Origin of the sequence: Lentzea rhizosphaerae (genome assembly GCF_042649515.1) — a bacterium.
Lineage (GTDB): Bacteria > Actinomycetota > Actinomycetes > Mycobacteriales > Pseudonocardiaceae > Lentzea > Lentzea aerocolonigenes.
The window spans coordinates 177291-232742 of the sequence record NZ_JBHRZI010000057.1 but is presented as its reverse complement, the minus strand read 5'-3'; the positions used below and the strand labels follow the sequence as shown (position 1 = coordinate 232742).

Here is a 55452-nt window from a genome sequence, read left to right as displayed (position 1 = left end):
ACGCGCAGGCACGCCGGGGCAAGGCCGCGATCGTCGTGTCCGACGAGCTCGACGACCTGCGGGTCTGCGACCGTGTTCTGGTGCTGTTCCACGGCCAGGTCGTGCGGGAGTTCGCACGCGGCTGGCGCGATCAGGACCTCATCGCCGCCATTGAAGGAATGAGCTCGGAATGACGAAGGCCATGACACCGCCAGTCTCGGCGCCTACGCCGCCTCCCAAGCAGAAGTTCCAGTTCGCGCGGTACCAGGACCTCGCGCTGGTGCCGGTGATCATCATTCTGCTGGTCATCGGCGCTGTGTTGTCGCCGATCTTCCTGACGCCCGGCAACCTGATCGCGGTGCTGACCCAGCAGAGCGAGCTCTCGCTGCTGGTGCTGGGCCAGGCGATGATCCTGATCGTCGGCAAGATGGACCTGTCGCTCGAGTCGACTGTCGGTCTCGCGCCCGCGCTGGCGGTCGCGTTGATCATCCCGGCGTCGTCCGGCGGTCTCGACGTCGGGCTCGCGGCGTGGATGGCGCTGCCGTTGTGCCTGCTCATCGGTGTGCTGGTCGGTGGCCTGAACGGGTTCCTGATCCTGAAGGTCGGCCTGTCCGGGTTCATGGTCACCCTGGGCATGCTGACCATGCTGCGCGGTCTGCAGCTCGCGATCACCGAGGGCAAGTCGCTGATCGACGTGCCGGAGTCGTTCCTGTACCTGGGTTCCACGTCCTGGCTCGGGCTGCCGGCGGCGGTGTGGATCTGCATCGTCTGCTACGCCGCGGGCATCTTCGTGCTGAAGTACCTGCGCGCGGGCCGTTCGTTGTACGCGATCGGCGGCAACTCGGAGGCCGCGCGTGCCGCCGGTATCCGCGTCGACCGCGTGGTGTGGATCGTGCTGATCATCGGCAGCGTTCTGGCCGTGGTCGCGGGCATCCTGATGACCGGACGGCTCGGTTCGGTCGCCGCGACGCAGGGCGAGGGCATGATCTTCCAGGTCTTCGCGGCCGCGGTGATCGGCGGCATCTCGTTGCAGGGCGGCAAGGGCACGCTGTTCGGGGCGCTGTCGGGTGTGCTGATGCTCGGCCTGGTCGAGCAGATCCTGCGGTTGCAGGGCGTGTCCGGCTTCTACATCAAGGCCTCGTACGGCGCGGTGATCATCCTGGCGCTGATCGTGACCCGGTTCGCGACCGGCCAGAAGCAGGAGTGAGCTGTGAAGGTTGCTGTTTCCCGTCTGGGCTTCGGTGCCGCGCCGATCGGCAACCTGTACCGGGAGGTCTCCGACTTCGAGGCTCTCGGTGCGGTCGAGGCGGCGTGGCAGAACGGTGTCCGGTACTTCGACACCGCGCCGCACTACGGGCTCGGGTTGTCGGAGCGCCGGTTGGGCGTGGCGCTGTCCGGGCGGCCGCGCGACGAGTACGTGATCTCCACGAAGGTCGGCCGGCTGCTGGAACCGTTCGACGGCTCCGGGCTCGACGACGAGGGTTTCGCGGTGCCGGCGCACTTCCGCCGGGTGCGGGACTACTCGGCTGATGGTGTTCGCCGGTCGATCGAGTCCTCTTTGGAGCGTCTCGGCACCGACCGGGTGGAGATCGTCTACATCCACGATCCCGATGACTACTGGGATGTGGCGTTCGGTGAGGCCTACCCGGCGTTGGAGGAGCTGCGGTCGCAGGGTGTCGTGGGCGCGATCGGCGTCGGCATGAACCAGTGGGAGATGCCGGAGCGGTTCGTCCGCGAGACCGACATCGACGTGGTGATGCTGGCCGGGCGGTACACGTTGCTGGAGCAGCCCGCGCTGCCGTCGTTCCTGCCCGCGTGCGTGGAGCGCGGTGTCTCGGTGGTGGCGTGCGGTGTCTTCAACTCCGGGTTGCTGTCGAAGCCGGTCGTGGCCGCCGATGCCAAGTACAACTACGAGAACGCGCCTTCTGAGCTGGTGGAACGGGCTCGAGCCATCGCCGCGGTGTGCGAGCGGCACGGGGTGACCTTGCCGGAGGCGGCGATCCAGTTCGCTCTCGGGCATCCCGCCGTGGTGTCGGTGGTGATCGGGTCGCGGACGGCGGAGCAGATGGACGCGAACGCCCGCCATTTTGCCGCGTCGATTCCTCCGGAGCTGTGGGCGGAGCTGAAGTCGTTGGGGCTGCTGGGTTCGGAGGTTCCCACGCCGTGATCGTCGACGCTCACCACCACCTGTGGGACCTGTCGGTGCGCGACCAGGACTGGATCACCGATCCGCCGATGGGCGCGATCCGTCGTTCGTTCCTGGAACCGGACTTCGTCGCCGCCGCTCCTTCGGTCACGACGTCCGTGCTGGTGCAGACGGTGTGCATGCCGGAGGAGACGCCGGAGTTTCTCGCGGTGGCGGCGTCTTCTGACGTCGTCGGGGCGGTGGTTGGCTGGACCGACCTGACGTCCGCGGGTGTGGGCGACGCGCTGGACTCGTTGGTGGACAGCCCCGACGGCTCGTGGCTGCGCGGGATCCGGCACCAGGTGCAGAGCGAGCCGGACCCGGAGTGGTTGTGCCGCAAGGACGTCTGGCGCGGGCTTGCGGCCGTGGGCGCGCGCGGGCTGGTCTACGAGCTGCTGACGTTGCCACACCAGCTGCCGGCCGCGCGCCGGACCGTGGCGGCGCTGAGCAACGTTCCGTTCGTGGTGGATCACTGCTCGAAGCCCGCGATCGGGTCGGGCGTCGGGGAGTGGGCCGAGCTGATTCGCTCCTTGGCGGCGCACGAGAACGTGACGTGCAAGCTGTCCGGACTGGTCACCGAGGCCGACTGGAAGTCGTGGACCGTCGCTGATCTGCGGCCGTACTTCGAGGTCGTGCTGGACGCGTTCGGCGCGGATCGCCTGATGTTCGGCTCGGACTGGCCTGTTTGTCTCTTGGCCGCTTCGTACGACGAGTGGCTTTCGGCCGCTCAGGAGCTGACTTCGGAGCTGTCACCCGACGAGCAGGCCGCGATCTTCTCGGGCACTGCTCGCCGGGTCTACGGGCTCTAGTGTCCCTCGTCGTAAATCAACCGCCAAGTCGTGTCCTGTTGTTTTGGCGCGAAAAGCACGTTCGGGCCGCTAGATGGCCTTGGCTCCTCGTTCGCTCAGGGGGAGCCGTATGGCGCGAACGGGACGTCGGGGCCGCTAGATCGCCCGAACGTGCTTTTCGCGCCAAACATGACTTAGATCACGGATCTCCGGCGCAGGACACTAGGCGAAGAGCGCCTGGAGTTCGTCGATCAGCTTCGGCGTGGCCTCGGCGAGCGGCTCGCGCACCGGGCCCGCCGGCAGCCCGAGCAGGTTGAGCGCGGCCTTGACCGCGACGGCACCGGGCTCGCGGGTCATGATCGCGGTGATCACCGGCAGCAGGGCCTGGTGGCGGCGCAGGGCTTCCTTGTTGTCGCCCTCGTCGTAGGCGTCGAGCATGGCCTTGATCTCGCTGCCGACGACGTGCCCGACGGTGCTGACCGTGCCGACACCGCCGATCGAGTACAGCGGCAGGATCAGCTCGTCGTTGCCGGAGTAGAAGTCGAGCCCGGTCTCGGCGATGACCTTGGCCGTCGCGAGCAGGTCGACCTTGCAGTCCTTGACCCCGACGATCCGCGGGTGCTCCGCGAGCCTCATCAGCGTGTCGGTCTCGATCGCGGTGGCCGTGCGACCGGGGATGTCGTAGAGCAGCGCGGGCAGCCCCGACGCGTTCGCCACCTGCCGGAAGTGGTTCTCGACGCCCTCCTGCGTGGGCCGGCTGTAGTACGGCGTGACGACGAGCAGGCCGTCCGCGCCGTTCTCCTCGGCCTGCCGCGCGAGCTCGATGGTGTGGCGGGTGGAGTTGGTGCCGACGCCCGCGAGGATCTTGGTCTTCTGTCCGACCGCTTCCTTGACGGCCTTGATGACCTGGGCCTTTTCCTCGTCCGTCGTGGTCGGCGCCTCACCGGTCGTGCCGTTGAGGACCAGCCCGTCCACGCGTTGTTTGTCCACGAGGTGCGCCGCCAGCTCCTGCGCACCCTTGAGGTCCAGGTCACCGTCGGGGGTGAACGGGGTGACCATCGCTACCAGCACTCGTCCGAACATGACTCAAGCGTGGCTCTGGTCTATGGAAAGTTCCAGTTAGAAGTTCTGCTCGGAACGTTAAGCTGAGCTTTGTGTTGGACGTTCGCCGACTTCGGCTGCTGCACGCTCTCTCGGTCCACGGCACGGTCACGGCCGCCGCCGAGGCCCTGCACGTGACCTCTCCCGCCGTGTCCCAGCAGCTCGCCGCTCTGGAACGCGAGGCCGGGGTGGCTCTGGTGGAACGGGAGGGGCGTCGGCTGACGCTGACCCGTGCCGGCCACGTGCTGGCGGCGCACACGCAGCTGGTGCTGGACCAGCTGGCCGCTGCCGAGGCTGATCTGGCTTCGTTGCGGACTTCTGTTTCGGGTGTGGTGCGCATCGGGGCGTTCGTGTCCGTCGCCGCGTTGCTGCCGCGGGTGATCCAGGTGCTGCGGTCCGCGCACGGGTCCGATGTGGACCTTTTCGTGCACGAGATGGAACCGGAGGCGTCCCTGCCGGCGTTGCGGCGCGGGGACATCGACATCGCGGTCATCCACTCGTACAACATCATGCCGCGCTCGCTGCCCACGTCGTGCGAGTCGTTCGAGCTGTTCGTGGAGCCGGTGAACGTGGCGCTGCCTTTGTCGGATCCGTTGGTGCAGCAGGACTCCGTGGATCTGTCCGTGTTGGCGGACCGGCCTTGGATCATGCCGCGCACCGATGCTTCGTGCCACGAGCTGACGCAGCGGGCCTGTGGTGCGGCTGGGTTTGTGCCTCGGGCGCAGGCTTATTGCGACGACTTCGGGGTGATGTGCGGGCTGGTGGAGGCCGGGCTCGGGGTGGCGTTGGTGCCGTCCGTGGCACGGCGGCCTGGGGTGGCGTTGCGGCCGTTGAAGCAGCAGGTGTTCCGGACTGTGTCTGCGGTGGTGCGGAATCGGGCGGAGGGGCAGCCTGCGGTGCGGGCTGTGCTGGAGGAGCTACGCCAGGTCTGAGCTTCGGCGGAAGCCGGAGTCGGGTTCGCCGAACTCGAGAAGGTTCTCGTCGAGGCCGTTCGAGATGGTCACTCGTCCGTCAGGGAAGGCGAAGCTGACGGCCACCATCCCGTTGGCCATGTCTCTGCCGCCGTACACGAGCAGTTCGACCCCCTTGAGCTCTTGGCCGTGCAGTGCGGCGGTCTCCGCTTGCGCGTCGTGCCGCCAGGCGAGCCGGAAGACGTAGGCGCCCTCATCCGGGTCACCGTCGGTCCAGGCCGGCTGCCCGACAGGGTCGACGGTGTTCCACGTGATGGACAGGTCGTCGAACTTCTTGTGGTTGATCTCGACCTGTTCGCCGTCGAAGTCGAACAGGACCGGGCCGTCGGCGAACCACTCGTCATCGGTGCGGTCCCAGAGCAGCCAGATGTGCCGCAGACGGCGTCCGGTCAGCGCCTGGAGCCGTGGGCCGTGGGCGGCGGCGATCGATGACAAGCCGTTGAGCCACTGAGGTTCGTAGCCCTGGATGTCGAAGTAGGACACCGGTCAGGCCAGGTCCGAAAGCCACTGCTCCACGCCGGCCACGTGCACCGTCGACCAACTCCGCGCCAACTCCGGCTGGTGGGCGGCCAGCGCGTCCACGATCGCCCGGTGCTCGGCGACAGTCCGGTCCACCGCGTTGGACTGGGTGATACCGCGCCAGATCCGCACCCGAACCGTCGGGCCGGCCAGCGTGTCCAACAGCTGGGCCAGGTAGGCGTTGCCCGAGCACTGGGCGATGGCGCGGTGGAACTCCAGGTCGTGCTCGACCAGTTCCTCCACGGACTTCGCGGACTCGGCGGCGTCGCACAGGGCGCGGAGCTTGATGATCTCCTCCGCGTCCACGCGCTGGGCGGCCATGGCGGCGGCGGCCGGTTCGAGGATTCGGCGGACCTGGAGGACCTCCAGCACCGAGTCCTCGCCGCGGTGCAGGTCGAGGACGAACGAGAGTGCGCCGAGCAGGTCGTCGGCTCGCAGCGACGAGACGTACGTGCCGTCGCCTTGGCGGACGTCCAGCACTCGGACGAGTGACAGCGCCTTCACGGCCTCGCGCAGGGAGTTGCGCGACAGGCCCAGGCGTTCTGCCAGGTCAGCCTCACGCGGGAGACGGTCGCCGGGCTTCAGCTCGCCCGAAACGATCATCTCCTTGACGCGCAGGATCGCATCGTCAGTGACTGCCACGGCACCCTCAACTCGTCGTAGACCTCGGATGTCTAAGGGTCAGTATGCGCCACGGTTGGTCATCTTCGGCGCAACCCGGTACTTGTGGCCGTGATTCACGAAGTGATCTGTGAGATGGTTATCTACTAACGATACGTGACGGGAACCCCTGTTGTCGCCATAATGGTCTGGACCATTCGAGGAGGGATCTTGGACGCCGTTGTCGCAGCACCGCGCGCATTGCTCGGTCGCACGATCGTCGGTCCAGCCGCGGTGCGGATCAGGGACGGCCGCATCGTCGAGGTGACCACCGGTGAAGCACCGCCCGGCGCGGAGGTCCTGTCCGACGGCCTGCTGACACCGGGCCTCGTGGACGTGCAGGTGAACGGCGCCGTCGGCGTCGACTTCGCCGAGGTGGACGCCGCCGGGATGCGCTCCGTCGCAGAAGCTCTGCCGTCCACCGGTGTGACCAGGTTCTTGCCGACCCTGATCACCGCGCCGGTCGACGTCGTGCTGAGGCAGGCCAGGGCCGTGCTGGCCGCCTCCGCCGCGTTGCCGGACGGAGTGGGAGCACGCCCCCTCGGCGTGCACCTCGAGGGCCCGTTTCTGTCGCCCAAACGGGCAGGGGTGCACGACCCGTCGTTCATGGTCGAGCCCGGTCCGGGCCAGATCTCGGCCCTGCTGGACGACGACACGCTCCGGCGCGCCCTGCGCATGGTGACGCTGGCGCCGGAGCAGCCGGGCGGGTTCGAGGCCGTGCGCAGGCTCGCTGAAGCAGGGGTTCTGGTGGCCGTCGGGCACTCCGATGCCACCGGTGAGCAGACCCGTGCCGCCGCCGACGCGGGTGCGCGCATGGTGACGCACCTCTTCAACGCGCAGCGGCCGCTCGGGCACCGCGAGCCGGGCGTTCCCGGGGTGGCGCTGGTCGACGAGCGCTTCACGTTGGGGCTCATCGCCGATCTGGCTCACGTCGGCCCGGACGTGTGCCGCCTCGTGTTCAACGCCGCCGGGGCACGGGTCGCGCTGGTGACCGATGCCGTTGCGGCTGCCGGAATGCCGCCTGGGCGCTACCACCTCGGTGGGGCGGACGTCCTGCTCACCGAGGACGGGGTGCCGCGGTCGCCCGAGGGCACCATCGCCGGGTCGGCGCTCACGCTGGACCGGGCCGTGCGCAACATCGTGTCCGTGGGCGTGCCGGCGGCCGATGCGTTGGCTTCGGCGACGATCGTGCCGGCCGAGGTGATCGGCGAGTCCGGCCTCGGCCGCCTCGCGCCGGGTGCTGTCGCGGACCTGGTGTGGTGGGACGACGAGCTGCGGCCCAAGAAGGTGTGGGTCGACGGTCGGGTCGTGTTCGACGCCGAGGTGCCGGCTCAGCCCGTCGCCGCCGGTTACGCCACCGCGGGTCAGTAAGCAACGAACGACGAAGGGCGCTCTCAGCCACGACGCGTGGGTGGGGGCGCCCTTCGTCGTTTGCGTTCGATCTCAGTCCATTGCAACGCAACGAGAGGCGATCGTTGCGTTAGATCTTGAACCTGTTGCAACGATATTGCCTTATTTACCTGCATAAACCGGCTCGCTGTGCAACGAAGCTTGTTGCCTTCAACTACGAACGCAACGTAGCTTTTCGCTCATCAGAAACAACGGGTCACAGGAGCCAGAGATGCAGAAGTTCGCCACCACCGCCCCGATCACCACCGTCCTCGACATCCCCGCGGGCCTCGTCCAGTTCATCGCCGCCGACCGCGACGACACCGCCGTCGACGTCCGGCCGGTGAACGCGTCGAAGAGCCGTGACGTCAAGGCCGCGGAGAAGACGCGGGTCGAGTTCGCCGACGGAGTCCTGAGCATCAGGACCGAGACCGGCAACCAGCTCTTCGGCCCCTCGGGGTCCGTGGAGATCACCGTCCAGCTGCCCGCGGGTTCCCGCGTCGAGGCCAAGGCCGCCAGCGCGGAGTTCCGCGGCGTCGGACGGCTCGGCGACATCGCGTTCGAAGCTGCGCAGAGCGACATCAAGCTCGACGAGGCCGGGACCGTGAAGCTCGCCACGCAGGCCGGTGACGTCACGATCGGCCGCCTCAACGGATCTGCCGAGATCGCCACGCAGAAGGGCGACATCACCGTCGGCGTCGCCGCCGGTCTCTCCGCCTCGATGGACGCCGGCACCTCCTACGGCCGGATCCACAACTCCCTCAACAACAACGGCACCACCGACGTGACCATCCACGCCACCACGTCGTACGGCGACATCACCGCCCGCAGCCTCTGACCCACCGAAACCCGAAGGAGCACAACGATGTCGGACCAGCTGCAGAAGATCCTCAAGGACATGATCGACTCCGGTTTCACCGGTGTGGAGCTGCGCGTGCAGGACGAAAGCGGTGAATGGGTCGGCAGGGCCGGTGTGAGTGAGCTGGGCGAGAACGCGGAGCCGCCGCCCAACGGCCACGTCCGGATCGGCAGCAACACCAAGACGTTCGTCGCGACCGTGGTGCTGCAGCTCGTGGGCGAGGGCAAGATCGGGCTGGACGACGTGGTGGCCGACCACCTGCCGGAGTTCGGCCTCGACCGCCGGATCACCGTGCGGATGCTGCTCCAGCACACCAGCGGCGTGTTCAACCACACCGGCGAGTACTACGAGGACGGCACGGTCGCGCCGGGAATTCCCTGGCAGGGCAAGACCTGGGTGGACAGCCGGTTCACGGTCCACCGCCCGGAGGACCTGGTGCGGCTGGCGCTGTCCAAGCCCGCGCGGTTCGAGCCGGGTGCGGACTGGAGCTACTCCAACACCAACTACGTGCTTGCCCGGCTGTTGATCGAGCGGGTCACCGGCCGCTCGCTCGCCGAGGAGATGCACCGGCTGATTCTGGGGCCGCTCGGGTTGTCCGGCACCGTCGTGCCGGACGGCCAGGACATCCCCGAGCCGCACGCCCACGCCTACTACCGGTACGACGACGGCGGTGAGCAGAAGACGATCGACGTCACGCGGATCGACCCGTCCTGGATCTCCAGCGGCGGCGACATGATCTCGACGACGAAGGACCTCCGCACGTTCATCGTCGCGCTCGTGCGCGGCGAGCTCCTGCCGGCGCCGTTGCTGGAGGAGATGCTGACGCCGCACCCGAAGGTGGGCTACGGCCTCGGCGTGTTCGTGCAGGAAACGGGTGGCGGCAAGGTGATCACCCACAACGGCGGTGCGCTGGGCCACGGCGCGTTGATGTACAGCACGCCCGACGGCAGCAAGACCCTGGTCGCCGCGCTGAACTACGTCGACGACGCCGACCTGTCCCTCGCTCCGGCGTTCCAGAAGATCACGATGAGGCTCGTCGAAGAGGTGTTCGGCTGAGTCGGAACGAACGAAAGGGCCGCTCGAACTCGAGCGGCCCTTTCGTCGTTGAACGACTACAGCGTGCGCGTGACCTTGTTCAGGCCCCGCGGGCTGTCCGGGTCGCCGCCGCGTGCCAGCGCCAGGCCGTACGCGAGGCGTTGCACCGGAAGGATCTCCAGCACGGGAGCCACTTCTTCAGCAGTCTCCGGGATGCCGATCGCCAGCGTCGCGCCCACCTTCTCCGAGGCCGAGCCGACCGCGACGACGTCCGCGCCGCGCTGGTGCACCACGTCCAGGGCGTCACGGATCGAGTCGCCGCCCTTGCCCAGGGAAGTGATTGCCAGCACTGCGGTTTCGCCGTCGACCGCGGCGACCGGGCCGTGGAGCAGGTCGGCGCCGCTGTAGGCGCGGGCTGCGAGGTAGGAGGTCTCGGCCAGCTTCAGGGACGCTTCCAGTGCCGTGGCGTAGGAGTAGCCGCGGCCCGTGGTGAGGACCCGGTCCACGAACCGGTAGCGCCGCACGGCTTCCTCGACCGACGGGGCCGAGGAGTCCAGCGTCACCTGCGCCAGGTCGCCCAGAGGTGCGGCCGCCTCGCCGTTGCCGCCGCGGACGGCGTCGATCAGCAGGTACAGCGCCAGCAGCGTCGCCGAGTACGTCTTCGTCGCCGCCACCGCGTGTTCCACACCCGCCGACACGTCCACCGACAGTTCGGCGGCCGCGTTCAGCGGGGAGTTGGCGGTGTTGGTCACTGCCACGGTCAGCGCCCCACGGCGGCGGGCTGAAGCCGTGACCTCGAGGAGGTCGGGGGAGCCGCCGGACTGCGACACGGTGATCAGCAGGACGTCGCGGAGGTCCGGCTCGGCGCCGTACAACGTCGTCGTCGAGGCGGAGACCAGGCCCGCCGGGAGCTGGAGCAGGATCTCGGTCAGGTACTTCGCGTAGATCGCCGCGTGGTCGCTGGAGCCGCGGGCCGCGAACAGGACGAACCTCGGGGCCCGTTCGCGGATGACGGCCGCCACCTCGGCGATCGAGGAGCGCGAGGAGTACAGGGAAGAGAAGATCGACGGCTGTGCGGCGATCTCCGCTGCCATGTGCCGGCCTGGCTGGGGCGTGGTCATGTCGTGCCTTTCAGGATCAGCTCGGCCGCGGCTCGGAGGCTCACCCGAGAACCGCCGTGGGTGTCGATGCGGGCGACGCTGCCCAGGTCCGGACCCGGCACGCCGGTTTCCACGTGCACCACGTCCAGATCCAGATTAGTTAAGTTTGTTACCAGTTGTCGAGCGCTCGTGTGGCGGTGGGCGTCTCGGGTCACAACAACAATCGTGCGGTTGCCGGCTGCTTTCGCAACTTCGTCGGCGGAGATGTCGCGTGCCGCGATCACCTCGGTGCCCGGAAGCACCTCGCGCAGGTAGGGGCCCAGGCCCCACGGGACGTCGCCCACAGCGATCGACGGGTCCACGACCAGGTCGACCACGACGGGGTCGGCACCGACATCAACCCGGCCACGCACTTCAACGGCACGTCGAGCGGCCGTGAGACCGATCTCGGCGTCGTGCGCGTCGACGGTCGACGGCGGCAGGCCCAGCGCGAGTGACCGTGCGGCTGCCTGGGTCAGGCGTTCCTCGGAGAGCTCGCCGGATTTCACGGCCGCGACGATCGAGTCGATCAACCACTGGAGGTCGTCGTCGCCCAGTGCGATGCCGCCCAGGCACAACGCGTCGACGCCGGCGGCCAGAGCTCGGACGGCACCGACGGCCAGGTCGCCGCCCACGGCCTTCATGTCCAGGCCGTCGGTGATCACCGCGCCGGTGAAGCCCAGTTCGGTGCGCAGCAGGTCGATGGCGTGCTTGTTCAGCGTCACCGGTGCGTTGCCCCACTCGGGGACCACGAGGTGGCCGGTCATGATCGAGCGCACGCCCGCGTTCACGGCCGCCTGGAACGGCACGAGCTCCACCGCGCGCAGTTGTTCCTCGGTGCGGGGGAGCACGGGGAGCTGCTCGTGGGAGTCCTCTGTGGACGCGCCGTGACCGGGGAAGTGCTTGGCGCAGGCGGCAACCCCGACCGTCTGCAACCCTTCGACCCACGCGGCGACGTGCCGTGCGGCCAGCACCGGGTCCGAGCCGAACGCGCGGACACCGATGATCGGGTCGTCCAGCGTCAGCACGAGGTCGGCGGACGGCGCGAGGTTCAACGAGATCCCGCACTTGGCCAGCCTGGCACCGATGGACGCGGCGACCGAACGGGTCAGGTCGAGGTCGTTCGCCGCACCCAGCGCGTGGTTGCCCGGCACCTCGGAGCCGCGGCCCGCGTCGAGACGCGTGACGTCACCGCCCTCCTCGTCGATGCCGATCACCACGTCCGGGCGCACCGAACGCAGCTCGCCGCAGAGCTTGGTCACCTGGGCGTCGTCGACGACGTTGCGCCCGAAGAGCACAACGCCGCCGAGGCCGTCAGCGACCCGCCGCAGCAACCAGTCGGGGGCGGTCGTTCCGTGGAATCCGGGAAGCAGAACGGCAGCGGCCAACTGATCCACGCGTCATCCCTTCACTGCACCGGCGGTGACGCCGGCGACCATCTTGCGCTGCACGATCAGGAAGAACACCAGGGCCGGCACGGTGAACAGGACGGACGCGGCCATCGCGCCACCCCAGTCCGTGCCGAACGCGGTCTGGAAGCCCGACAGCCACACCGGGAGGGTTTCCCTGTCCTGGCTGCGGATCAGCACCTTGGCGAAGAGGAACTCGTTCCACGCCGTGATGAACGCGAACACCGACGTGGCGACCAAACCCGGGCCGAGCAGGGGCAGCGTCACCTTCTGGAACGCGCCCCAGCGACCGCAGCCGTCCACCATCGCGGCTTCTTCGAGTTCGACGGGGATGCCGTTGACGAACCCGCGCAACGTCCACGAGCAGAACGGCAGCGTCACCGCGAAGTACACGAGCACCAGCGAGGTGAGGTGTTCGTAGAGCTGGAGATCCCGCATCATCAGGAACATCGGGATCAGCAACGCCTCGAACGGCGCCATCTGCGCCACCAGCATCAGCAGCACGAAGCTCTTGCGGCCGCGGAAGGCGAAGCGCGACATGGCGACCGCGGCCGTGATGCCGACGATGATCGCGGCGAGCACCGCGGTCAACGTCACCAGCAGGCTGTTGCCGAGCGCGGACAGGAAGCCCGGCTTCGTCCACGCGGTGACGAAGTTCGAGAACGTCATCGAGAACGGGACGAGGTCGTAGTCCGACGTGATCGTCGAGCCCTTGGGCTTCAACGCGGACGTGATCATCCAGTACGTCGGGAACAGGAAGAACAGCGCGAGCACGAGGCCCACGACGTTCGCGGCAGACTTCTTGAGCATCAGATCTTGCCCTCCTCGGTCTGCAGCAACCGGCGCAGGTACTGGAAGGTGATCAGGCCGAGGATGAGCATCATCAGGACGCTGATCGCGGCGGCGACGCCGAAGTGGCTCTTCGCGATGCCCTCCAGGTACTGCAGCACGGCGAGCGTCGTGCTCTCGCCGCTCGGGCCACCCTCCTTGAACACCCAGATCTGGGCGAAGACCTTGAAGTCCCACAACGTCGACAGGAACGTCACCATCATCAGCAGCGACCGGATCTCCGGCCACGTCACCGCGCGGAACGTCTGCCAGCCCGACGCGCCGTCGATGCCCGCCGCCTCGTAGAGGTCGCGCGGGATGCCGACGAGCCCGGCGTAGAGGGAGAAGGCGAGGAACGGGATCGCCTGCCACACGATCAGCAGGCCGACGACGGACAGCGTCGACGTTCCGGACGAGAACCACGAGTAGTTCGCGTATGAATCAAAACCCAGCTGCACCAGGGTCTTGTTCAAGATGCCGTAGTTCTGGTCGAACATCCACTGGTAGACCGTGGTGGACGCGAGGATCGGCATCGCCCACGCGCAGAGCATCGCGATCTGCAACGCGACCCGCACCCACGGCGTGAGCACGCGCATCAGCAACGCGATCAGCAGGCCCGCGCCCACCGAGGCACCGACGACGGCGACGGTGAACACGATGGTGCGCAACGAGACGGTCCAGAACCGCTCGTCCTTCAGCACCGTCACGTAGTTGTCGAAGCCGGTCCACACGATCTCGCCGCGGACCAGTTCGCCGAGGTTGAGCTGGCGGAAGCTCGTCACGAAGACCGAGACGACCGGGAACCCGATCAGCCAGAGGATCGCGATGAGCGCCGGAGCCAGCAGCAGGTAGGGCAGCGCCCGGTCGAAGGCGCCGCCCCGGCGGCGACGCTTGCGCGCCCCACCCGTCACGGCAGGCGGCAGCGCCGGCGGGATCTCCCCGGCCGGCGCTGCCGTTTCGGTCGTCTTGACGGCCGTCATCTCGGCTGAGCTAGCTCATTGCCTTGGTGACGGCGTCGCTCGCGTCCTTCGTTGCCTGGTCCAGCGACTTGGCACCGGTGAGGTACGCGGTCAGCGCGTCCTTGAGCGGGTTCTGGCCCGCCTCGACGGCCGCCCACTTCGGCGTCACCGGGGTGACCTTGCCGTTCTGCGAGGACTCGGCCATGGCCTTGCCGAGCGGGGTGGTGGCGAGCTTCGCGGTGTCCTTCGAGGTGCCGGGAACCGCGCCGCCTTCGGCGAGCATCTCCTGGTACTTCTTGGACGACAGCAGCGACAGGTACTTCTTGGCCGCGGCGGCGTTCTTGCTGGCAGCCGGGATCGCGAGGTTCGAGCCACCGAGGAACACCGGCGCGGTCGAGCCGGCCTTCTTCGACGGGATCGGGAACGCCGCGGTCTTGTCCTTCAGCTCCGGCTTGGCCTTGACGGCACCGGCGAGCTCCCACGGGAGACCGACCATCATGCCGACGTTGCCCGTGCCGAAGACCTCCATCTGCTGCGGCTTCGCCTCGTCGATGTCCGCGGGGACCTTCTTGGCGGCCGACGCGTCGTACAGCGCCTTGTAGGCCTCGAAGCCCGCCTTGGCCTGCGCGGTGTCGAGCGTGCCGGTCCACTTGCCGCCGTCCTGCTTGGCGACGTCGCCGCCCTCGTCCCACAGCAGCGAGAGGAGGAAGTACCAGGACTGGCCGGGCAGGTACAGCGCCTGGAAGTCCGGGTTGGACGCGTTCGCGGCCTTGAGCTTGTTGATCGCGTCGATCCACTCGGCACGCGACGTCGGCGGCTTCGCGATGCCCGCCGCCTGGAACAGGTCGGTGCGGTAGATGACGGTGCGGTTCGCGGCGTAGAACGGCACGCCGTACTGCTTGCCGTTCAGCGTCAGCGAGTCCTTGAGACCGCCGAGCCACTCACCGCCGTTGAACTGGCTCGCGTCCGCGGTGAGGTCGGCGAGCGTGCCCTGGTCCGCGAAGCTCGCGGTCTGGGTGTTGCCGAGCTCGATCACGTCCGGGGGCGTGCTGCTGGCCAGCGCGGTGGTCAGCTTCTCCTGGATGCCGGTCCACTTCTGGACCTCGTACTTGACCTTGATGCCGTTCGCCGACTCGAACTCCTTGTTCAAGGCGTCGGTCAGGGTCGTCGGCGCGGAGCCGTCCATGAGCCACACGGTGATCTCTTTGGTCTCCGTGCCGCTACCGCTGTTCGTGCTCGTGCCACAGCCTGACACGGCCACTGCCAGCGCGGCGGCACCAGCAGCGAGTCCTCTCCAGCCCTTCACAGTCGCGCCCTTTCAGCAAGCCCGGCCCCTCGGCCGGAACGCCCAAGTGGTGTAGACCAATGCGGAACAGCGTGTGCTGCGTCACCGGTCCTGTCAAGCGCGTTGCCAAAGCGTTGCGGAGTCATCGGACCAATTTCGTGTCGATTGGCGGGGGTTCGAACGCACGAATCGACACGGACAAGGCATCCTTGTGTGGCGTGACGTGGAGTGCGAGGAGGAGGCCATGCTGGAGACGACGCCTGCATCAGGCGTGGACGCCAGGACGCGTGCACAGCGCGAACCGAAGTACTGGGGTCTCAAGCGGCACCTGCTCGACCTGTTGAGGGCGTTGCCGCCTGGTTCACCGATCCCGACGGAACGGTCGCTGGCAGCGGAGTTCGACGTCTCCAGGACGACCGTTCGCCAGGCGCTCGCCGAGCTGACGGTGGAAGGCCGCCTGCTCCGTGTGCAGGGCAAGGGCACCTTCGCGGCGGAACCCAAGGTCGCCCAGAGGTTGCAGCTGTCTTCGTACACAGAGGACATGCGCGCCCAGGGCCGCGTGCCGTCGTCGAAGCTGATCGAGGCCTCCGAGATGCCGGCAGAAGCCGAACTCGCGCGGCTGCTCGGCGTGCGGCCCGGTGCCAAGGTGCTGCGCCTGCACCGTCTGCGTCTCGCCGACAACGAGCCGATGGCGATCGAGACGACCCACCTCGCGCTCGGCCGGTTCCGCGGGCTGCGGCGGTACCTGGCGCCCGGTGCGTCGCTGTACCAGGTGCTGTCCGAGCGGTTCGGCGTCGAGATGGGCCACGCCGAGGAGACGATCGAGACCGCTCTCGCCTCGCCAGAAGAGGCAGAACTGCTCGGCGCGGACATCGGCCTGCCGATGCTGCTGCTGTCGCGACACTCCTTCGACACCGAGGGCAACCCCATCGAGTGGGTGCGTTCGGTCTACCGCGGTGACCGGTACAAGTTCGTCGCCACGCTGAACAGGCCGTCTTGATCGCGTGGGGCACACCGCGCGCTCGCGCGGTGCTCGCCACGACGATCCTCGGTTCGGGCATGGCGATGCTCGACGGCACGATCGTCAACGTGGCACTGCCCCGGATGGGCGCGGAGTTCACCGCGTCGGTCACCGACCTGCAGTGGATCCTGAACGGGTACCTGCTCGCGCTCGCCTCGCTGATCCTGATCGCCGGTTCGCTCGGCGACAGGTTCGGGCGGCGCCGGGTCTACGTGATCGGCGTGGTGTGGTTCGGTGTCGCCTCGCTGCTGTGCGGTGCAGCGTGGAACGTGCCGGTGCTGGTGGCCGCGCGCGTTCTGCAGGGTGTGGGTGCGGCTTTGCTGACGCCGGGGGCGTTGGCGATCCTGCAGTCGTCGTTCAACCGGGAGGACCGGTCGCGGGCGATCGGCGCGTGGTCGGGGCTCTCCGGGGTGGCGACCGCGGTTGGGCCGTTGGTCGGCGGGCTGCTCGTGCAGGCGTGGTCGTGGCGGCTCGCGTTCCTGGTGAACCTGCCGGTGGCCGTCCTGTGCGTGTGGATGGCGCTGCGGTTCGTGCCGGAGTCTCGCGACGACTCGGCTGGGCACCCGAACTACCTGTCCGCGCTGGTCGGTGCGGTGGGGCTCGCATTGTTGACAGGTGGGATTGTTGAACAATCCTACGTTGTGACAATCCTCGGATTGCTCGCCGTGGTCGTGTTCGGCGTGCTGCAGAAGCGGTCGAGCGACCCGTTGGTCCCCGTAGAATTGTTCAACAATAGAACGTTCCTACTTTCCAACGTTCTGACGTTCCTCGTCTACGCCGCGCTCGGTGGCGTGATGGTGCTGCTGGTCCTGCAGCTGCAGATCTCGTTGGGCTACTCGCCGACGGCGTCGGGCCTGGCCAGCGTGCCGATCACGATCATCATGCTGCTGGCGTCCTCGACGTCCGGGAAGCTCGCCCAGCGCTACGGCCCGCGCCTGCAGCTGATCGCGGGCCCGATCCTGGTCGGCCTGGGCATGCTCCTGCTGCGCAACGCCGTGCCGGGCGCCTCGTACCTGTTCGGCGTGCTGCCGGGCGTCCTGGTGTTCGGCATCGGCCTGGCCGTCGTGGTCGCCCCGGTCACCGCGACGGTGCTGGCCTCGGCTCCCGATCACCACGCGGGCGTCGCGTCCGGCGTGAACAACGCGGTGGCCCGCACCGGCAGCCTGCTCGCGATGGCCGTGCTGCCCGCGGCGGTGGGCCTGGTGGGCGAGGACTACGCGAACCCGGCCGTGATGACCGCCGGCTGGCAGATGGCTCTGGTGCTGTGCGCGGTCGCCGCGATCATCGGTGGTCTGCTCGCGATCGGCGTCGACAACGGCGTGCTGTCCACGGAGCACGAGCAACCCGACAACCCGCACCCCGGCGAGTGCCTGCACTGCGGCGTCGAGGGCCCGCCGACGCACGTCCGCTCCGGCAGCGCGCACCACTGAGCGGGCTGCCAAGAGTTCTGTCCGCTACTGCTCCTGTTTGGCGCGAAAAGCACGTTCTGGCCATCTATCGGCCCCAATGTCACGTTCGCGCCAAACGGGCCTGGGGAGCGAACGTGACGTTCGGGCGATCTAGCGGCCCGAACGTGCTTTTCGCGCCAAAACCGGGGCAGCGACGGTGCGGACAGGATTTCTGGCCAGGGCTTAGCGCGATGACGGGGTTCGCGGCGGGCGAGGAACGGTGGCGCGCTCGTCTGGGCACGCTGCGGCAGGTCGTCCGGCAGGAGCTGGTGTCCCGGCAGCTGGCGGTCCACCTCCCGGCGCGGGCACCGTTGCGCGTGCTGGACGTGGGATGCGGCCAGGGCACGCAGATGCTGCGGCTCGCACGGGACGGGCACCACGTGACGGGCTTGGACTCGTCGCCGGCTCTGCTCGACGAGCTCCGGCGTGCGCTGGACGGTGAGCCGGACCTGAGGGGACCGGGTGAGGACGGTCGAGGACGACGTCCGGAACCTGGCTTCGCTGTTTTCCGAGCGCTTCGACGTCGTGCTGTGCCACGGCGTGCTGATGTACTTCGCCGATCCGGAGCCGGTGCTGGACGACCTGGTGCGGCTGGTCGGGCCGGGAGGCGTGCTGTCGTTGCTGGTCCGCAACGGTGATGCGCTGGCGATACGGCCTGGGCTGCTCGGCGACTGGGACGCGACGCTCAGGGCGTTCGAGAGCCCGCTCTACGACAACCGCATCGGCGTGACGATCGCGGCGGTTGCCGTCGCCTGATCAGGTGGCGGTTGTCCTCATCCGCCCACGCTGCCGTCATGTACGTGTGACGGGCTCCAAGTTGTCCACACCCACACGGGTATCGAATGTCCCGTAACACTGTTGCAGTTTCTCTCGCATATGCGGAAGCGCGGGGGTGCGGCCGACAGGTGATCGCGACGAGGAGGGTGACAGACGCGCTGGAGCGGTCAGGTCCGCGCCGTGAGGGTCGCCGCCAGCAGCGCCGGGTCGACGTTGCCACCGGACACGACGGCGACGTCACCACCGGCCTTGGCCTGGGCCGCGGCCGCCACGGCACCGCTGGGTTCGGCGACCAGCCGGGCACGCCGCGCGAGATCCGCCACCGCCGCCAGGATCTCGTCCTCCGTCACGGTGATCACGTCGTCCACGAACTTGCTGATGTGCGCCCAGGTCAGTTCCGAGGGCTCGTCCCGCAACGCGTCCGCGACCGTACGCGCGCGCTCGTTGGGGTCCCAGCGCACCAGCGAACCCGCGCGCAGCGAGTCGGCGATGTCGGCCGCCAGCGCGGGCTCGGCGCCGAGGACGCGGACGTCCGGGCGCAACGCCTTGATCGCCGTGGCGACACCGGAGATCAGCCCGCCGCCGGACATCGGCACCACGACGGAGCCGACGTCGGGCAGGTCCTCCAGGATCTCCAGGCCGATCGTGCCCTGGCCCGCGATCACGTCGGGGTGGTCGAACGGCGGGATCAGCGCGGCGCCGCGTTCGGCGACGAGTGCCTGTGCCCGTTCGACGCGTTCGGTGATGCCGACGATGAAGACCTCGGCGCCCAGCGCCTTCGTGGCCTCGATCTTGACCGCCGGAGTGTTGTCCGGCATCACGATCGCGGCCGGGACGCCGTGCAGCCTCGCCGCGAACGCCACGGCCTGGGCGTGGTTGCCGCTGGAGTAGGCGACCACGCCGTTCGAGCGGTTCTCCAAGCGCGCCAACGCGTTCAGCGCGCCGCGGAGCTTGAACGCGCCGATCGGCTGCAGCGACTCCGGCTTCAGCCAACCCGCGCCGAACGGCAGCAGCGGCGTGCGCACCACGTGCGGCGCGATCACCGTCGCGGCCGCACGGACGTCGTCGAGCGAGATCATCCGGAGATCAGTTCCGCGAACAGCTTCGGCTCGATGTTGCCGCCCGACACCACGGCGACCGCGGGGCCGGCGGGCAGCGAGCGGTTCAGGTACGCCGCGACGGGAACGGCTCCGCTGGGCTCCGACACGATCCGCGTGCGGCGGGCGATCTGCTTCACCGCGTCGCGGATCTCGTCCTCGGACACGGTGATGACGTCGTCCACGTACTCGTGGATGTGCGCCCAGGTCAGCTCGGACGGTTCGGCGCGCAGGCCGTCGGCGATCGTGCGGGCGCGGTCGTGCGCGTTCCACCGGACGAGCGAGCCCGCGGCGAACGACGCGGCGGTGTCGGAGGCCAGTTCGGGCTCGACGCCGATCACGCGGACGTTGGGGCGCAAGGACTTCACGGCCGTCGCGACGCCCGCGATCAGCCCGCCGCCGCTCACCGGCACCAGGACCGTTGCCACGTCGGGGAAGTCGGCGCAGATCTCCAGGCCGATCGTGCCCTGGCCCGCGATCACGTCCGGGTGGTCGAACGGCGGGATGAGCGTCGCCTTGCGCTCCTCCACCAGTTCGGCGGCGCGCGACTCCCGTTCGGTGATGCCCACGACGAACACCTCGGCGCCGTGCGCGCGCGTCGCGTCGATCTTCAGTTGTGGCGTGTTCTCCGGCACGACGATCGCCGCGGGCATGCCGAGCAGCTTGGCGGCGTACGCGACCGCTTGCGCGTGGTTACCGCTCGAATACGCCACGACACCGCGCTCCCGGTCCTCGGAAGGTATGCGGGACAACGCGTTCACCGCGCCGCGCTGCTTGAACGCCCCGATCGGCTGGAGGCACTCGGGCTTGATCGACAGTCCGGAGTCGAAGGGCAGCAACGGAGTGCGCACGACGTGCGGCGCGATCGCGGCGGCGGCCGCGTGGACGTCTTCGAGGGTCACCAGGCGCATGTGTCGATGATGCACGTCACCGGGACACAACCGGTGAACTGTGCCCAACGTCCTACGTGTGTCATGGCTGATAAGGAGAAGATCACCCCCGTCAAGCTCGTCGCGAGTGTGCTCGCCGCCGTCACCGCGGCCGTGCTGAGCCTTCGCCTCAACGTCGTCGGCACCATCGTGGGCGCGGTCCTCGCGAGCGTGGTGACCACTTTGGGCGCCGCGTTCTACCAACGGTCGATGGAACGCGAAAAGCGTTGGCAGGTCATCGCAGTCGGAGGCCTGCTGGTCTTCGTGGTGACCGTCCTCACCGCGACGAGCGTCCAGCTCGTCACCGGCAAACCCGTCACGGCCGACCCCGGCGAACCCACGACGTCCACGAGCACGCACACCGAGACCCGCACCGAGACGACGAAGACCGAGACGATCACCATTACGGTCCCGCCGAGCACATCCAGTCAGTCGCCGACCGAAAGCACCACGACGACCGGACCGCCCACGTCGTCGACAGGTTCCGGACAGCCGACCGACAGCTCCAAACCCTCGTCAACTGTCGACCCCATTCGGTGATCACGTCATCACTTTGAGCGATAGTTAACTGTCAATTGCTACGCACCGCAGTTGATCTGTCGTGAGCTGTGACACACTTCGTCCACGGTCGGGGACGGGCGTCATAGATAACAGGCTCATAACGTCACTCGAACGGGCGAAAGATTCGGTCCAAACGAGGCCGGAAGGGGGGGCGCAATGAGGCTCGTGGAAGGACCACTTGAGCGCTGCGCCCACGCAAGAGACGCGACAGAACTGGGGATTGGAGGGGTGGGGCGACCCCTGCCGCCGCCCCACCACCCGTCCCCCTAGAGCCCCCGAGAGAGGTCCCTGCAACCGATCTCTCGGGTTCCCCTGCACCCGAAAGTGAGGGAGACGTCTGATGAACCGCACGAGTGCGGCCCGTGTTACCGGTGCCGTGTTGCTCGCCACCGGAGTCGTGACTGCTCTCAGCGTACCGGCGTTTGGCGCCCCTGCCGCACCAGTCGCCCCAACCGGTTCCGACACGGAGAGCTACCCGGCCGAATTGCTCCAAGCGGTCCAACGTGATTTGGGCCTGAACGCTGAGCAAGCCCGCGTCCGGATGGCCAGTGACCAGAAGTCGAGCGAACTCGCCGAGCAGGCGAAGGCCTCTCTCGGTGACGCGTTCGGCGGAGCCTGGATCGACCAGGCGAGCGGGAAGCTCACCGTCGCCGTGACCAAGTCGGGACTCTCCGTGACCGGAGCCGACGTCAAGGTCGTCAAGAACTCGCTCACTCAGCTCAACGGCACCAAGTCGGTGCTCGACCTCATGAGCGCCCCCTCGGCGATCACCAGCTGGCGCGTGGACGAGAAGTCCAACAGCGTCGTCGTCGAGGTCAACAAGAACACCCGCGACGCGGCGGCGGAGAAGTTCATCGCCACCGCGAAGTCGCTCGGCTCGGCCGTCACGGTCGAGGAGGTCACCGAGAACCCGACGACGCTGTACGACCTGCGCGGTGGCGACGCCATCTACATGGGCGGCGGCCGCTGCTCGCTCGGCTTCTCCGTGACGGGTGGCTTCGTGACGGCCGGCCACTGCGGCCGCGCCGGCACCGCTGTCTCCGGCTACAACCGCGTGGCGGCCGGCACGTTCGCCGGCTCGGTCTTCCCTGGCAGCGACATGGCGCACGTCCGCACCAACGCGAACTGGACGCCGCGGCCGTGGGTCAACCGCTACGGCGGCGCGAACGTGATCGTCAAGGGCTCGTCCGAGGCGGCCGTCGGCGCGCAGATCTGCCGTTCCGGTTCGACCACCGGCTGGCGCTGCGGCACCGTCCAGGCCAAGAACCAGACGGTGAGCTACCCGCAGGGCACGGTCCGCGGCCTCACCCGCACCAACGCCTGCGCGGAGCCCGGTGACTCCGGCGGTTCGTGGGTGGCGGGCTCCGGCTTCGGCCAGGCCCAGGGCGTGACCTCCGGCGGTTCCGGCAACTGCTCCTCCGGCGGCACCACGTACTTCCAGCCGGTGAACCCGATCCTGTCGCGCTACGGCCTCACCCTGACGCGCGGCTAGTCCTAACTGAACTGCACTGATCGTTTCGAGAGCCCGTACCAGAAGCCTTCAACGCTGGTACGGGCTTTCTCGTCGCTCGCAGCGCCGAGCGCCACGAACAACGGCGCGAAGTGCTCAGTCCTCGGATGTGCGATCCCTGCGGCCGGTGCCTTCTGCTGGAAGTCGAGCAACGCGTCGACGTCACCGTTGGCCAGCTGCTGGTTCGCCCAGTCGTCGAACTCCTTCGACCACGACGGCGGTTCGTAGGCCGTGCCCCGGTCGAAGTGCACGCAGCTCAGGTTGTGCGTCATGAACCCGCTGCCGACGATCAGGACGTTCTTGTCCCGCAGCGGCGCGAGTTTCTTGCCGATCGCGTGGAGCTCGCGCGGGTCGAGCGTGGGCATCGACATCTGCAGCACCGGCACGTCCGCGTCGGGGAACATCTCCTTGAGCGGCACGTAGGCACCGTGGTCGAGCCCGCGTGAGGCGTCCTGCTCGACGTGCCCGCCGAGGAGCTTGCGCACGTCGTCGGCGAGTTCGGGGGCACCCGGTGCCTCGTAGGTGACCTCGTAGTACCGCTGCGGGAAGCCCCAGAAGTCGTAGACCAGCGGCACGGTCTCGGTCGCGCCGATGGTCGTCGGCGCCTCCTCCCAGTGCGCGGAGACCATGAGCACGGCCTCCGGGCGCGGGAGGGTGGCGGACCAGTCCTTGAGCTCTCTGGTCCACGTCTCGTCATCAGCCAGCGGGGGTGCCCCGTGGCTCAGGTACAGCACAGGTGCGCTCACGTCTTCGAGAGTACGCCTGATTGTTCAAATTTCAACGACTAAGTTCAGTTTTGAACAACTCGGCTGCCTTGCGGGGGTCCTCGGCCTCGGTGATGGCCCGGACGACGACCACGCGCGTGGCTCCAGCCGCTTTGACCTCGTGGAGGTTCGTGTGGTCGATGCCGCCGATCGCGAACCACGGCCTGCGCATGCCCTTGGTGGCCTTGACGAGGTCGAGTCCCGGCGCCGGACGACCGGGCTTGGTCGGCGTGGGCCAGCACGGCCCGGTGCAGAAGTAGTCGACGCCGTGCTCCGTCGCCGCGGCCTGCATCTGGGTCACGTCGTGGGTCGACCTGCCGATCACCGGGTGCTCGCCGATGATGTGGCGCGCACACGACACCGGCAGGTCGTCCTGCCCGAGGTGCAGCACGTCGGCCCGAAGCGCGTGGGCGATGTCCGCGCGGTCGTTGACGGCGAGGAGCTTGCCGTGGGTGTCGCAGGCCTCGGCGAGGACCTCCAGCGCCGCGATCTCCTGCTTGGCCTCGAGCGACTTGTCCCGCAGCTGGATGATGTCGACGCCACCGGCGAGCGCGGCGTCCGCGAACTCGGCCAGATCGGGCCGGTTCGGCGTGCAGAGGTAGAGCGTCGCGTCGGCGAGTCGTTGCCTGATCAGGTTTCCGTCGAGTCCTGGCACGCTCGCACCGTAACCGTTATGTTGGTGTCGGTCCGCACGGGAGCCTGGAGATCACCGGGCTGAGAGGGAGCGTGGTTCGCTCCGACCGTCGAACCTGATCCGGGTCATGCCGGCGCAGGGAGCGTGAATGCCTTGAGCAGTGTGGAAGTGGCCGTCGTGGGTGGCGGCGTCATCGGCCTGTCCGTCGCCTGGTGTGCGGCGCGTGCCGGGTTCTCGGTGTCGTTGCGCGATCTCGGGTCGCCGCACGCCGGGTCGCGCGTGGCGGGCGGGATGCTCGCCCCCGTCGCCGAGGCGTGGCACGGTGAGGAAACCGTTACGGCGCAAGGTGTCGAGGCGTTGGCGTTGTGGCCGGAGTTCGCGGCGACGCTCGGTGTTGAATTGTTCAACAAGGGGACGATCACTGTCGCGACGTCGCCCGGTGACTTGGCTGACCTGCGTAGGATCGTCGAATTGTTCAACAATCCGGACGTAGAATCGTTCAACAATCCTCTTGTTGGATCGTTGGCCGCTCGTGATGTCGGATCGTTGAACAATCCGAGCGTGGGATCGTTGAACAATCCTGGCGTTGAATTGTTGAACAGTCGAGCGATCCGACAACTCGAACCCTCCCTCGGTCCATCGGTCCGCGGCGGGATGTTCGTGCCGGGTGATCTGGCGGTCGACAACCGCGAGCTGCTTTCCGCGCTGCACAAGGCTTGCGTCGAGGCGGGGGTGAAGTTCGAATCCACTGTGGACGAATCCGTCTCGGAGGCTCGGTCAGCCACCACGACAGCGCCACCAACCATCGCGACAGCGCGTCGATCCGTCACCGTGATCGCGGCCGGAGCCTGGAGCGGCAACCTTCACCCCGCCCTCAAAGACGTGATCCGCCCCGTGAAGGGCGAGATCCTGAGACTCGCCTGGCGCCACGGCACCCTGCCGCCACCGACACGCACCATCCGAGGCTCGGTGTCCGGCCGATCCGTGTACCTGGTGCCGCGCCACGACGGCATCGTCGTGGGCGCCACCCAGTACGAGGCCGGCTTCGACACCGACGTGACGGTCGCCGGCGTCCGAGACCTGTTGCGGGACGCGGAAACCGTGCTCCCCGGCATCGCCGAGTACGCGCTCACCGAAGCCGCAGTCGGATTCCGCGCCGGCAGCCCCGACAACGTCCCGGTCGTCCGCTGGCTGGAACCCGGCGTCATCGCCGCGACGGGGCACCACCGCAACGGACTCCTGCTCGCCCCGCACACCGCTCGTCTCGTCGTCGAGCTGCTCAAGGGAGGAAGCTCGTGAAAGCACAGGTCAACGGCACTTCGCGCGACCTGGCCGAGGGCACGTCGATAGCCGCGGTGGTGGCGTTGGTGGGGGCGCCGGCGAAGGGCGTGGCCGTGGCGCTGGACGGTGCGGTCGTGCCGAGGGCGTTGTGGGAGAAGACGATCGTGCCGGACGGCGGCGTGGTCGAGGTGCTGACCGCGGTCCAGGGAGGGTGACGTGGACGATCCGCTGATCATCGCGGGCCGGGAGTTCCGGTCCAGGCTCATCACCGGCACCGGTGGTGCCGCGAACCTCTCCGTGCTGGAACGGGCCCTGGTGGCGTCCGGCACCGAGCTCACCACCGTGGCCATGCGCCGGGTCGACGCCGCCGGGCAGACCGGTGTGCTGGAGTTGTTGCGGCGGCTGGGAATCGAGGTCCTGCCGAACACCGCCGGCTGCCGCACGTCCGCGGAGGCCGTGCTCACCGCGCAGCTCGCCCGCGAGGCGCTGGAGACGAACTGGGTGAAGCTCGAGGTCGTCCACGACGAGGAGACCCTGCTGCCGGATCCCGTCGAGCTGCTCGACGCGGCCGAACGACTGGTCGACGACGGCTTCGTCGTCCTGCCCTACACCAACGACGATCCGGTGCTGGCGCTCAAGCTCCAGGACATCGGCTGCGCCACGGTCATGCCGCTGGGCTCGCCGATCGGCACCGGCCTCGGCATCCGCAACCCGCACAACATCGAGCTGATCACGTCCCGCGCCACGGTCCCCGTGGTGCTCGACGCGGGCATCGGCACGGCGTCGGACGCGGCGCTGGCGATGGAACTCGGCTGCTCAGCGGTGTTGCTGGCGACGGCCGTCACGCGCGCGCAGGACCCGGAACGGATGGGCGCCGCCATGCGTTGTGCGGTCGAGGGCGGACGGCTGGCGCGGTTGGCTGGAAGGATTCCGCAGCGCTTTTGGGCCCAAGCGTCTTCGCCGGGTCTCTGAGTCGCTACCTTGGGTACTCACGTGTTGGGGGATGATTGACCACTACCTGAAATCCGCCGAGGAGGACGACTAGCCGTGACGGCCCCCATTGACGCCGAGGTCGAGGACGCGACCGCGCGCCTGTACCTGGCGATCGGCCGGCTGGCCCGGTTGCTGCGACGCACCGGTTCCCCCGGACTCGGCCCCGGCGCGGTCTCCGCGCTCGCCACGCTGGCCAGGTGCGGCCCCATGCGCCTGGGCGACCTGGCGAACAAGGAAGGCGTGGCGCCCCCGACGTTGTCCCGCATCGTCGCCGCACTGGTGGAAGCCGGCTACGTGAAGCGCGAACCCGACCCGCAGGACGGCCGCGCCTGGCTCGCCACCCCCACGCCCGAGGGCGAGACGATGGTGTCCGGCGTGCGGTCCGCGCGGGTGCGCGAGCTGCAGCGCCGGATCGAACAGCTCACGCCGGAACACGTTGCCGCGCTGGTGAACGCGTTGGACGCGCTGGAGACGCTCGTCGGCGAAGAGTCCAAGTAGCAGCGTGATCCAGGACGAGTGCTGGGCCGACCACTTCCGCGCGCAGGGCCATCCCGCCGTCGTGCTTCTCGGACGTGGCGTGGAGGGGGTCGTCCACGACCTGGGCGACGGGCTGGTCGGGAAGGTCTGGTTCCAGCGCGGGGCCGCTGATCTGTTGCTCACACAGGAGTTCCAGCAGGAGCTGCTCGCCCAGGAGCTGCCGTACGAGACACCGCTCATCCTCCAGATCGACGAGGTGGACGGGCACGCGGTGACGCTCGAACGCCGGTTGCCCGGCACGCCGCTGTCGGTCCTGCTGCAGGAAGAGCGGATTCCACTCGCGGTGGCGCACGAGGCTGCACTGGCGGCGGCGACCGGGCTGGCCGGCACACAGGCCGGTCCCGCGGCGCGGGCGTTGACGGTGCTGGACGAGCCCACGTCGTTGTGGGCGGGACAGGAGCGCTGGACCGACGCATTGGCGGCGCTGGTCCAACGGCGAGCCGTCGCCCACTCCGAGGTGCTGCGCGCCAGGATCACGGACTTCGACGAGAAGCTGGTGCGGGTGCACCGTCTGCTGAAGCGGGTGCCGCCGGGTCCGGACCGGATCCTGCACGCGGATCTCGTCCCGCCGAACATCCTGGTGGACGACGAGTTCCGGGTGACGGCCGTGATCGACTGGAGCTTCCTCACCACGGCCGGCGACCACACCTTCGAAGCGTCTGTCGCCGCCGGCATCTTCGACATGTACGGCCCTGGCGCCCGTGTTTCCGACGACGCGCTGACGGCCGTGCTGGTGGAACAGCACGGCCACTCGCTCGCGCGCATGCTGCTCTACCGAGCGGCTTATGCGATCGCGACGGCCAACGCCTTCAGCGCGGACGGGTCCGACGGCCACTTCGCCTGGTGCGCCGCCGTTCTCGAACGCGAGGACGTCGTCGAGACCTTGTTCTCGGCGAACCCTGATCTCTGAGCCGTCACGAGCGCTCGCCGGCGAAGACGCGAGCCAGCGCCTGGTTGAAGGCGTCGAACTCCGCCACCAGCACCTCGCGGGTCTGCGCCAGCACCCCGGCCGCCATCGTGCCCGTGAACGACTCGACGTTCACCAGGTGCGTGCCGCCGTCCACGGACCTGAGCTCCCAGCGGTGGCGCCCGAAGAACGTCGCCGGATCGCCGCCCTGGGACGCCAGCACGTAGGGCTCCATCGACGTGACCTCGCCGTCGAAGTCGCGCTCGAACGCCGTGCCCTTGGCCGCCTTCACCTTCGTCTTCACCCCGTCCACCTGCGTGTACTCCATGACGGGGTTCCACTTCGCGTAGCCCGCGAAGTCCACCAGCACCCGCCACACGTCGTCGATCGGCGCGGGGACGACCAGCTCTGTCCTGACCTCATTTTCCTGCATGGTTGTTCAGCATAATGAGCCGGGCTAGTCTTTTTCCCATCGTCGGGATCAAGGGTCAGGTGCAGCAGCGCGGCGTCGAGCGACGTCGCGAGATCGTCGACGCCGCGATCGAGTTGTTCGGGGTCAACGGGTACGCGGGCACGGGCGTTGCGGCCATCGCGAAGAAGGCGGGCGTCACGCCGTCGGCGGTGATCCACCACTTCGGGTCCAAGGAGAACCTGCTCAAGGCGGTCTTGGACGAGTTCGACGCACGGGCGGCAGCTCGCGTCTCCTCCAAGGACCTCAAGCAGGCGCTGCTCGAGGACGCGGAATACACCATGGCGCACAAGGGTTTGGCGACGTTGCACACGGTGTTGCAGGCCGAGCACCTGGCGCGCGACGACGAGATCACGCACCGGTTCCGCGCGCGGAACCGCATGCTGCGCGGCCACTTCGCCGAAGAGCTCGGAGAAGCGGCCGCGACAGAGCTGATCGCGTTCCTGGAGGGTGCGTTGACGGTCTGGCTGCTCGATCCCGAGACGACAGACCTGAAGGCGATGTACGCCCGCTACCTGTCGAGCCTCCACAGCGGCGACACCGGGCCGACGCCGGCGCCCAGGGGATAGGCGGCCGCGACGGACTTCACGATGAAGTCCTTGCCGAACTGAACGGCTTCCGGGACGGAGGCGCCGCGGGCCAGCGCCGAGCTGATCGACGACGCCAACGTGTCACCGCTGCCGTGCGTGTGCTCGATCTCGTACCGCGGTCCAGAGAGCTCGATGAACTCGCGGCCGTCGTACAGCAGATCCACGCACTCCGGGTCGTCCCACATGTGGCCGCCCTTCACGAGCACCCACTGCGGGCCGAGCGAGTGCAACGCTTCCGCCGCCACCCGTTGGTCCGCGCGGTCCTTCACCTCGATGCCCGTGATCAGCCGGACCTCGTCCAGGTTAGGCGTCACCAGGGTCGCGCGCGGGAACAGCAGGCCCCGCAACGCGTCCAGCGCGTTGTCCGCGAGCAGCTGGTTGCCGTGCATGGAGGCCGAGACCGGGTCGACGACGAAAGGCGTCTTCCCCGAACCGATGCCGACGCGGTCCAGCGCCGGCGTGATGGCCTCGATGATGGCCGCTGACGCCAGCATGCCGGTCTTCGCGGCCTGCACGCCGATGTCCTCGGCCACCGAGATGATCTGCGCCGCAACGGTTTCCGCCGGGATCTCGGCGACACCCGTGACGCCCAGGGAGTTCTGGACCGTCACGGCTGTCAGCGCGACGCAGCCGTGCACTCCGCACGCGAAGAGCGTGCGGAGGTCGGCCTGGATGCCCGCACCACCGCCGGAATCGCTTCCGGCGATGGTGAGGACCCTGGGTGGTGTCTCGGTCACGAAGTCTCCACGACCGGGAGGTAGACCTTGTTGCCCGTGTCGGCGAACTCGTCGGACTTCTCCGCCATGCCCGCCTCGATCGCCTCCACAGTGGACAGTCCGCGCTCCTCGGCGTAGCGCCGCACGTCCTGCGTGATCTTCATGGAGCAGAACTTCGGCCCGCACATCGAGCAGAAGTGCGCCGTCTTCGCCGGTTCCGCGGGGAGCGTCTCGTCGTGGAACGAGCGCGCGGTGTCCGGGTCGAGCGACAGGTTGAACTGGTCCTCCCAGCGGAACTCGAAGCGCGCCTTGGACAGCGCGTCGTCCCAGTCCTGGGCGCCGGGGTGGCCCTTCGCCAGGTCGGCGGAGTGCGCCGCGATCTTGTACGTGATCACGCCGGTCTTCACGTCGTCGCGGTTCGGCAGGCCGAGGTGCTCCTTCGGCGTGACGTAGCAGAGCATCGCGGTGCCCAGCCAGCCGATCTGCGCCGCGCCGATCGCGGACGTGATGTGGTCGTACGCCGGCGCGATGTCCGTGGCCAGCGGCCCGAGGGTGTAGAACGGCGCCTCGCCGCACCACTCCTCTTCGAGCCGGACGTTCTCGGCGATCTTGTGCATCGGCACGTGGCCGGGGCCCTCGATCATGACCTGGACGTCCTTCGCCCGCGCGATGTGCGTGAGCTCGCCCAACGTCCGCAGCTCCGCGAACTGCGCCTCGTCGTTGGCGTCCGCGATGGAACCCGGCCGCAGTCCGTCACCCAGCGAGAACGTCACGTCGTACGCGCGCAGGATGTCGCAGAGCTCCTCGAAGTGCGTGTAGAGGAAGCTCTCCTTGTGGTGGGCGAGGCACCACGCGGCCATGATCGACCCACCGCGCGAGACGATGCCCGTCACGCGCCGAGCCGTCAGCGGCACGTACCGCAGCAGCACGCCCGCGTGCACCGTCATGTAGTCGACGCCCTGCTCGCACTGCTCGATCACCGTGTCGCGGTAGATCTCCCAGGTCAGCGAGGCCGGATCGCCGTTGACCTTCTCCAGCGCCTGGTAGATCGGCACGGTGCCGACGGGGACGGGCGAGTTGCGCAGGATCCACTCGCGCGTCTCGTGGATCCGCTTGCCCGTGGACAGGTCCATGATCGTGTCGGCACCCCAGCGGGTCGCCCACACCATCTTCTCCACCTCGTCCTCGATCGACGACGACACGGCGGAGTTGCCGATGTTGGCGTTGATCTTGACGAGGAACTTCTTGCCGATGATCATCGGCTCGGCCTCGGGGTGCTTGCGGTTCAACGGAATCACCGCACGCCCGATGGCGACCTCGTTGCGCACGAACTCCGCGTCGAGGTTCTCCCGCGTCGCGATGTAGCGCATCTCCGGGGTGATGATCCCGGCCTTCGCGTACGCGAGCTGGCTGACAGCTCCGTTGATCGGTTCCCGTGCGGCGATCCACCCCGACCTCAGGTCAGGAAGTCCACTGTGGACGTCGATCGCGTTGGCAGCGTCTTCAGCGGTATACGGACCGGAAGTGTCGTAGAGATCGACATGCTCGCCGTTGGTCAGCTCCACCCTGCGGTAGGGCACGCGGATGTCCGGGGACACCTCGCGGTACACCTTGCGCGAGCCCGAGATCGGGCCGGTGGTCACACTGGGCTTGACCGAACGGTCGTCAAGTGCCGTCACGACATTCCTCCCTACGCCGGCATTACCCGGTCAGGTTCAGGCGGTCGGTGACACCGGCTTGGCAGCCAGTCACCCTCTCAGCCCGCTCAGGCGCGAGCTCCCGCGTTGTGTTGAGTTGTCGAGAACCGACCATAGTCAGCGCGCGCCACAGCTGCCAAGGCCGTCGTTTGCCCCTAATCTCTTCCCTCGTGGCGGATCATCAGCCGTTCCCGCCCGGCGCGCGTCGCGGTCAACGTCCCGCCGTGGTCTCGGCATGCCCTTCCTGCGGTGAACTCGCAGGTCGCGGCTACCCCGACTGTGGTTTCTGCGCGGAACTGCTCGACCAGTTCTGGCTCGCGGACTGGGAGGCACTGCGCACGTCGTCCCAGCTGGCGGACCGGGAGCTGGCCGAATTGGTCACCTCCGCGGACGTCGGCCAGTACCCGTGGACGTGCGTCGACTGGGCGATGACGCTGCTGGCGTGCTCCCGCTGCGGCGCCGAGCTCGGCACCGGACCGGTCGAGTGCGTGCGCTGCGCGGTGACCGAGGAGCGCCGGTGGCACTGGGACCACTCGGCGCACCCGTACACGATGAGCGCGAACGAGCACCTTCTACGAGTCGCCCGCGCGGCCCTGCGCGCACCTCACCGGCGCCGGCCGGCGGTGGTGCAGGCCTGGCAGTTGGTCCTGCCGTTCCTGATCGCCGGTGAGGTGATCGAGTTCGGCAGGCTCGACCGGATCCGTGCGCACGTGCTGGCAGGCGGCTACGCGTCGATGGCCGCCTGCCACACGTTCGCCGAGCTGGCGGGGCTGCCCGAGCTGTTCTGGCGCCGGGGCGACCCCATCTCAACGCGGGTCGAGTACCAGCCGGACTCCGAGCGCCAGCAGCACGCCGCCCGACAGCTTCTCGAGCGCCGGGCGAACCCGCGGGCGGCTGAGCCAGCTGCGGATCGTGTGCAGGATCGACACGATGATCAGGTACCAGACGGTGTCGATGACGACCCAGAACACGGCGAGGAAGAGCAGAATCCCCTGGCCGGCCTCCCCGGCAGGCACGAACTGCGGTAGGAACGAGATCGCGAACACGCCGAGCTTCGGATTGGCCAGGTTGACGATCAGGCCGCTGCGGAACGCGTGGCTCGCCGGCGGAGGTGCGGTCTCCGGCTTGGTCCTGCTGAGCAGGGCCTTCGCGCCCAGGTAGATCAGGAAGACCGCGCCGCCGATCCGCAGCGCGTGGTAGGCGATCTCGGACGCCGTGAGCAGCACGGACAGGCCCAGAGCTGCGGCGATCGCCCAGCAGGCAACGCCGACCTCCATGCCGAACACCGTCGCCAACGCGGCTTTTCGCCCGTGCACCGACTGTCGCAGGACCATGGCCGTGCCAGGTCCGGGCGACAGTGCGATGAGGAACGAGGCCGCGACGAAGGCGACGATGTTTTCGAGTGGCATGCGTCGATGGTCGCTGACGTCAGCAATTCTTTTTTGCTGGAAGCGGCTGGTCTTGACCTGGAGCGCGCTCCAGGATGTTCGCTGATCGCCATGACGGATCTCGGGAACGTGAAGCTGGGTTTCGGAACGTGGGCGATGGGTGGACCGTTCCAGGGCCCTGATGGCGCGCAGGTCGGCTGGGGCCCGACCGACGACGCGGAGTCGGTGAAGTCGCTGCAGAGGGCCTTCGAGCTGGGCGTTCAGCTGTTCGACACGGCTGACGTCTACGGCGTCGGGCACGCGGAGACGCTGGTCGGGCAAGCGTTTGCGTCGGTGCGTGAGGACGTGCTGATCGCGACGAAGTGGGGATGCGGGTTCGACGTGGCTTCCCGGCGGATGACCGGGAACGAGGGGTCGGTTTCCTATCTGCGCCGCGCCGTCGAGGGGTCGTTGCGGCGGCTGGGCACCGACTACGTCGACCTGTACCAGCTGCACGTCGGCGACCTGCCGCTGGAGGAGGCCGCGCCGCTGCGGGACGAGTGCGAGGCGCTGGTCGCCGCGGGCAAGATCCGCTCGTACGGCTGGAGCACGGACGACGTGGAGCGGGCGCGGTTCTTCGCGGCCGGCGAGCACGGGGTCGCGGCGCAGGCCGACATCAACGTGCTGTTCGACAACCCCGAGATGTACGCGGGGGACTACGCGGTGCTGTGCCGCCGTCCGCTCGCGATGGGGTTGCTCGCGCGGGAGACGTTCGACGTGCTGCCCGCCGACGACGTGCGCGTCACGAACCCGTCGTGGCTGCGGTTCTTCGTCGACGGGAAGCCCTCACCGGAGTACTTCCAGGCGCGTGAGGCCGTGCGCGACGTGCTGACGTCGGGCGGACGGACCCTGGTGCAGGGCGCGCTGGCGTGGTTCTGGGCGCGTTCTCCCCGGCTGATCCCGATTCCGGGCGTGCGGACGGTGGCCCAGGTCGAGGAGAACGCGGGTGCGCTGGCGTTCGGGCCGCTCACGGCCTCGGAGCTCGCGCAGGTGGAGTCGGTGCTCCGCCCCTAGCCCTCAGTCCTCGTCGTCGAAGTTCGCGGGGTCGGCCGGGTCCCACGAGAGGCCCGGCTGCCCCCACTCGTTGTCGCGCAGCATCCGCTTCGACTCCTTCTTGTACCGGCCGACGAGACGGTCGATGTAGAGGTAGCCGTTGAGGTGGTCGGTCTCGTGCTGCAGGCACCGCGCGAAGAAGCCGGTGCCCTCGACCTCGAACGGCTGCCCGTCGACGTCCTGGCCGGTCACCTTCGCCCATTGGGCGCGTCCGGTCGGGTACGCCTCACCGGGAACGCTCAGGCAGCCCTCGAAGTCGTCGTCCGGATCCGGCATGGTCTCCGGGATCTCGGAGGTCTCCAGCACGGGGTTGCAGATCACGCCGCGGTGCTGGACGCCGTCGTCGTCCGGGCAGTCGTACACGAAAACCCGCAGGTCGACACCGATCTGGTTGGCCGCGAGCCCGACCCCGCGAGCCGCAGCCATCGTCTCGAACATGTCGTCGACGAGGGTCTTCAGCTCGGTGTCGAACTCGGTGACCTCGCGCGTCGGGTTGTGGAGCACGGGGTCGCCAACGATGCAGATGCGGTGCACGGCCATGGGCAAACTTTAAGCCGTCCAAAACTGTCGGTGTCGCGCGGTAGGTTGGAACGATCACGTGATTGAATTGCCCGCACCTGAGATGGTGTGGCGACCGTGGGGAGCCAGATGGATCACGCCGAGACGCTAGCTACCGCTGATGGCCTGACCAGCCGCGAACGCACGATGCTCGCGTTCGAGCGTCAGTGGTGGAAGTACTCGGGATCCAAGGAACAGGCCATCAGGGAACTGTTCGACATGTCGGCCACTCGCTACTACCAGCTGCTCAACGACCTCGTTGAGAAGGAAGCCGCTCTGGCTGCCGATCCGATGCTGGTCAAGCGGTTGCGCGGCGTGCGGACAGGCCGACAGAGGGTTCGCGCACGCGCCAGGAGCACCGAGGACTGATGACCTCCCCCGAGTCCGCTAGCCCGTCCCGTCCGGCCAAGGCAGCCGGCTTCGCGCTGCTGGGTGTTGCTGCCGTGGCGTTGATCATTGGTGTCGTCAGTTTGTTCGGGGGTGGGGAGGAGTCTCCGCCTGCTGCTCAGTCGTCTTCTGAGACGCCGCCTGTGCAGACGACGTCGGAGTCGCCTGGGCCTACCACTGCGTCTTCTGCGCCTGCTGTGACTACTACTGCGGCTCCGCCTACTACTACTTCTGCGGCTGCGCCGCCGGTTACTCAGCAGCCTGGGGCTGTGAAGGTGCCGGTTCGGGTTTACAACAACTCGAACATCACCGGGTTGGCCAACAAAGCCTCTGACGAGGTTCGGGCCAACGGGTGGGAGGTTGCTGAGAAGGGCAACTACTCGCAGGGGATCATCCCTACCACCACGGTTTATTACCGGCCTGGTACGGATGAAGAGGCTTCTGCGAAGGAGCTGGCTGCGGTGTTGCGAGCTCGGGTTGAGCCTCGGTTCGCCGGGATCGAGTCTGCTGCTGCTGGGATCATTTTGATCGTCACCAATGACTATCAGGGTGTTTCCAAGAGCAAGTGATAGCCGCGGCCCTGGAACTCCGCTCTGGTGGATGAACGGCGCTTTTGTCGACCTCAGGTGCACAAATGCGCCGTTCATCGCCGGCGGCCGAAGCGTGGGGTCAGCGGTTGGTTGCGTAGGCGGCTAGAGACGCCAGTTGTGTTGGGTCCAGGGATGGGCGCACTACCTGCCTGGCCTTCGTCAGGTGTGCGTGGGTCACCTCGGCTGCTTCCAGGGACTCCCGCATTGCCGTCAGTGCTGCTTCTCGTACGAGGGCTGCGCAGTCTGCTGCTGAGTACATGTCCAGCTCTGTTGCCAGCGTGGGCAGGTCCACGTCGGTTGCCAGCGGGGTGTTGCGGGAGGCGGCCTTGAGGATTTCTGTGCGTGCTTCCGCGTCTGGTGGTGGGACGTAGACGAGGCGTTCCAGGCGGCCTGGGCGGAGTAGTGCGGGGTCGATCAGTTCTGGGCGGTTGGTTGCGGCGATCACCACCACGTCTCGGAGTGGTTCTACGCCGTCCAGTTCGGTCAGCAGGGCTGCTACCACCCGGTCTGCTACGCCTGCGTCTGAGGACTGGCCTCGCCTCGGGGCCAGGGCGTCCACCTCGTCGAGGAAGACGAGAGCCGGGGCCGCGTCTGCTGCTCGGCGGAAGAGTTCTCGGACTGCTCGTTCTGACTCGCCTACGAACTTGTCCATCAGTTCGGCGCCCTTGACCGTCAGGACGTTCAGCTGGCCGGAGCCTGCGAGGGCTCGGACGAGGAAGGTCTTGCCGCAGCCGGGAGGGCCGTAGAGGAGGACGCCTCGTGGCGGGTCTACGCCCAGGCGGGCGAAGGAGTCCGGGTAGCGGAGGGGCCAGAGGGCTGCCTCCGTCAGGGACTGTTTGACCTCCTTCATGTCGCCCACGTCGTCGAGGGTCAGGCCGCCGGTTTGGACTGTGTCGGAGGCTGACATCGAGAGCGGGCGGACTGTGCCCAGGGCCGCCAGCAGGTCTTCTTGGCCCACGCGGGGTTCTGGGGCCTCGCGTTGGCGCAGGGCTGCTCGGACTGCTGCCTCGCGCCTCAGTGCGCAGATGTCGGCTGCTACGAAGCCAGGGGTGCGTGCGGCCACCTCGCCCAGGTCCACATCGGACTCCAGCGGGACGTCCCTGAGGAGTACGCGCAGCAGTTCGGTGCGGCCCGTGGTGTCTGGGAGGGGGAGAGTTAGTTCGCGGTCGACCAGGTCCGGGGCCCGGAGGCGGGCGTCCACCGATTCTGCCCTGGCCGAGGTGACCACCAGGGCCAGGTTGGGGCGGGACACGGCTGTGCGGAGGATGTCCAGCACGACGGTGGCCACTGGTGGTGGTGCTGTTGGCAGGAGTGCGTCGATGTCGGTCAGCAGGAGGACCGTGGGCTGCTCGGGGACGCCGGAGATCGCGTCGCCCAACTGCTTGGCCATGGCGCCTGGTTCCAGGACGGCGATGCTGGGTGCGGCCAGTTCCACGATCTCTGCGCCCACGGACTGGGCCACTGCCCTGACCAGGGTTGCTTTGCCCACGCCTTCCGGGCCGCTGACCATGGCGGCCAGGCGGGCCGAGGCGCCCAGGCGGGTCAGGAGTTCTGGTTGGCGGAACATCAGTTCCAGCCATTCGGTGAGGCGCCTGGCCTGGTCTTTTTGGCCGACGAGGTCGGTTACCGGGAGGGCCTCGTGCTTTTCGTGAACTACCACCGGGGTCACTTCTGCGGCGGGGGCCGAGGCTGAGCGCCAGCCCACGACGCTGGAAGGTTGGACTGCCACCGGGCCCGCCGGGTCGGTGGAGGTGATGGTGATCAGTTCGTTGGTCCACGTCATGCCGATGGCGTTGGAGAGCTTGCGGCGCGTCTCCGAGACGTTGGCGCCGGGCGGCGGCGCGAGGTCCTGGGGGAGCAGCGAGACGCTGTCGCCCACGGTGAGGACCTTGCCGGTCAACGCCATTCGAACGTGATCGGGGGTCAGGGCCGTGGTGGCCAGGCGGGAGCCCGCCACGGTGATCGAGCGGGCGCCGGCCACCTGCACGGGCGCCACGACGATCTCGGAGCCCTCGACCACGCCCAGGTTGGTGAGCGTCACGTCGTCCACCAGGACCACGCCGGGAGGTTGTTCGCCGGCGGCGGCCAGTGCGGCGCTCACGCGGGCGCCGGTCAGCTTCACGGCGTCCCAGGCGCGCAGGCCCAAGGCGTCGAGCACCTCGGGGTGGAGGCGGACAACGCCGCGCCGGGTGTCCAGTGCGGACGGGGACAGGCGAGCCGTCAGCGTGATCACCCCGACGACTCTAGTTGCCTCGAAGAGCTGCGGGCCGGACACGGTGAACGTGTCCGGCCCGCAGTCCGCTCAGAGAACAATCAGCGCTTCGGTTGCCGCCGAAGGCCGAGCTGCCGCCAGGAACGACGACGCCCGCCCGCCGGCACCGCGCCTTCCGCGGCCGCTGCGGTGGACGCGTCACGCCGGGGACGACGCACCGCGCGCATCGCCGCACCGGCCACGCGGCCGTGCAGCGGCTGGCGCAGGCCGAGACGGCGGGCTGCCACGCCGTGCGCGCGCTTGATCGCGCGGCGCTCCACGCCTGTGACGGTCCAGGCCTCAGGGTGCTTGGACAGCCACATGTACCTGCGCACCGAGTACGGCAGGTGGGCCAGGTACACGACCATCGCGACGATCAGTGCCACCAGCGGGTACGTGATGATCGCGGCACCGAGCAGGGCGATCAGGACCAGCAGAGGTGCCACCGCGCGCGGCGGGACCTTCACGGTCTTCACGGACAGCGTCGGGATGCGGGAGACCAGCAGCATCGCGACGATCACCGTCCACACGCCCACGACGATCGGGTCGTTCCACCAGCCGGCGGTGCGCACCTGCTCCTCGATGATCAAGGGGAGCAGCAGCAGAAGGCCGCCTGCCGGAGCGGGGACGCCTACGAAGAACTCCTTCGCGAACGGCGGTTGTTCCTTCTCCAGCAACGTGTTGAAGCGGGCCAGGCGGACCACCATGCAGACCGCGAAGATCAGCGCGATGACCCAGCCCGCGCGGTTGCCCTCGAACTTCCAGAGGTAGATGGCGAGGGCGGGCGCGACGCCGAACGAGATGGCGTCGGCCAGCGAGTCCAGTTCCGCGCCCATCTTCGACGTCGCGTCCAGCAGGCGGGCGATGCGACCGTCGAGGCCGTCGAACACGGCGGCCGCCGCGATCGAGGCGATGGCCGCGCCCCACATGCCGACGTTCGCGAAGTGCACGGCGGACAGGCCCGCGCACATGGCGAGGACCGTGATCGCGTTCGGCAGCAGACGAACGCCCGGCCCGCTCGGAGCCATCAGGCTTCCGGAAGCTCGGCGAGGACGGTCTCCCCACCGATCGTGCGCTGGCCGGCCTCGACCAGGACGCGGCTGCCACGCGGCACGTAGAGGTCCACGCGCGAGCCGAAGCGGATCAGGCCGTAGGTCTGGCCCGCGGCGACCTTCTCGCCCTCGGAGACCTCACACACGATGCGGCGCGCGACCAGGCCGGCGATCTGCACGACGACGAGGTCGTGACCGGCAAGAGTCCGCAGCCACACGGTGTTGCGCTCGTTCTCCTCGGAGGCCTTGTCGAGGTCGGCCGAGAGGAACTTGCCGGGGTGGTACGAGACCTGGACGATCTCGCCGTCCGCCGGCACGCGCTGCACGTGCACGTCGAAGACCGAGAGGAACACGCTGATGCGCGTCATCGGCTGCGAGCCGAGGCCGAGCTCGGCGGGTGGGACGGCGTCGACCACGTGGGAGACGGTGCCGTCGGCCGGGGCCGTCGCGATGTTCGGGCGGGTCGGCGTCACGCGCTTCGGCTCGCGGAAGAACCACGCCACCCACGCCGTGACCAGGGCGAGGACGACGCCCAGGCGCTTGAAGCGCAGCCGGACGAGGAGGGTCGCGATCGCCGCGGCGGCGACGAACGGGCGGCCGGCCGGGTGCATCGGCGGCACCATGCCGCGCGCGAGTTCGAGGAAGTGAGAGACGGGCTTCTCGCTGCTCATCGTGTCTGTGGGTTCCGTAGCTTCGGTGGTTGTCGGGCGGCATCACGCTACGCCAACACGCCAAATCGCCCGCCGGGCCTGCCGGAAAGACCCGGAGGAGAAAAGTGGCCGGTCCGCCCGTGCATCCCCCGACGAATGCACGGGCCAACCGGCACCTGCGTTCAGTGTAATCCCCGTCACATGGGGTGAACAACGCCGGTGGGTGAGCGTTCCGTCACAGTCCGTCCACTCCGACGGCCTGCAACCGGAGTCGCACCTCCGGAACCCGGTTAGCGTCACGGACGGCGGGCGCCACGAGATCATCCGGGTAGAGCGCAGCTCCGTCGGGCAGGCGCAGCACGAAAATCCCACCCCAGTTCAGGTGCAGCGTCGCGCGGTTAGCCGTGACGAGCTGGTCGGCTACCGCGTACGCGAGCAGTTCCGTCACGGTGTCGACGGCCGCCTCGTGCACCTGCTCCGCGGTCAGCGAGGCGTCCACCGGCGCACCGGTGAGCTTGTGCAGCTCGCCGCGTTCCAACGCCGCCAGCACGTCCGAGAGAGTCTCGCCGACCTTGCTCACCCTGCCCGCGTGCCGCAGCGCGTCGGCGTAGCGCCGCACGTGGGCCGGTCCGCTGAGCTCGACGAGCTCCTCCCACGTCGCGCGCGGCCCTCGCACGCCGAGCAGGTGCGACACGGCCTCCGGTGGGACGCCCGAGAGCAACGTCCAGCCCGGCCGCTCGTCGATCGGGACGTCCCCGCTGCTCAGCAGGGCCATGGTGGCCACCCGCTCGCGGATCGGCGGGTGGCTGTCGAACACGGACTTCGGCTCGCGTTCGGCGATCACGCCCTCCAGCACCCGCAGCTCGTGCACGCGCCGCGGGTGGCCGAGGTACGAGCGGAACCCTTCGAGCAACGGCGGTGTGCGACCGGCCGTCAAAGCCAACGACACGTACGACGTGAGGTAGTCGTTCCACGCCTCGCCCACGGGTCCGCTGCGCAGCAACGCCCTGCGCGCCGCGTCCCGTCCGGCCGCGGCGACGGCCACCTCGTCGGCGAACCGCTCGTGATCACGGCTCTCCGAGGCGGCGACCAGCGCGTAGAGATGAGCCCACGCGCTGAGCAGCCCGAACGTGTGCCCCTCGCGCAGCGACAGTTCCAGCGCGAGCTTCGCCCGGTACGTCATGGCCGACAGCTGCGTGTGGCCGCCGCCGTAGTGACCGAACTCGTGCGCCAGCACCGACCGCAGCTCGCCCACGCTCAGCCCGGCCACCAGCGGCAGTCCGAGCTCCAGGTACCGCACGCCGCGCCGCTCCCACACGCTCGCGTTCGCGCCGTCGACGAGCCGGATGTCGTCGGGGCTGCGCGTGCCCGCGAGCCGCGCCAGCTCGTCGACGTGCCGCCAGAGCTCCGGATGGGCGTCGCGGGTCATCGCGAACCCGCTCGGCTCCGGTCGTGCGAACAACGCCCGCAGCGTCGCCCAGAGCGCCGGTCCGCCCAGCACCAGCGCGATGACGACGGCCCACGTGCCGCCCTCCACGTCGCCGTTCGAGAACCTCCAGACCGCGATCGCCGTCAGACCGCCGGCGAGCGCCACCGCGAGCACGAAGAAGCCCGCGAGCATCACCAGCGCCAGTACGGCCCTCATCCCCCAGCCCGCCCTTCTACTGCAGGTGTCTGACGACGACCTCGGCTCCCGCCGCCACCTCCGTGACGTCCTCCGGCACCTCGATCAGGCAGTTCGACAGCGCCAGCGCCGACAGCAGGTGCGATCCCGGCCCGCCGACCGGCGTCACGACCTGGCCCGACGACGGGTCGTACAGGCCGCGGCGGAACTGCGTCTTACCCGCAGGAGACGTGAGCGGGCTCGTCACGGTTGCGCGCGCAGTCGGCCGTTCGACCTGCGTGTGGCCCATCGACGCGAGCAGCGCCGGCCGCACGAACACCTCGAACGACACCTGCGCGCTCACCGGGTTGCCCGGCAGCGTCAGCACCGGCACGCCCTCGTACCGCCCGGAGCCCTGCGGCCCGCCCGGCTGCATCGCGACCTTGGTGAACTTCACGTCGTGGCCGGCGAGGGCGTCCTTGACCACCTCGTACGCGCCCGCGCTCACCCCGCCGGACGTCACGATCACGTCCACCGAACCCAGGTAGGGCGTCAGGGCGCGGTGGAACTCCTCCACGTCGTCCGGCACGAACTTCAGCTGCACCGCCGTGCCTCCCGCGTCGCGCACGGCCGCGGCGAGCATCGTGCCGTTCGACTCGTAGATCTGGCCCGGCTGCAACGGCCGGCCGGGCTCGACCAGCTCGGAACCCGTCGACAGGACCAGCACGCGCGGGCGGCGGCGCACCGGCAGTTCGGGGAGCCCGAGCGCGGAGGCGAGACCGACGGTGGACGGGCGCAGGACCGTGCCCGCGGTCAGCACCGGGTCGCCCTTCTGCACGTCGTCGCCCGCGGTCCGGATGTTCGCGCCTGGCCGGACCTTTCCGTTGATCGTCACGGTCTCCGTGCCGCCGTCGGTCAGCTCGACCTGGATCACCGCGTCCGCGCCGGGCGGCACCGGGGCGCCGGTCATGATCCGCTGCACGGTTCCCGGCTCCAGCGGTGAGATCTCCGTGCGGCCCGCGGGGATGTCGTCGGCCACCGGGAGCTTGACCGGGCCTTCCCCTGCCAGCTCAGCGGCACGCACGGCGTACCCGTCCATCGCGGAGTTGTCGAACGGCGGCAGGGACAGCGGTGCGACGACGTCGGCCGCGAGCACGAGCCCGAGGCACTCGTCGAGCGGCAGCTGCAGCACGGGCATCAGCCCGACGAGCTCCGCGACGCGCTTGCGGTGTTCGGCGACAGTGGTGGGGGACACGACTGCATACTGCCAACGTCGTGGCGGTCGTGACGATCGCTGGGCCGAGTTCTTCCCCGGAGGTGTTGTTCGTGCAGGTCCGGACCAGGCACACACCGAACTTCGGCGTGGCGAGACTCGTGCTCGCGCCCGGCGAGATGGTGCTGGCCGACCCGCTGACCATCGCGGCCACGAGCTACGGGCTCGCGGTCGAGGTGAAGGGCACGGGCGTCAAAGCCGTCGCGCTGTGCACGGCCGGTGCGGAGGGCGGCTGGATCGACGCGGCGCCCGTGCTGCCGGGTGATCTGCACCTCGTCGAGCTCGACGGCACGCACGGGTGGCTGCTGTACCGGCTGTCCTGGGTGGCGTCGAGCAGCACGGTGGCGATGAACCCGGAGGCGCCGCCGTTGCAGGCGCTGCTGGGCGGCGGAGAGGGCTTCCTGAACTACGCCCAGGGCCAGGGCGCGGTGGTGCTCGCCTGTTGCGGCGCGCTCGACCTGGTGACGCTGGAGGCGGGGGAGGCGGTGACCATCAGCAGCGATCACGTGGTGGCGTTCGCGGACACCGTGCAATGCCGTCTTCGCCCATCCGTGCCAGATGGCGTGCAATCCATTCACACCGGTGAGGGCCTGGTGTTCGACTTCGCCGGTCCCGGTGCCGTGCTGACCCAGACTCGGGGTCCTCGCCGGCTCACCACCTGGTTGCGCGCCAACGGAGTCAGCTGGAGTTCATGACTCCGTAAGGAGGTATCCGAGTGACTCCTCTTCTTTTAGCGTTGCGTTCTGCTCTTTGCGTGGTCTGAAGGAGGACGCCTTGGCTCTCGGTACCGTCAAGTGGTTCAACTCCGAAAAGGGATACGGCTTCATCGCAACCGACGGCGGGCCCGACGTGTTCGTGCACTACTCGGCTATCCAGATGGAAGGCTTCCGGACGCTGTCTGAGGGCGACCGGGTGGAGTTCGAGGTGCAGGCCGGACGGGACGGACGCAGCCAGGCATCGGACGTGCGCCGCGCCGGCTAGGCCACTTCTGATCACAGCTTGGACCAACCCGGAGCACGGCGATCTGGGCGCGCGTTAGGCTGCCTCGCGTGTCTGAGGACCTGAGCGGACGGCGGATCGCGCACTACCGGATCGACGGCGTGCTCGGCCGCGGTGGCATGAGCGTGACGTACAAGGCCACGGACGTGAGGCTTGGCCGGAAGGTCGCGCTCAAGGTCATCGGCGAGCACCTCGCGCCCGACGCGGAGTTCCGCGAGCGGTTCGTCGACGAGGCGCGCAACACCTCCGCCATCGACCACGCGAACATCGTGCCGCTGTACGACTTCGACGAGGTCGACGGCCTGCTGTACATCGCCATGCGGCTGGTGGACGGCCAGGACCTCTCCGGTCACATCAAGGAGGGGCCGCTCACCCCTGCGCGCACGTTGACGCTGCTCGCGCAGGTGGCCGAGGCCCTCGACATGCTGCACGGCAAGGGGCTCGTGCACCTCGACGTGAAGCCGGCCAACGTCCTGGTGACGACCAAGGAAGGCTCGCGCGAGCACGTCTACGTCGCCGACTTCGGCCTGACCCGCCGCGGCGCCACCGGCCACCGCACCCGAACGGGTGATTTCCTCGGCTCGCCGACCTATGCGGCGCCGGAACACCTGCGCGGCGAGCCCGTCGACGGCCGCACCGACCAGTACGCGCTGGCCTGCATGTTGTTCGCGTGCCTGTCCGGCCGCCCGCCGTTCCAGGGCGGTGTGCAGGAGGTCATCCAGGGCCACCTCGGCCAGACCGTTCCCGCGCTCTCGCAGCTCGTGGCGCTGCCGCCGGCCATCGACGACGTGATCCGCAAGGGCACCTCGAAGGACCCGTCGCAGCGGTACGCGAACTGCGCCGAGCTGGTCAACGCGGCCCGCGTCGCTCTCGCCGGGGTCGCGCAGGGCTCGGCTCCCGCTCAACTCGGAACCCCGTCCGGCTCGATCCCCGTGCAGTCGCCGATGTCCGGCCCGATGGCCGCGCAGCAGGCGCCGTACCAGGGCGGCTACCAGCAGCAGCCGCTGTCCGACCCGGTCCGGCTGCGCCCGCCGAACCAGGTGGGCGTGAGCGCGTTCACGTCGTCGAAGAAGGAGCGCCCGGCGTGGTTCGCGCCGGTCATCGCGGCCGCCGCGGCGATCGTGGTGATCATCATCGTGGTGCTCATCCTGACGCCGCGCGACGAGCCCGCACGTCAGCCCAAGACGAACTCCTCACCGACGCTGAACCTCGAGGACGGGTCCGCCTCGAAGAAGCCGCTGCCCACCTCTGTGCCGGTGCGCACCTCACGCTGACGTTCGCCCGGGGTTCGCTTGCACTCGACGTGCCCGAGTGCTAAACACGAACTAGCACTCGGCTGAGTCGAGTGCCAAAGCAGTGAGGCTGGGAAGGTGAGGCCCCTCCGGGGGTCGTCCGTCGCGGGCACCGGTCCTGGCCACTGCACCGTGTTCCGCTGTGGGCTTTGCCGGCCCGCAGTGGCCCAGAATCCACAAAGGCGGAGGAACACACCGCAATGGCCAAGATGATTGCGTTCGACGAGGACGCCCGCCGCGGTCTCGAGCGGGGTATGAACACCCTCGCTGACGCCGTCAAGGTGACGCTCGGCCCCAAGGGCCGCAACGTCGTGCTCGAGAAGAAGTGGGGTGCGCCGACGATCACCAACGACGGCGTCTCCATCGCGAAGGAGATCGAGCTCGAGGACCCGTGGGAGAAGATCGGGGCCGAGCTCGTCAAGGAAGTCGCGAAGAAGACCGACGACGTTGCCGGTGACGGCACCACCACCGCGACCGTCCTCGCCCAGGCTCTGGTGCGCGAAGGTCTGCGCAACGTGGCCGCCGGCGCCAACCCGCTGGGCCTCAAGCGCGGCATCGAGCAGGCCGTCGAGGCCGTCGCCGAGCAGCTCCTGAAGGCCGCCAAGGAGATCGAGACGAAGGAGCAGATCGCTGCTACCGCGTCCATCTCCGCCGCTGACCCCACCATCGGCGAACTCATCGCCGAGGCGATGGACAAGGTCGGCAAGGAAGGCGTCATCACCGTCGAGGAGAGCAACACCCTCGGTCTCGAGCTCGAGCTCACCGAAGGCATGCGCTTCGACAAGGGCTACATCTCCGGTTACTTCGTGACCGACCCCGAGCGTCAGGAAGCGGTCCTCGAGGACCCGTACATCCTGCTGTTCGGCTCCAAGATCTCCACGGTCAAGGACCTGCTCCCGCTGCTCGAGAAGGTCATGCAGTCCGGCAAGCCGCTGCTGATCATCTCCGAGGACGTCGAGGGCGAGGCCCTGGCCACGCTGGTCGTCAACAAGATCCGCGGCACCTTCAAGTCCGTCGCCGTCAAGGCCCCGGGCTTCGGTGACCGCCGCAAGGCCATCCTCCAGGACATCGCCACCCTCACCGGTGGCCAGGTCATCACCGAGGACGTCGGCCTGAAGCTGGAGAACGCCGACATCTCGCTGCTGGGCAAGGCCCGCAAGGTCGTCGTCACCAAGGACGAGACGACCATCGTCGAGGGCTCGGGCGACGCCGACCAGATCCAGGGTCGCGTCAACCAGATCCGCGCCGAGATCGAGAAGTCGGACTCCGACTACGACCGCGAGAAGCTCCAGGAGCGCCTCGCCAAGCTCGCCGGCGGCGTCGCCGTCATCAAGGCGGGCGCGGCCACCGAGGTCGAGCTCAAGGAGCGCAAGCACCGCATCGAGGACGCGGTCCGCAACGCCAAGGCCGCCGTCGAGGAGGGCATCGTCGCCGGTGGTGGCGTCGCGCTGCTCCAGGCCGCCGAGGCCGCTTTCGCGGGCCTGCGCCTGACCGGCGACGAGGCCACTGGTGCCAACATCGTCAAGGTCGCGGTCGAGGCCCCGCTGAAGCAGATCGCCATCAACGCCGGCCTCGAGGGCGGCGTCGTGGTCGAGCGCGTCAAGTCCCTGCCGGCTGGTGAGGGCCTGGACGCCGCGACCGGCGAGTACAAGGACCTGGTCGCCGCGGGCATCATCGACCCCGCCAAGGTGACCCGTTCCGCGCTGCAGAACGCTGCTTCGATCGCCGCGCTGTTCCTGACGACTGAGGCTGTTGTCGCGGACAAGCCGGAGAAGAACGCTGCTCCGGCTGCGCCGGACGCTGGTGGCATGGACTTCTGAGGTCCGGCTGCTTGAACTGATTGGCCCGGTTCCACCTGTTGGTGGGGCCGGGCCTTTTGGTTGCTGTTCCAGCGTGGTTGCGTTTGTTTTATGACGAGCTTTGGTTGCGTCATCGCCGCTTCGCGACGATTGCGATTGGGGCTTGACTTCGGGGCCCTTGCGAGGCGCTCATCGGCCTTAAAAAGCCGGGCAATAAGAGCCCGGCCGATCCAACCAGCGTAGCACCTCGCACCCAAAGTCAAGCCCCAATCGCAATCGTGCGTGGTCGCGTTTGTTGGTCGGCTCGCCTCATTACCGCTTGCCTGCGTTGGGATTGCCCGATTCGGCTCGGCTTCGCCCTCGCCGCTTGCCTGCGGCTTCGCGGATAACGTTGCTCGGCTGGTTGGTTCACCCTATCGTGTTCCACTTTTCCCGTTATCTTGCCGTGATCTTGCGGTAGATTAGAACACGTGATCGAAACCCGACTCCTCTCCACCGACGAGCTGCTTCGCAGTGTCGTCAGCAAGGTGACGGAGATTCGGGTGCGCGAGAACGAGCTGATGCAGGAAATCGCCGAGTTGGATCGGCGCGGAGCCGCCAGCGAGCTCGGCTACAAGGATTTGGCTCAGGTGTTGCGGCACGCGGTCCGCTGGGATCTCACCACCGCCAAGAAATGGGTCACCAACGCCGGGCTGCTCAGCGGGGCGATCACACCGACCGGCAGCGAACTCCAGCCCGAACTCCCGGCCACTGCCGTGGCAGTGGCGGAGGGCGCGTTGTCGATCGAGCACGTCGCGGTGGTCGCCAAGGCCATGGAAACGCTGCCCGCGGAAGCCGAAGCGCCCTTGGTCGACTACGCCCGCGACCACGAGCCCAACGAAGTGCGCAAGTTCGCCGAGGACCTGCTCTACCGGCTCTACCAGAACGACCCCGAGCCCCGCGATCCCGAGCCCGCACCGCCCGGCAACGAGCACTGGATGCGCTGGAAGAACGGGCGACTCGAGATCCGCGCCAAGCTCGACAAGGTCACCGGCGCGAAGTACGAGGCGCTGCTCGACCCCTTGGCCAAGCCCCGCCCGAACACCGCCGACGAGGGCCCGGACCTGCGCAGCCGCGAGGAACGCGAAGGCGATGCCCTGGCCGAGCTGATCGACCTGATGCTGCGCGCCGACCAGTTGCCCGAGCACGGCGGCGAACCGGTCACCCTGACGCTGACCATGTCCTACGAGGACCTCGCCAACAGGGTCGGCCACGCCACCCTGGACAACGGCGATCGTGTCCCGGCCGAGCAGGTGCGTCAGTTCGCCTGCAACGCGGGGATCATCCCGATGGTCCTGGGCGGGGCAGGCCAGCCGCTGGACGTCGGCCGCAAGACCCGTACCTTCCCGGCCGCGATCCGCCGAACCCTGGTGACCAGGGATCGGGGCTGTGCCTTCCCCGGTTGCGGCAGACCACCCAGACAGTGCGACGCCCACCACATCCGCCACTGGGCCGACGGCGGCGACACCTCCGTCGACAACGCCGTGCTGCTCTGCCGCCACCACCACACCCTGATCCACCAGAGCAAGTGGGAAGTCAGGATGGTGACCGGGATGCCGACGTTCTACGCACCGGCCTGGCTCGACCCGCAACGAAGGCCGAGACGCAACCTGATCAACACCGCCTGACCACGGCAAGGCGGTGTTGACGGAGGCCGCCTGACTGCGGGAGGGCGGGTGTTGATGAAGGCCGCCTGGCTACGGGATGCGGTGTTGATGTAAGGCCGTCTGGCCACAGGGAAGCGGCGTTGATGGGGGCCGCGTGGCTGAGGGCGGCAGGCTGATGAATGCCGCTCTGGTTCACGGCCAGGTGCCTCGTGCGCGCCGACGCCCAGGCTGGACAACGCGCCCGCGAGCCGCCAACGCCGCCTGACCACGACGAGACACCGTCACCACCGCCGACTGACCGACGGCTGCGTGGGCGGCGGCCGTTTCTTCCTCCCGCGCGCTACCTGCACCGCGCCTACTCCTGCCGCGTGGGTGCAATTCCGCGAAGGTAAACGGCAATGGCGTGGCCGAGCCGGATCTCCCACCGCAACGCTGGCAATGGCGAAGCCGAGCACCCCCACCAACCGCGATGGCGAAGCCGAGCCGTACAGGGCTATGCGAACGCAGGCAACCGGTAATGACGGAAGCCGAACAACAAACGCGACTACGCACGCTTGCGATTGGGGCTTGACTTTGGGAGCGAGGTGCTAGCCTTTTCGGATCGGGCGGGTGCGGAGCATCCGACCTTTTCCGCCCGACACAGCGCCTCGCAAGGGCCCCGAAGTCAAGCCCCAATCGCAATCGTCGCGAAGCGGCGATGAAATGACGCGGCTCGTCATACGACCTAGGCGACCACCAACGCAAGGCGACACGACCGCAGAAGGTAACCCCTCCGCTGGAACCTGCGCGCTCCAACGCAAGCCGACCCGCACAACACCCGCCGTCAATCCCCAGAAACCCCAGATCCGCCGTTCAAACCGCCTTCAAACCGCCGCTCAATCCGCCAAAACCCTCAAAGCATGATCGTAGGTGTGACCACAGTCCGCCCAGGCTCCCCACGAGAATTCACCAAATGCACCAAAATCTGCGTGGTCCCAGCCGGCACATCGGGCAGCACGAACCGCCCGCCATCATCAGCCCGAGTACAAGAAGACTTGTGATCGGCCACCCGCACCTCAACCGTGTGCTCCCCGGCAGGCACCAACCACCCGTCGATCCGATGCCGAGACCCGGTGGAGGTGAAGTTCACCATCAGGGTCAGGTTGTCGACGGTGAACGTGATGGTGCCGGTCTGCCCTCCGCGGACCCCGGCGAACGAGCCGGCTCGCTCCCAGCGCGCGACCTCGACGTCCAGGGATTCCAGGGCGATCGCGAACTTCACCCTGTCCACCAGGTCTGCGGGTGGCGGGTCCAGTTCGTCGACCAGACGATTCAGCTCGGAGAGGACTGCGGTGTCCTCAAGGCCCCTGCGGTCGTCGCGCGGGTCGATCTCGTTCACCGCGATCCTCCTTCCGTCTCCAGGTAGTTGCGCAGCAGTGTCAGGCACCGTCCCCTGGTCGGACCGATGCTGCCGTGGGGCATGGCGAGCGCCTCGGCTACTGCTCGGTACTCCGCGCGCCCCGCGAGCACGGTGAGTCGGAGCAGTTCCTGGCACCTCGTGGTCAGGCGGCCGAACGCGAGCCACAGGCGGCGGTCGCGGTCGTCCATCAGCGTCACGTCCTCGGGCAGACCGGTGTCGGACTCGAGTTGTTCGGCGAATTCGTCGGACAGGTGGGTCTCACGCTTGTTGGGTGTCCACGTTCGGCGTGCTTCACGCCTCGTCGTGACGACCAGGTAGCCGACCAGGGCTTTTGGCTCGTTGATGTTCTTGATGTTCTTCAAGAACGCGAGCCACACGGTTTGCACGACGTCTTCGACGGCAGCCCTGTCCAGGCCCTGGCCGCGGGCTACGTGCCACAACAGCGGGGTCAGTTCGTCCACCAGGACGTTGATCGCGTCGCGGTTGCCCTCGCGTGCGGCCGCCACGCACACAGCGTGCCTTTCGGTGCCTTCAAGCCCGTCCCACGGCGGACGGTCATCCGCCGTGTGCAGCTCGTCCATGCAGCACCTCCGATCGGCCGCCCTGTCAGCGCCGTCCGCCAACTCATGAAGGGCTAACTGGGCGGTAGATACAAAATTCACTCGATTGGAGCAGTATTGCCGCCTCAGTGCCCTCATCTTCTCCCGGACGTGCCAGCGGCCCGTGATTCCCCCTCAAGATCACGGGCCGCCAGTGTTGGGAGCCGCGCCGGCCGGCACCCCTCGAACCGGCTGACGCGTGCTCCACGCCTGAACAATGCGCTCACTGGAACAGAGCGGAACTCAGGCGAGCAGATACAGGTTCTGACGCACGAACTGCTCGCGTGGCTCCCGATTCGCGGAAGCACACAGCGGGGCTGGGCCGCCTGATCGCCGTTATGGTCTAGACCATGTCGATTCTCGAAGTCATCGCACTGAACGCCAAGGACGCCGAGGCCGCGCAGGCCGGTGGCGCCGACCGGCTGGAGCTGGTCGCCGACATGGCCTCCGACGGTCTCACCCCGTCTGTCGCCACCTTCAAGGAAACCCGATCGGCGACCGATCTGCCGATTCGCGTGATGCTTCGGGACGCCAACGGGTTCGCGCCCGCCAACCTCAAGCAGCTGCGGCGGCAGGCGTGGGAGCTTCGTGAGGCCGGCGCCACGGAGTTCGTCCTCGGCTTCCTCGACGCCGAGGGGGAGATCGACGAGGGCGTCACGCTCAACCTGGTAGCCGAACTCGAAGGGTGCGCCTGGACGTTCCACCGCGCGCTCGACAACTCCGCCGACGTCTTCCGCTCGTGGGCGACGGTCCAGGGCCTCGGCTGCGACACGGTTCTCGCCGCGGGCAGCCCCAAGGGTGTCGAGGACGGCATCGAGAACCTGAAGAAACTCGTCACCCAGGCTCCGCCCGCGCTGCTCGTCGGTGGCGGCCTCCAGCAACGGCACGTCGCGGAACTGCTGGCCGCGGGCGTGACGGGCTTCCACGTCGGCAGCGCGGTGCGGCCCGGTGGATGGGACGAACCGGTCTCGAGTGCGTCAGTTCGCGAATGGGTCAACCGTCTGGTCTAGACCCTTGCCTGAGACCGTTCTACAGTCACGTTGCTTCCTGTGAAATGGTCGTTGCAACATGTGCAATCGGAGGGCGCGATGAGGCTGAAGACACTCGTGACCGTGCTGGGCGTGGGTGCGGTGGTCGCCTGCGCACCGGTGCAGTCCGGACCGACCAGCTCAGGCACTGACGAGAAGACCGGGCAGCTGCGCGTGTGGCTGTTCGACGAGGTCAACCGCGGTCCCAAGGAAGCCGTGGTCAAGGAGGCGATCTCCGAGTTCCAGGGCAAGCACAGCGGAGTCACCGTGGATGTCCAGTACATCCAGGTGTCCAGCCGGGCGGAACGCTTCAAGGCCGCGTTCAGCGACCCGAAGAGCGCGCCGGACGTCGCCGAGTTCGGCAACACCGACCTCGCGGGCTACGTCTCCGCGGGCGGCTTCTCCGAGCTGGATCTGTCGAGTTGGAGCGAGTCCAAGGACCTGGTCCCGACGATCCTCGACACGGCCAAGGTCGACGGCAAGACCTACGGCGTGCCGTGGTTCGTCGGCGTCCGCGCGCTCTACTACCGCACGGACGTCTTCACCGAGCTCGGCCTCAAGCCGCCGGCCACGCTGGACGAGATCGCGCCGCTGGCCAGGCAGATCCGGCAGCGCAAGCCGGACATGCTCGGCATCTCCGCCGGTGGCAAGTACCTCTTCGCGGCACTGCCGTTCATCTGGGCGCAGGGCGGCGACATCGCGAAGCAGGACGGCGTCAAGTTCACCGCCACCGTCGACAGCGCCGAGGCGAAGGCCGGTGTCGCGAAGTACACCGAGCTGATCAAGGACGACATCTGCCCGCCCGCCACCTGCGCGGGCAACGGCGGTGACGCGAGCGTCGAGCAGTTCCGCGCGGGCAAGGCCGCGATGACCATCGGCGGCGACTTCAACCGCAAGTCCGTCGACGCCAGCAGTGCCGCCGGCAAGTACGCCGTCGTGCCACTGCCCGGCAAGACCTCGGGCTCGATCGCACCCGCGTTCGCCGGCGGCAACCTGCTCGGCGTCATGAAGGGCACGCAGCGCAAGACGCTCGCCAACGAGTTCACGCGGCTGCTCGCCTCGAAGAAGTACCAGCAGAAGATGTACACGGCGATGGGCAACCTGCCGACGTTCAGCGACGTGCAGAAGCAGGTCAGCGACTCCGACAAGTTCCTGGAGCCGTTCACGAAGACCCTGCAGTCCGGCACGAAGTTCGTCCCCGTCACGCCGGCGTGGGCGAAGATCGAGGCGCAGGCCGTGGTGCCGACGATGCTGCAGGAGGTCGTCACCGGCGCGAAGAACGTCGACACGGCCACCGCGGACGCCGCCAAGACGATGAACGCGGCCTTCGCATCGTGAGCATGACGGCCAGAGGTCAGGGGCGGACCGCGTTCGCCTACCTGACCCCAGCGCTGCTGGTGCTGGCGGGCCTGTTGGCCTACCCGATCTACCAGCTGGTGCTCATCTCGCTCTACGACTACGGCCAGGAGCAGGTGAGCGGCGGCGCGCCGCTCACGTTCCTCGGCCTCGGGAACTACCAGAACCTGTTGGGGAACCAGCAGTTCTGGACGGTTCTCGGGCAGACCGTCGCGTTCGCGGCGGTCTGCGTGGTCGGCACGCTGCTGGTGGGCGCGTTTCTCGCGATCCTCGCCACGAGGGTCCGCACCTGGGTGCGGATGACGTTGTTCCTGGCGGCGCTCGGCGCGTGGTCCACGCCGGCCGTCGCCGGGTCGACGATCTGGCTGTTCCTGTTCGACGCGAACTTCGGGTTCGTCAACGAGGTCCTGGGCATCCAGGGCTTCTCCTGGACGTTCGACAAGTGGACGGCGTTCGGACTCGTTGCGGCCCAGGTGATCTGGTGCTCGTTCCCGTTCGTCATGGTGACGCTCTACGCGGGCATCAAGGCGATCCCGGGTGAGGTGCTGGAGGCCGCGGCACTCGACGGCGCGTCGGCGTTCCGCACGGCGTGGAGCGTCACGCTGCCGTTGCTGCGGCCGATCATCCTCGTGGTGACGATCCAGTCGATCATCTGGGACTTCAAGGTCTTCACGCAGATCTATGTGATGACCAACGGCGGCGGCATCGCCGGGCGCAACCTCGTGCTCAACGTCTACGCCTACCAGCAGGCGTTCGCGGCGTCGGAGTACGGCCTGGGCGCGGCGATCGGTGTCGTGATGACCGTGCTGCTGCTGGTGATCACGTTGTTCTACCTGCGCGCGTTGCGGCGGTCGGGGGAGGTCCTGTGAGGCGCTGGCTGACCGAGGGATTCGTCCTCGTGATCGCGGCAGTCGTGGCGTTCCCGCTGTTCTGGATGGTGCTGTCCGCGTTCAAGCCGGAGGACGAGATCATCTCGGCCGACCCGGTGCCGTGGACGACGCGGCCCACTCTGGACAGCTTCACGCGGGCGCTGACCGTCGCGAACTTCGGGCGCTACTTCCTGAACAGCGTGGTCGTCGCGCTGGTCGTGGTGGGCTTGAGCATCCTGATCTCGTTCCTGGCGGCGACCGCGCTCACCCGGTTCCGGTTCCGCAGCCGCACGACGTTGCTGATCATGCTGCTCGTGGTGCAGATGGTGCCGGTGGAGGCGTTGACCGTGCCGCTGTTCTTCCTGATGCGGTCGGTCGGTGACAGCGTTCCGGCGTTCGGGCTGAACCACCTGGGCTCGCTCGTGCTGGTGCACCTGGCGTTCAGCCTGCCGTTCGCGATCTGGATGCTGCGCGGGTTCGTCGCGGCCGTGCCGGTGGAGCTGGAGGAGGCCGCGACCCTGGACGGCGCGTCGCGGTTCCGGTTCCTCTGGCAGGTGCTGTTCCCGCTGGTCGCGCCGGGCCTGGTCGCGACGTCGGTGCTGTCGTTCATCCACGCCTGGAACGACTTCCTGTTCGCCAAGACGTTCATCATCTCCGCCGTGGAGAACCAGACCCTGCCGCTGGCGCTGCAGGTGTTCGTCAAACCCGACCAGAACGATTGGGGCGCGATCATGGCGGGCTCCACCCTGATGACCATCCCTGTGCTCATCTTCTTCATGCTCGTGCAGCGCCGTCTGGTGTCCGGACTCGCCGGGGCGGTGAAGGGATGAACCTCCTCCCGCGCCCCGTGTCCTATGTGGACGGCGGAAGGCTTTGTGCGTACAGCGGCTGGGAGACCGTCCTCGTGGACGGTCCACCCGGCGGCTACCGGCTGCTCTCCTCCGACGAGGGCGTGCTGATCGAGGCGCACGACGCGGCCGGTGAGATGAACGCGTTGCAGACCCTGCGGCAGCTGCTCGGCCCGCAGGCGTTCCGGGCGGCGGGCGAAAAACCGTCGGTGATCCCCGCCTGCGAGATCGTGGACCACCCGCGGTTCCCGTGGCGCGGCGTGATGCTGGACGTGGCGCGGCACTTCCTGCCCAAGCGGGAGGTGCTGCGGTACGTCGAGCTGCTGTCCGTGCACAAGCTCAACGTCCTGCACCTGCACCTGACCGACGACCAGGGCTGGCGGTTCGAGTCCAAGCGCTACCCGAAGCTCACCGAGGTCGGGTCGTGGCGCGAGGACTCGCGGTTCGGAGATCGGCGCGCCGGCGGCATGGCGGGCCGTCCGCACGGCGGTTTCTACACGCAGGACGACCTGCGGGAGATCGTGGAGTACGCACGGCAGCGGCACATCATCGTGGTCCCGGAGATCGACGTCCCGGGCCATTCACAGGCGGCGATCGCGGCGTACCCGGAGCTCGGCGTGCACGGCGGCGGCGTCTGGACCGACTGGGGCGTCAACGAACGCGTGCTCAACACGGACGAATCCACAGTGGACTTCTACCGGAACGTGTTCGACGAGCTGATGGACGTCTTCCCGTGCGAGTTCATCGGACTCGGCGGCGACGAGGCGCCCGGTCACGACGGCGAGCTGGTGCGGGCGATCGCGAAGCACGTCGTGCGCGCAGGGCGGCGGCCGTACGGGTGGGACGAGATCCTGGAGTCCGGTCCGCTGCCGGTGGGCACTGTCGTCGCGTCGTGGCGCGGTGTCGAAGGCGGCGTGACGGCGTTGCGCGAGGGCCACGACGTGGTGATGTGCCCTGAGCAGCACGTTTATCTGGACTACCGGCAGAGCGAGTCGCTCGACGAACCGATCCCGGTGGGGACGGTGACCACGCTGGAGGACGTCTACGCGTGGGATCCGGTGCCTTCTGAACTCACGGGTGACGAGCCTGGCCGGTTGCTGGGGGCGCAGGCGAACATCTGGACCGAGCACCTCGACTCGGCCCGGCGGGTGGACTACGCGGCGTTCCCGAGGCTGGCCGCGTTCGCCGAGGTCGTGTGGTCCCCGGCGGAGAAGGATCCTGGGTTCGTGCAACGGCTGGCGGAGCACCACCTCCCGAGGCTCGATGCGCTCGGGGTGGAGTACCGACCCCTCAACGGTCCCCACCCCTGGCAACGGCTACCTGGTGTTCCTGGCTTCCCACGGTGATCACGGTCCGGTTTACACGGCCGCGTCTTCCTCGGGCATGAGGATCCAGGCGGCGACGTAGAGGATCGCTCCGGTGCCGAACCCGAGCAGCGTCGCCGCCACCAGGATGATCCGCAGGATCGCGGCGTCGACACCGATCATCTTCGCGACGCCGCCGCAGACGCCGGCGATCATCTTGTCGCTCCGGCTGCGGCGGAGCTTCTTGACCTGGCTGGTGGCTTCGTTCAGCACGTTGTTCGTCATGGCTCAAGAATCGTCAAATCCGGGCCCTCGCACATCGGTGACCACCCCGAACCGGACCCTGAGTCCAGGCCCTGTTCCCAGGGTCCGTGTTCGCGATAGCCGGGGCTGAGGCGGCCCCTGGAGGCGCGGGCGGCCGCCCGAATACAA

At 68.3% G+C, this 55452-nt stretch carries 57 protein-coding genes, 1 pseudogene and 2 riboswitches (1 of these 60 cut by a window edge); of the genes and pseudogenes, 33 read left to right on the top strand and 25 right to left on the bottom strand.

Going from position 1 to position 55452, the window contains the following annotated elements; translation table 11 throughout:
- The 4 genes in view from ACFOWZ_RS45700 to ACFOWZ_RS45685 are tightly spaced (at most 3 nt apart) and all read left to right on the top strand, a layout consistent with a single transcriptional unit that may run on beyond the window.
- Positions 1-173, top strand: partial view of a sugar ABC transporter ATP-binding protein gene (locus tag ACFOWZ_RS45700; RefSeq protein WP_382380593.1) — the final stretch only. 1330 nt of this gene lie to the left of the window's left edge; only the last 173 of its 1503 coding nucleotides appear in the window; its start codon lies beyond the left edge, outside the window; it ends in the stop codon at positions 171-173.
- Positions 170-1186, top strand: a complete 1017-nt coding sequence (locus ACFOWZ_RS45695) for an ABC transporter permease (protein WP_382380591.1) — start codon at positions 170-172, stop codon at positions 1184-1186. Before ACFOWZ_RS45700 ends, ACFOWZ_RS45695 begins: the two co-directional genes overlap by 4 nt.
- A 3-nt stretch (positions 1187-1189) precedes the next feature.
- Positions 1190-2146: an aldo/keto reductase gene (locus tag ACFOWZ_RS45690; RefSeq protein WP_382380589.1), complete on the top strand. Its 957-nt coding sequence runs from the start codon at positions 1190-1192 to the stop codon at positions 2144-2146.
- Positions 2143-2973, top strand: coding sequence for an amidohydrolase family protein (locus ACFOWZ_RS45685; RefSeq protein ID WP_382380587.1), 831 nt, complete (start codon positions 2143-2145; stop codon positions 2971-2973). The genes ACFOWZ_RS45690 and ACFOWZ_RS45685 overlap by 4 nt, the downstream gene beginning before the upstream one ends.
- A 201-nt stretch (positions 2974-3174) precedes the next feature.
- Here ACFOWZ_RS45685 and dapA read toward each other — a convergent pair whose 3' ends face one another.
- A complete protein-coding gene (dapA, locus tag ACFOWZ_RS45680; protein WP_382380585.1) occupies positions 3175-4035 on the bottom strand; it encodes a 4-hydroxy-tetrahydrodipicolinate synthase in 861 nt (286 codons plus the stop codon).
- A gap of 71 nt (positions 4036-4106) precedes the next feature.
- Here dapA and ACFOWZ_RS45675 point away from each other — a divergent pair, with 71 nt between their 5' ends.
- Complete coding sequence (locus ACFOWZ_RS45675) at positions 4107-4985, top strand: LysR family transcriptional regulator (protein WP_382380583.1); 879 nt, start codon at positions 4107-4109, stop codon at positions 4983-4985.
- Here the strand turns inward: ACFOWZ_RS45675 and ACFOWZ_RS45670 are convergent.
- Together ACFOWZ_RS45670 and ACFOWZ_RS45665 are read right to left on the bottom strand one after the other, a co-directional pair.
- Complete coding sequence (locus tag ACFOWZ_RS45670) at positions 4971-5507, bottom strand: hypothetical protein (protein ID WP_382380581.1); 537 nt, start codon at positions 5505-5507, stop codon at positions 4971-4973. The two genes, ACFOWZ_RS45675 and ACFOWZ_RS45670, sit on opposite strands and share 15 nt — an antisense overlap.
- A 3-nt stretch (positions 5508-5510) precedes the next feature.
- Positions 5511-6185: a FadR/GntR family transcriptional regulator gene (locus ACFOWZ_RS45665; RefSeq protein ID WP_030470956.1), complete on the bottom strand. Its 675-nt coding sequence runs from the start codon at positions 6183-6185 to the stop codon at positions 5511-5513.
- A gap of 189 nt (positions 6186-6374) precedes the next feature.
- Between ACFOWZ_RS45665 and nagA the strand changes: the two genes are divergently transcribed.
- From nagA to ACFOWZ_RS45650, 3 genes are all read left to right on the top strand, one after another.
- Positions 6375-7574 (top strand): N-acetylglucosamine-6-phosphate deacetylase, encoded by a 1200-nt coding sequence (gene nagA / locus ACFOWZ_RS45660; RefSeq protein WP_382380579.1) that lies wholly within the window; start codon positions 6375-6377, stop codon positions 7572-7574.
- A gap of 250 nt (positions 7575-7824) precedes the next feature.
- Entirely contained in the window at positions 7825-8430 is a 606-nt protein-coding gene (locus ACFOWZ_RS45655; RefSeq protein WP_382380577.1) for a DUF4097 family beta strand repeat-containing protein, read from the top strand.
- A 27-nt stretch (positions 8431-8457) separates the two neighbouring features.
- A complete protein-coding gene (locus ACFOWZ_RS45650; RefSeq protein WP_382380575.1) occupies positions 8458-9507 on the top strand; it encodes a serine hydrolase domain-containing protein in 1050 nt (349 codons plus the stop codon).
- A gap of 56 nt (positions 9508-9563) precedes the next feature.
- On the opposite strand, the gene ACFOWZ_RS45645 is transcribed toward ACFOWZ_RS45650, so the two are convergent.
- The 5 genes from ACFOWZ_RS45645 to ACFOWZ_RS45625 are packed head-to-tail and all read right to left on the bottom strand — an operon-like array spanning position 9564 to position 15127.
- A complete protein-coding gene (locus ACFOWZ_RS45645; protein ID WP_382380573.1) occupies positions 9564-10607 on the bottom strand; it encodes an SIS domain-containing protein in 1044 nt (347 codons plus the stop codon).
- A complete protein-coding gene (locus ACFOWZ_RS45640; protein WP_382380571.1) occupies positions 10604-12022 on the bottom strand; it encodes a glycoside hydrolase family 3 protein in 1419 nt (472 codons plus the stop codon). The genes ACFOWZ_RS45645 and ACFOWZ_RS45640 overlap by 4 nt, the downstream gene beginning before the upstream one ends.
- A 3-nt stretch (positions 12023-12025) precedes the next feature.
- Complete coding sequence (locus ACFOWZ_RS45635) at positions 12026-12844, bottom strand: carbohydrate ABC transporter permease (RefSeq protein WP_382380569.1); 819 nt, start codon at positions 12842-12844, stop codon at positions 12026-12028.
- On the bottom strand, positions 12844-13842 hold the full coding sequence (locus ACFOWZ_RS45630) for a carbohydrate ABC transporter permease (RefSeq protein WP_030470950.1): 999 nt from the start codon (positions 13840-13842) through the stop codon (positions 12844-12846). The genes ACFOWZ_RS45635 and ACFOWZ_RS45630 overlap by 1 nt, the downstream gene beginning before the upstream one ends.
- A 10-nt stretch (positions 13843-13852) precedes the next feature.
- Positions 13853-15127 carry an extracellular solute-binding protein gene (locus tag ACFOWZ_RS45625; protein ID WP_382380566.1) on the bottom strand — a complete coding sequence of 425 codons (1275 nt, stop codon included), beginning with the start codon at positions 15125-15127 and terminating at the stop codon, positions 13853-13855.
- A 223-nt stretch (positions 15128-15350) separates the two neighbouring features.
- Between ACFOWZ_RS45625 and ACFOWZ_RS45620 the strand changes: the two genes are divergently transcribed.
- The 4 genes and pseudogenes from ACFOWZ_RS45620 (at position 15351) to ACFOWZ_RS45605 (ending at position 18331) form a co-directional block, all read left to right on the top strand.
- On the top strand, positions 15351-16106 hold the full coding sequence (locus ACFOWZ_RS45620; RefSeq protein ID WP_030470948.1) for a GntR family transcriptional regulator: 756 nt from the start codon (positions 15351-15353) through the stop codon (positions 16104-16106).
- 59 nt (positions 16107-16165) lie between these two features.
- The gene (locus tag ACFOWZ_RS45615) at positions 16166-17557 is read left to right on the top strand and encodes an MFS transporter (RefSeq protein WP_382381304.1); all 1392 of its coding nucleotides are present in this window, start codon (positions 16166-16168) and stop codon (positions 17555-17557) included.
- Positions 17558-17766: 209 nt separating this feature from the next.
- Positions 17767-17961: pseudogene (locus tag ACFOWZ_RS45610) on the top strand (SAM-dependent methyltransferase); the annotation flags it as partial.
- Between the two features lie 76 nt (positions 17962-18037).
- A complete protein-coding gene (locus ACFOWZ_RS45605) occupies positions 18038-18331 on the top strand; it encodes a class I SAM-dependent methyltransferase (RefSeq protein ID WP_382380564.1) in 294 nt (97 codons plus the stop codon).
- 188 nt (positions 18332-18519) lie between these two features.
- Here the strand turns inward: ACFOWZ_RS45605 and ACFOWZ_RS45600 are convergent, their stop codons facing one another.
- Both ACFOWZ_RS45600 and ACFOWZ_RS45595 read right to left on the bottom strand, forming a co-directional pair.
- Positions 18520-19431 carry a threonine ammonia-lyase gene (locus ACFOWZ_RS45600; protein WP_382380562.1) on the bottom strand — a complete coding sequence of 304 codons (912 nt, stop codon included), beginning with the start codon at positions 19429-19431 and terminating at the stop codon, positions 18520-18522.
- The gene (locus tag ACFOWZ_RS45595) at positions 19428-20360 is read right to left on the bottom strand and encodes a threonine ammonia-lyase (RefSeq protein WP_382380560.1); all 933 of its coding nucleotides are present in this window, start codon (positions 20358-20360) and stop codon (positions 19428-19430) included. Before ACFOWZ_RS45595 ends, ACFOWZ_RS45600 begins: the two co-directional genes overlap by 4 nt.
- A 63-nt stretch (positions 20361-20423) precedes the next feature.
- On the opposite strand from ACFOWZ_RS45595, the gene ACFOWZ_RS45590 reads away from it, so the two are divergent.
- Entirely contained in the window at positions 20424-20918 is a 495-nt protein-coding gene (locus ACFOWZ_RS45590; protein WP_382380558.1) for a hypothetical protein, read from the top strand.
- Between the two features lie 562 nt (positions 20919-21480).
- Positions 21481-22431, top strand: a complete 951-nt coding sequence (locus ACFOWZ_RS45585; RefSeq protein ID WP_382380556.1) for a S1 family peptidase — start codon at positions 21481-21483, stop codon at positions 22429-22431.
- 2 nt (positions 22432-22433) lie between these two features.
- On the opposite strand, the gene ACFOWZ_RS45580 is transcribed toward ACFOWZ_RS45585, so the two are convergent.
- Both ACFOWZ_RS45580 and thiE read right to left on the bottom strand, forming a co-directional pair.
- Positions 22434-23195, bottom strand: coding sequence for a dioxygenase family protein (locus ACFOWZ_RS45580; protein WP_382380554.1), 762 nt, complete (start codon positions 23193-23195; stop codon positions 22434-22436).
- Between the two features lie 31 nt (positions 23196-23226).
- Positions 23227-23868 (bottom strand): thiamine phosphate synthase, encoded by a 642-nt coding sequence (thiE, locus tag ACFOWZ_RS45575; protein ID WP_382380552.1) that lies wholly within the window; start codon positions 23866-23868, stop codon positions 23227-23229.
- Between the two features lie 26 nt (positions 23869-23894).
- A riboswitch (TPP riboswitch) is annotated at positions 23895-24006 on the top strand.
- On the opposite strand from thiE, the gene ACFOWZ_RS45570 reads away from it, so the two are divergent.
- The 5 genes from ACFOWZ_RS45570 (at position 24001) to ACFOWZ_RS45550 (ending at position 27568) form a co-directional block, all read left to right on the top strand.
- Positions 24001-25146, top strand: a complete 1146-nt coding sequence (locus tag ACFOWZ_RS45570) for an FAD-dependent oxidoreductase (RefSeq protein ID WP_449280293.1) — start codon at positions 24001-24003, stop codon at positions 25144-25146. Its footprint overlaps the riboswitch before it by 6 nt.
- On the top strand, positions 25143-25343 hold the full coding sequence (thiS, locus tag ACFOWZ_RS45565) for a sulfur carrier protein ThiS (RefSeq protein WP_030470936.1): 201 nt from the start codon (positions 25143-25145) through the stop codon (positions 25341-25343). Before ACFOWZ_RS45570 ends, thiS begins: the two co-directional genes overlap by 4 nt.
- Before the next feature lies 1 nt (position 25344).
- Positions 25345-26100 carry a thiazole synthase gene (gene thiG / locus ACFOWZ_RS45560; RefSeq protein WP_030470935.1) on the top strand — a complete coding sequence of 252 codons (756 nt, stop codon included), beginning with the start codon at positions 25345-25347 and terminating at the stop codon, positions 26098-26100.
- A 75-nt stretch (positions 26101-26175) separates the two neighbouring features.
- On the top strand, positions 26176-26619 hold the full coding sequence (locus tag ACFOWZ_RS45555; protein WP_233439171.1) for a MarR family winged helix-turn-helix transcriptional regulator: 444 nt from the start codon (positions 26176-26178) through the stop codon (positions 26617-26619).
- Positions 26620-26623: 4 nt separating this feature from the next.
- Positions 26624-27568, top strand: a complete 945-nt coding sequence (locus tag ACFOWZ_RS45550; RefSeq protein ID WP_382380549.1) for a phosphotransferase — start codon at positions 26624-26626, stop codon at positions 27566-27568.
- Positions 27569-27572: 4 nt separating this feature from the next.
- Here the strand turns inward: ACFOWZ_RS45550 and ACFOWZ_RS45545 are convergent, their stop codons facing one another.
- The gene (locus ACFOWZ_RS45545; RefSeq protein WP_382380547.1) at positions 27573-27998 is read right to left on the bottom strand and encodes an SRPBCC domain-containing protein; all 426 of its coding nucleotides are present in this window, start codon (positions 27996-27998) and stop codon (positions 27573-27575) included.
- Positions 27999-28057: 59 nt separating this feature from the next.
- Here ACFOWZ_RS45545 and ACFOWZ_RS45540 point away from each other — a divergent pair, with 59 nt between their 5' ends.
- Positions 28058-28603: a TetR/AcrR family transcriptional regulator gene (locus tag ACFOWZ_RS45540; protein WP_382380545.1), complete on the top strand. Its 546-nt coding sequence runs from the start codon at positions 28058-28060 to the stop codon at positions 28601-28603.
- Here the strand turns inward: ACFOWZ_RS45540 and thiD are convergent.
- The 3 genes from thiD to ACFOWZ_RS45525 all read right to left on the bottom strand — a co-directional run bounded on the left by thiD (position 28546) and on the right by ACFOWZ_RS45525 (position 32446).
- A complete protein-coding gene (thiD, locus tag ACFOWZ_RS45535) occupies positions 28546-29361 on the bottom strand; it encodes a bifunctional hydroxymethylpyrimidine kinase/phosphomethylpyrimidine kinase (RefSeq protein WP_382380543.1) in 816 nt (271 codons plus the stop codon). The two genes, ACFOWZ_RS45540 and thiD, sit on opposite strands and share 58 nt — an antisense overlap.
- Positions 29358-31019: a phosphomethylpyrimidine synthase ThiC gene (gene thiC / locus ACFOWZ_RS45530; protein WP_382380541.1), complete on the bottom strand. Its 1662-nt coding sequence runs from the start codon at positions 31017-31019 to the stop codon at positions 29358-29360. Before thiC ends, thiD begins: the two co-directional genes overlap by 4 nt.
- A riboswitch (TPP riboswitch) is annotated at positions 31009-31133 on the bottom strand. (Overlaps the previous gene by 11 nt.)
- A gap of 710 nt (positions 31134-31843) precedes the next feature.
- Positions 31844-32446, bottom strand: a complete 603-nt coding sequence (locus tag ACFOWZ_RS45525; RefSeq protein ID WP_382380539.1) for a LysE family translocator — start codon at positions 32444-32446, stop codon at positions 31844-31846.
- Positions 32447-32536: 90 nt separating this feature from the next.
- Between ACFOWZ_RS45525 and ACFOWZ_RS45520 the strand changes: the two genes are divergently transcribed.
- Complete coding sequence (locus ACFOWZ_RS45520; RefSeq protein ID WP_382380537.1) at positions 32537-33478, top strand: aldo/keto reductase; 942 nt, start codon at positions 32537-32539, stop codon at positions 33476-33478.
- A 3-nt stretch (positions 33479-33481) separates the two neighbouring features.
- Here ACFOWZ_RS45520 and ACFOWZ_RS45515 read toward each other — a convergent pair whose 3' ends face one another.
- Entirely contained in the window at positions 33482-34057 is a 576-nt protein-coding gene (locus tag ACFOWZ_RS45515; protein WP_382380535.1) for a peptide deformylase, read from the bottom strand.
- Between the two features lie 108 nt (positions 34058-34165).
- Here ACFOWZ_RS45515 and ACFOWZ_RS45510 point away from each other — a divergent pair, with 108 nt between their 5' ends.
- Both ACFOWZ_RS45510 and ACFOWZ_RS45505 read left to right on the top strand, forming a co-directional pair.
- The gene (locus ACFOWZ_RS45510; RefSeq protein WP_030470921.1) at positions 34166-34444 is read left to right on the top strand and encodes a DUF3263 domain-containing protein; all 279 of its coding nucleotides are present in this window, start codon (positions 34166-34168) and stop codon (positions 34442-34444) included.
- Between the two features lie 287 nt (positions 34445-34731).
- Positions 34732-35031, top strand: coding sequence for a LytR C-terminal domain-containing protein (locus ACFOWZ_RS45505; protein WP_382380533.1), 300 nt, complete (start codon positions 34732-34734; stop codon positions 35029-35031).
- 100 nt (positions 35032-35131) lie between these two features.
- On the opposite strand, the gene ACFOWZ_RS45500 is transcribed toward ACFOWZ_RS45505, so the two are convergent.
- From ACFOWZ_RS45500 to moeA, 5 genes are all read right to left on the bottom strand, one after another.
- On the bottom strand, positions 35132-37285 hold the full coding sequence (locus ACFOWZ_RS45500; protein WP_382380531.1) for an AAA family ATPase: 2154 nt from the start codon (positions 37283-37285) through the stop codon (positions 35132-35134).
- Positions 37286-37365: 80 nt separating this feature from the next.
- Complete coding sequence (gene pssA / locus ACFOWZ_RS45495; RefSeq protein ID WP_382380529.1) at positions 37366-38331, bottom strand: CDP-diacylglycerol--serine O-phosphatidyltransferase; 966 nt, start codon at positions 38329-38331, stop codon at positions 37366-37368.
- A complete protein-coding gene (locus tag ACFOWZ_RS45490) occupies positions 38331-39026 on the bottom strand; it encodes a phosphatidylserine decarboxylase (protein WP_382380527.1) in 696 nt (231 codons plus the stop codon). Before ACFOWZ_RS45490 ends, pssA begins: the two co-directional genes overlap by 1 nt.
- A 214-nt stretch (positions 39027-39240) precedes the next feature.
- The gene (locus tag ACFOWZ_RS45485; RefSeq protein WP_382380525.1) at positions 39241-40650 is read right to left on the bottom strand and encodes a M48 family metallopeptidase; all 1410 of its coding nucleotides are present in this window, start codon (positions 40648-40650) and stop codon (positions 39241-39243) included.
- Between the two features lie 16 nt (positions 40651-40666).
- Entirely contained in the window at positions 40667-41863 is a 1197-nt protein-coding gene (gene moeA / locus ACFOWZ_RS45480; protein WP_382380523.1) for a molybdopterin molybdotransferase MoeA, read from the bottom strand.
- Between the two features lie 71 nt (positions 41864-41934).
- Between moeA and ACFOWZ_RS45475 the strand changes: the two genes are divergently transcribed.
- The 5 genes from ACFOWZ_RS45475 (at position 41935) to ACFOWZ_RS45455 (ending at position 47638) form a co-directional block, all read left to right on the top strand.
- Positions 41935-42576 (top strand): AIM24 family protein, encoded by a 642-nt coding sequence (locus ACFOWZ_RS45475; protein ID WP_030470914.1) that lies wholly within the window; start codon positions 41935-41937, stop codon positions 42574-42576.
- A gap of 79 nt (positions 42577-42655) precedes the next feature.
- A complete protein-coding gene (locus ACFOWZ_RS45470) occupies positions 42656-42862 on the top strand; it encodes a cold-shock protein (protein WP_030470913.1) in 207 nt (68 codons plus the stop codon).
- A 68-nt stretch (positions 42863-42930) separates the two neighbouring features.
- The gene (locus ACFOWZ_RS45465) at positions 42931-44154 is read left to right on the top strand and encodes a serine/threonine-protein kinase (protein WP_030470912.1); all 1224 of its coding nucleotides are present in this window, start codon (positions 42931-42933) and stop codon (positions 44152-44154) included.
- A gap of 218 nt (positions 44155-44372) precedes the next feature.
- The gene (groL, locus tag ACFOWZ_RS45460; RefSeq protein ID WP_112262744.1) at positions 44373-45992 is read left to right on the top strand and encodes a chaperonin GroEL; all 1620 of its coding nucleotides are present in this window, start codon (positions 44373-44375) and stop codon (positions 45990-45992) included.
- A gap of 449 nt (positions 45993-46441) precedes the next feature.
- Positions 46442-47638: an HNH endonuclease signature motif containing protein gene (locus tag ACFOWZ_RS45455; protein ID WP_382380520.1), complete on the top strand. Its 1197-nt coding sequence runs from the start codon at positions 46442-46444 to the stop codon at positions 47636-47638.
- Between the two features lie 871 nt (positions 47639-48509).
- Here ACFOWZ_RS45455 and ACFOWZ_RS45450 read toward each other — a convergent pair.
- Both ACFOWZ_RS45450 and ACFOWZ_RS45445 read right to left on the bottom strand, forming a co-directional pair.
- Entirely contained in the window at positions 48510-48986 is a 477-nt protein-coding gene (locus ACFOWZ_RS45450) for a hypothetical protein (protein WP_030470909.1), read from the bottom strand.
- Between the two features lie 5 nt (positions 48987-48991).
- Positions 48992-49597 carry an RNA polymerase sigma factor gene (locus ACFOWZ_RS45445; protein ID WP_030470908.1) on the bottom strand — a complete coding sequence of 202 codons (606 nt, stop codon included), beginning with the start codon at positions 49595-49597 and terminating at the stop codon, positions 48992-48994.
- A 368-nt stretch (positions 49598-49965) separates the two neighbouring features.
- Here ACFOWZ_RS45445 and ACFOWZ_RS45440 point away from each other — a divergent pair, with 368 nt between their 5' ends.
- The 5 genes from ACFOWZ_RS45440 to ACFOWZ_RS45420 all read left to right on the top strand — a co-directional run bounded on the left by ACFOWZ_RS45440 (position 49966) and on the right by ACFOWZ_RS45420 (position 55062).
- Positions 49966-50625, top strand: coding sequence for a copper homeostasis protein CutC (locus ACFOWZ_RS45440; RefSeq protein WP_382380518.1), 660 nt, complete (start codon positions 49966-49968; stop codon positions 50623-50625).
- A gap of 78 nt (positions 50626-50703) precedes the next feature.
- A complete protein-coding gene (locus ACFOWZ_RS45435; protein WP_382380516.1) occupies positions 50704-51981 on the top strand; it encodes an extracellular solute-binding protein in 1278 nt (425 codons plus the stop codon).
- Between the two features lie 2 nt (positions 51982-51983).
- Positions 51984-52868, top strand: coding sequence for a carbohydrate ABC transporter permease (locus ACFOWZ_RS45430; protein WP_030470905.1), 885 nt, complete (start codon positions 51984-51986; stop codon positions 52866-52868).
- Entirely contained in the window at positions 52865-53698 is an 834-nt protein-coding gene (locus ACFOWZ_RS45425) for a carbohydrate ABC transporter permease (protein ID WP_382380513.1), read from the top strand. Before ACFOWZ_RS45430 ends, ACFOWZ_RS45425 begins: the two co-directional genes overlap by 4 nt.
- Complete coding sequence (locus ACFOWZ_RS45420) at positions 53695-55062, top strand: beta-N-acetylhexosaminidase (RefSeq protein WP_382380511.1); 1368 nt, start codon at positions 53695-53697, stop codon at positions 55060-55062. The genes ACFOWZ_RS45425 and ACFOWZ_RS45420 overlap by 4 nt, the downstream gene beginning before the upstream one ends.
- Positions 55063-55074: 12 nt before the next feature.
- On the opposite strand, the gene ACFOWZ_RS45415 is transcribed toward ACFOWZ_RS45420, so the two are convergent.
- On the bottom strand, positions 55075-55305 hold the full coding sequence (locus ACFOWZ_RS45415) for a PspC domain-containing protein (RefSeq protein ID WP_189255569.1): 231 nt from the start codon (positions 55303-55305) through the stop codon (positions 55075-55077).
- Positions 55306-55452 lie beyond the last annotated feature (147 nt).

Coding starts and splice junctions, on each gene's coding strand:
- ACFOWZ_RS45695 (WP_382380591.1), top strand. CDS start 170: ATGACGAAGGCCATGACACCGCCAGTCTCGGCGCCTACGCCGCCTCCC.
- dapA (WP_382380585.1), bottom strand. CDS start 4,035: ATGTTCGGACGAGTGCTGGTAGCGATGGTCACCCCGTTCACCCCCGAC.
- ACFOWZ_RS45655 (WP_382380577.1), top strand. CDS start 7,825: ATGCAGAAGTTCGCCACCACCGCCCCGATCACCACCGTCCTCGACATC.
- ACFOWZ_RS45650 (WP_382380575.1), top strand. CDS start 8,458: ATGTCGGACCAGCTGCAGAAGATCCTCAAGGACATGATCGACTCCGGT.
- ACFOWZ_RS45645 (WP_382380573.1), bottom strand. CDS start 10,607: ATGACCACGCCCCAGCCAGGCCGGCACATGGCAGCGGAGATCGCCGCA.
- ACFOWZ_RS45635 (WP_382380569.1), bottom strand. CDS start 12,844: ATGCTCAAGAAGTCTGCCGCGAACGTCGTGGGCCTCGTGCTCGCGCTG.
- ACFOWZ_RS45630 (WP_030470950.1), bottom strand. CDS start 13,842: ATGACGGCCGTCAAGACGACCGAAACGGCAGCGCCGGCCGGGGAGATC.
- ACFOWZ_RS45620 (WP_030470948.1), top strand. CDS start 15,351: ATGCTGGAGACGACGCCTGCATCAGGCGTGGACGCCAGGACGCGTGCA.
- ACFOWZ_RS45615 (WP_382381304.1), top strand. CDS start 16,166: ATGGCGATGCTCGACGGCACGATCGTCAACGTGGCACTGCCCCGGATG.
- ACFOWZ_RS45600 (WP_382380562.1), bottom strand. CDS start 19,431: ATGATCTCGCTCGACGACGTCCGTGCGGCCGCGACGGTGATCGCGCCG.
- ACFOWZ_RS45595 (WP_382380560.1), bottom strand. CDS start 20,360: ATGCGCCTGGTGACCCTCGAAGACGTCCACGCGGCCGCCGCCGCGATC.
- ACFOWZ_RS45590 (WP_382380558.1), top strand. CDS start 20,424: ATGGCTGATAAGGAGAAGATCACCCCCGTCAAGCTCGTCGCGAGTGTG.
- ACFOWZ_RS45585 (WP_382380556.1), top strand. CDS start 21,481: ATGGCCAGTGACCAGAAGTCGAGCGAACTCGCCGAGCAGGCGAAGGCC.
- ACFOWZ_RS45545 (WP_382380547.1), bottom strand. CDS start 27,998: ATGCAGGAAAATGAGGTCAGGACAGAGCTGGTCGTCCCCGCGCCGATC.
- ACFOWZ_RS45525 (WP_382380539.1), bottom strand. CDS start 32,446: ATGCCACTCGAAAACATCGTCGCCTTCGTCGCGGCCTCGTTCCTCATC.
- ACFOWZ_RS45520 (WP_382380537.1), top strand. CDS start 32,537: ATGACGGATCTCGGGAACGTGAAGCTGGGTTTCGGAACGTGGGCGATG.
- ACFOWZ_RS45515 (WP_382380535.1), bottom strand. CDS start 34,057: ATGGCCGTGCACCGCATCTGCATCGTTGGCGACCCCGTGCTCCACAAC.
- ACFOWZ_RS45510 (WP_030470921.1), top strand. CDS start 34,166: ATGGATCACGCCGAGACGCTAGCTACCGCTGATGGCCTGACCAGCCGC.
- pssA (WP_382380529.1), bottom strand. CDS start 38,331: ATGGCTCCGAGCGGGCCGGGCGTTCGTCTGCTGCCGAACGCGATCACG.
- ACFOWZ_RS45490 (WP_382380527.1), bottom strand. CDS start 39,026: ATGAGCAGCGAGAAGCCCGTCTCTCACTTCCTCGAACTCGCGCGCGGC.
- ACFOWZ_RS45485 (WP_382380525.1), bottom strand. CDS start 40,650: ATGAGGGCCGTACTGGCGCTGGTGATGCTCGCGGGCTTCTTCGTGCTC.
- groL (WP_112262744.1), top strand. CDS start 44,373: ATGGCCAAGATGATTGCGTTCGACGAGGACGCCCGCCGCGGTCTCGAG.
- ACFOWZ_RS45445 (WP_030470908.1), bottom strand. CDS start 49,597: ATGGACGAGCTGCACACGGCGGATGACCGTCCGCCGTGGGACGGGCTT.
- ACFOWZ_RS45440 (WP_382380518.1), top strand. CDS start 49,966: ATGTCGATTCTCGAAGTCATCGCACTGAACGCCAAGGACGCCGAGGCC.
- ACFOWZ_RS45435 (WP_382380516.1), top strand. CDS start 50,704: ATGAGGCTGAAGACACTCGTGACCGTGCTGGGCGTGGGTGCGGTGGTC.
- ACFOWZ_RS45430 (WP_030470905.1), top strand. CDS start 51,984: ATGACGGCCAGAGGTCAGGGGCGGACCGCGTTCGCCTACCTGACCCCA.
- ACFOWZ_RS45420 (WP_382380511.1), top strand. CDS start 53,695: ATGAACCTCCTCCCGCGCCCCGTGTCCTATGTGGACGGCGGAAGGCTT.
- ACFOWZ_RS45415 (WP_189255569.1), bottom strand. CDS start 55,305: ATGACGAACAACGTGCTGAACGAAGCCACCAGCCAGGTCAAGAAGCTC.